Annotated in this window: 53 protein-coding genes (2 of these 53 cut by a window edge); 29 read left to right on the top strand and 24 right to left on the bottom strand. The window is 51.3% G+C overall.

The window, feature by feature from the left end:
* From EG028_RS15885 to EG028_RS15875, 3 genes are all read left to right on the top strand, one after another.
* On the top strand, positions 1–14 hold the final stretch of the coding sequence (locus tag EG028_RS15885; protein ID WP_120517538.1) for a RagB/SusD family nutrient uptake outer membrane protein. The gene continues 1,381 nt to the left of window position 1, outside the view; the window shows 14 of its 1,395 coding nt (coding positions 1,382–1,395); the start codon falls outside the window, past its left edge; the stop codon is at positions 12–14.
* A 448-nt stretch (positions 15–462) separates the two neighbouring features.
* Positions 463–3,594, top strand: a complete 3,132-nt coding sequence (locus EG028_RS15880) for a SusC/RagA family TonB-linked outer membrane protein (RefSeq protein ID WP_120517537.1) — start codon at positions 463–465, stop codon at positions 3,592–3,594.
* 19 nt (positions 3,595–3,613) lie between these two features.
* Positions 3,614–5,068, top strand: coding sequence for a RagB/SusD family nutrient uptake outer membrane protein (locus tag EG028_RS15875; protein ID WP_162946543.1), 1,455 nt, complete (start codon positions 3,614–3,616; stop codon positions 5,066–5,068).
* A 65-nt stretch (positions 5,069–5,133) separates the two neighbouring features.
* Here EG028_RS15875 and EG028_RS15870 read toward each other — a convergent pair whose 3' ends face one another.
* Positions 5,134–6,279: a TlpA disulfide reductase family protein gene (locus tag EG028_RS15870; RefSeq protein ID WP_206614463.1), complete on the bottom strand. Its 1,146-nt coding sequence runs from the start codon at positions 6,277–6,279 to the stop codon at positions 5,134–5,136.
* Positions 6,280–6,480: 201 nt separating this feature from the next.
* The gene (gatB, locus tag EG028_RS15865) at positions 6,481–7,938 is read right to left on the bottom strand and encodes an Asp-tRNA(Asn)/Glu-tRNA(Gln) amidotransferase subunit GatB (RefSeq protein WP_120517697.1); all 1,458 of its coding nucleotides are present in this window, start codon (positions 7,936–7,938) and stop codon (positions 6,481–6,483) included.
* Positions 7,939–8,006: 68 nt separating this feature from the next.
* Between gatB and EG028_RS15860 the strand changes: the two genes are divergently transcribed.
* On the top strand, positions 8,007–9,404 hold the full coding sequence (locus tag EG028_RS15860; protein ID WP_262707117.1) for an aldehyde dehydrogenase: 1,398 nt from the start codon (positions 8,007–8,009) through the stop codon (positions 9,402–9,404).
* A 5-nt stretch (positions 9,405–9,409) separates the two neighbouring features.
* On the opposite strand, the gene EG028_RS15855 is transcribed toward EG028_RS15860, so the two are convergent.
* From EG028_RS15855 to EG028_RS15845, 4 genes are all read right to left on the bottom strand, one after another.
* The gene (locus EG028_RS15855; RefSeq protein ID WP_120517696.1) at positions 9,410–9,775 is read right to left on the bottom strand and encodes a VOC family protein; all 366 of its coding nucleotides are present in this window, start codon (positions 9,773–9,775) and stop codon (positions 9,410–9,412) included.
* Positions 9,776–9,880: 105 nt separating this feature from the next.
* Complete coding sequence (locus EG028_RS15850) at positions 9,881–10,864, bottom strand: PDZ domain-containing protein (protein WP_120517533.1); 984 nt, start codon at positions 10,862–10,864, stop codon at positions 9,881–9,883.
* Positions 10,865–10,995: 131 nt separating this feature from the next.
* Positions 10,996–11,382, bottom strand: a complete 387-nt coding sequence (locus EG028_RS27565; RefSeq protein ID WP_120517532.1) for a hypothetical protein — start codon at positions 11,380–11,382, stop codon at positions 10,996–10,998.
* Positions 11,379–11,954 carry an RNA polymerase sigma factor gene (locus EG028_RS15845; RefSeq protein ID WP_120517531.1) on the bottom strand — a complete coding sequence of 192 codons (576 nt, stop codon included), beginning with the start codon at positions 11,952–11,954 and terminating at the stop codon, positions 11,379–11,381. The genes EG028_RS27565 and EG028_RS15845 overlap by 4 nt, the downstream gene beginning before the upstream one ends.
* Positions 11,955–12,073: 119 nt before the next feature.
* Here EG028_RS15845 and EG028_RS15840 point away from each other — a divergent pair, with 119 nt between their 5' ends.
* Positions 12,074–12,412: a hypothetical protein gene (locus tag EG028_RS15840; protein ID WP_123864688.1), complete on the top strand. Its 339-nt coding sequence runs from the start codon at positions 12,074–12,076 to the stop codon at positions 12,410–12,412.
* A gap of 48 nt (positions 12,413–12,460) precedes the next feature.
* A complete protein-coding gene (locus EG028_RS15835; RefSeq protein ID WP_120517529.1) occupies positions 12,461–14,644 on the top strand; it encodes an outer membrane beta-barrel family protein in 2,184 nt (727 codons plus the stop codon).
* 338 nt (positions 14,645–14,982) lie between these two features.
* On the opposite strand, the gene alaS is transcribed toward EG028_RS15835, so the two are convergent.
* Positions 14,983–17,598 (bottom strand): alanine--tRNA ligase, encoded by a 2,616-nt coding sequence (gene alaS / locus EG028_RS15830; protein ID WP_120517528.1) that lies wholly within the window; start codon positions 17,596–17,598, stop codon positions 14,983–14,985.
* A 329-nt stretch (positions 17,599–17,927) separates the two neighbouring features.
* Between alaS and EG028_RS15825 the strand changes: the two genes are divergently transcribed.
* The 3 genes from EG028_RS15825 (at position 17,928) to EG028_RS15815 (ending at position 20,069) form a co-directional block, all read left to right on the top strand.
* Positions 17,928–18,905 (top strand): M23 family metallopeptidase, encoded by a 978-nt coding sequence (locus EG028_RS15825; protein WP_120517527.1) that lies wholly within the window; start codon positions 17,928–17,930, stop codon positions 18,903–18,905.
* A 95-nt stretch (positions 18,906–19,000) separates the two neighbouring features.
* A complete protein-coding gene (locus tag EG028_RS15820) occupies positions 19,001–19,543 on the top strand; it encodes a MerR family transcriptional regulator (protein ID WP_241559148.1) in 543 nt (180 codons plus the stop codon).
* Positions 19,544–19,553: 10 nt separating this feature from the next.
* Positions 19,554–20,069, top strand: coding sequence for a thioredoxin family protein (locus EG028_RS15815; protein ID WP_123864687.1), 516 nt, complete (start codon positions 19,554–19,556; stop codon positions 20,067–20,069).
* Between the two features lie 122 nt (positions 20,070–20,191).
* On the opposite strand, the gene EG028_RS15810 is transcribed toward EG028_RS15815, so the two are convergent.
* Positions 20,192–21,289 carry a mechanosensitive ion channel family protein gene (locus EG028_RS15810; RefSeq protein ID WP_120517525.1) on the bottom strand — a complete coding sequence of 366 codons (1,098 nt, stop codon included), beginning with the start codon at positions 21,287–21,289 and terminating at the stop codon, positions 20,192–20,194.
* Positions 21,290–21,311: 22 nt separating this feature from the next.
* Positions 21,312–22,454 carry an amidohydrolase family protein gene (locus EG028_RS15805; protein WP_120517524.1) on the bottom strand — a complete coding sequence of 381 codons (1,143 nt, stop codon included), beginning with the start codon at positions 22,452–22,454 and terminating at the stop codon, positions 21,312–21,314.
* Positions 22,455–22,619: 165 nt separating this feature from the next.
* On the opposite strand from EG028_RS15805, the gene prfA reads away from it, so the two are divergent.
* The 3 genes from prfA to EG028_RS15790 all read left to right on the top strand — a co-directional run bounded on the left by prfA (position 22,620) and on the right by EG028_RS15790 (position 25,245).
* A complete protein-coding gene (gene prfA / locus EG028_RS15800) occupies positions 22,620–23,690 on the top strand; it encodes a peptide chain release factor 1 (RefSeq protein ID WP_120517523.1) in 1,071 nt (356 codons plus the stop codon).
* A gap of 150 nt (positions 23,691–23,840) precedes the next feature.
* Positions 23,841–24,416, top strand: a complete 576-nt coding sequence (locus tag EG028_RS15795) for a hypothetical protein (protein WP_120517522.1) — start codon at positions 23,841–23,843, stop codon at positions 24,414–24,416.
* Between the two features lie 142 nt (positions 24,417–24,558).
* Positions 24,559–25,245, top strand: coding sequence for an OmpA family protein (locus EG028_RS15790; RefSeq protein ID WP_241559147.1), 687 nt, complete (start codon positions 24,559–24,561; stop codon positions 25,243–25,245).
* A 97-nt stretch (positions 25,246–25,342) separates the two neighbouring features.
* Here EG028_RS15790 and EG028_RS15785 read toward each other — a convergent pair whose 3' ends face one another.
* Complete coding sequence (locus EG028_RS15785; protein WP_120517521.1) at positions 25,343–26,524, bottom strand: aspartate aminotransferase family protein; 1,182 nt, start codon at positions 26,522–26,524, stop codon at positions 25,343–25,345.
* Positions 26,525–26,559: 35 nt separating this feature from the next.
* On the opposite strand from EG028_RS15785, the gene EG028_RS15780 reads away from it, so the two are divergent.
* The 3 genes from EG028_RS15780 to EG028_RS27720 are packed head-to-tail and all read left to right on the top strand — an operon-like array spanning position 26,560 to position 27,457.
* Positions 26,560–27,081 carry a gamma carbonic anhydrase family protein gene (locus EG028_RS15780; protein ID WP_120517520.1) on the top strand — a complete coding sequence of 174 codons (522 nt, stop codon included), beginning with the start codon at positions 26,560–26,562 and terminating at the stop codon, positions 27,079–27,081.
* 50 nt (positions 27,082–27,131) lie between these two features.
* Positions 27,132–27,281, top strand: a complete 150-nt coding sequence (locus EG028_RS27725) for a hypothetical protein (RefSeq protein WP_162946542.1) — start codon at positions 27,132–27,134, stop codon at positions 27,279–27,281.
* 11 nt (positions 27,282–27,292) lie between these two features.
* On the top strand, positions 27,293–27,457 hold the full coding sequence (locus EG028_RS27720) for a hypothetical protein (protein ID WP_162946541.1): 165 nt from the start codon (positions 27,293–27,295) through the stop codon (positions 27,455–27,457).
* A 7-nt stretch (positions 27,458–27,464) separates the two neighbouring features.
* Here EG028_RS27720 and rsgA read toward each other — a convergent pair whose 3' ends face one another.
* From rsgA to EG028_RS15755, 5 genes are read right to left on the bottom strand one after another with little or no spacing between them, the layout of a single operon-like run.
* Entirely contained in the window at positions 27,465–28,394 is a 930-nt protein-coding gene (gene rsgA / locus EG028_RS15775) for a ribosome small subunit-dependent GTPase A (protein WP_120517693.1), read from the bottom strand.
* 33 nt (positions 28,395–28,427) lie between these two features.
* On the bottom strand, positions 28,428–29,438 hold the full coding sequence (locus EG028_RS15770) for a vWA domain-containing protein (protein WP_120517519.1): 1,011 nt from the start codon (positions 29,436–29,438) through the stop codon (positions 28,428–28,430).
* Positions 29,439–29,445: 7 nt separating this feature from the next.
* Complete coding sequence (locus EG028_RS15765; protein ID WP_120517518.1) at positions 29,446–30,456, bottom strand: hypothetical protein; 1,011 nt, start codon at positions 30,454–30,456, stop codon at positions 29,446–29,448.
* A gap of 6 nt (positions 30,457–30,462) precedes the next feature.
* Positions 30,463–31,329 carry a DUF58 domain-containing protein gene (locus tag EG028_RS15760; protein WP_120517517.1) on the bottom strand — a complete coding sequence of 289 codons (867 nt, stop codon included), beginning with the start codon at positions 31,327–31,329 and terminating at the stop codon, positions 30,463–30,465.
* 27 nt (positions 31,330–31,356) lie between these two features.
* Complete coding sequence (locus EG028_RS15755) at positions 31,357–32,358, bottom strand: AAA family ATPase (protein WP_120517516.1); 1,002 nt, start codon at positions 32,356–32,358, stop codon at positions 31,357–31,359.
* A 256-nt stretch (positions 32,359–32,614) separates the two neighbouring features.
* On the opposite strand from EG028_RS15755, the gene EG028_RS15750 reads away from it, so the two are divergent.
* From EG028_RS15750 to EG028_RS15730, 5 genes are all read left to right on the top strand, one after another.
* Complete coding sequence (locus EG028_RS15750; protein WP_120517692.1) at positions 32,615–32,947, top strand: hypothetical protein; 333 nt, start codon at positions 32,615–32,617, stop codon at positions 32,945–32,947.
* 43 nt (positions 32,948–32,990) lie between these two features.
* The gene (locus tag EG028_RS15745) at positions 32,991–33,659 is read left to right on the top strand and encodes a peptidylprolyl isomerase (RefSeq protein ID WP_120517515.1); all 669 of its coding nucleotides are present in this window, start codon (positions 32,991–32,993) and stop codon (positions 33,657–33,659) included.
* 87 nt (positions 33,660–33,746) lie between these two features.
* Positions 33,747–34,127, top strand: coding sequence for a glycine cleavage system protein GcvH (gcvH, locus tag EG028_RS15740; protein ID WP_120517514.1), 381 nt, complete (start codon positions 33,747–33,749; stop codon positions 34,125–34,127).
* A 3-nt stretch (positions 34,128–34,130) separates the two neighbouring features.
* Complete coding sequence (locus tag EG028_RS15735; RefSeq protein WP_120517513.1) at positions 34,131–34,544, top strand: VanZ family protein; 414 nt, start codon at positions 34,131–34,133, stop codon at positions 34,542–34,544.
* A 262-nt stretch (positions 34,545–34,806) separates the two neighbouring features.
* On the top strand, positions 34,807–35,235 hold the full coding sequence (locus EG028_RS15730; protein ID WP_120517512.1) for a helix-turn-helix domain-containing protein: 429 nt from the start codon (positions 34,807–34,809) through the stop codon (positions 35,233–35,235).
* A 19-nt stretch (positions 35,236–35,254) separates the two neighbouring features.
* Here the strand turns inward: EG028_RS15730 and EG028_RS15725 are convergent, their stop codons facing one another.
* Positions 35,255–37,765: a DUF5686 family protein gene (locus tag EG028_RS15725; RefSeq protein WP_120517511.1), complete on the bottom strand. Its 2,511-nt coding sequence runs from the start codon at positions 37,763–37,765 to the stop codon at positions 35,255–35,257.
* A gap of 313 nt (positions 37,766–38,078) precedes the next feature.
* Between EG028_RS15725 and EG028_RS15720 the strand changes: the two genes are divergently transcribed.
* From EG028_RS15720 to EG028_RS15710, 3 genes are read left to right on the top strand one after another with little or no spacing between them, the layout of a single operon-like run.
* Complete coding sequence (locus EG028_RS15720) at positions 38,079–38,717, top strand: hypothetical protein (RefSeq protein WP_120517510.1); 639 nt, start codon at positions 38,079–38,081, stop codon at positions 38,715–38,717.
* Between the two features lie 10 nt (positions 38,718–38,727).
* Entirely contained in the window at positions 38,728–39,030 is a 303-nt protein-coding gene (locus EG028_RS15715) for a winged helix-turn-helix domain-containing protein (protein WP_120517509.1), read from the top strand.
* Between the two features lie 32 nt (positions 39,031–39,062).
* Positions 39,063–39,422, top strand: a complete 360-nt coding sequence (locus tag EG028_RS15710; RefSeq protein WP_120517508.1) for a diacylglycerol kinase family protein — start codon at positions 39,063–39,065, stop codon at positions 39,420–39,422.
* On the opposite strand, the gene EG028_RS15705 is transcribed toward EG028_RS15710, so the two are convergent.
* On the bottom strand, positions 39,423–39,809 hold the full coding sequence (locus EG028_RS15705) for a DUF5071 domain-containing protein (RefSeq protein WP_120517507.1): 387 nt from the start codon (positions 39,807–39,809) through the stop codon (positions 39,423–39,425).
* Between the two features lie 74 nt (positions 39,810–39,883).
* Complete coding sequence (locus EG028_RS15700) at positions 39,884–43,255, bottom strand: TolB-like translocation protein (protein ID WP_241559146.1); 3,372 nt, start codon at positions 43,253–43,255, stop codon at positions 39,884–39,886.
* 57 nt (positions 43,256–43,312) lie between these two features.
* Here EG028_RS15700 and EG028_RS15695 point away from each other — a divergent pair, with 57 nt between their 5' ends.
* A complete protein-coding gene (locus EG028_RS15695; protein WP_120517506.1) occupies positions 43,313–43,975 on the top strand; it encodes an MBL fold metallo-hydrolase in 663 nt (220 codons plus the stop codon).
* A 108-nt stretch (positions 43,976–44,083) separates the two neighbouring features.
* Here the strand turns inward: EG028_RS15695 and EG028_RS15690 are convergent, their stop codons facing one another.
* Together EG028_RS15690 and arfB are read right to left on the bottom strand one after the other, a co-directional pair.
* Complete coding sequence (locus EG028_RS15690; RefSeq protein ID WP_120517505.1) at positions 44,084–45,577, bottom strand: lipopolysaccharide biosynthesis protein; 1,494 nt, start codon at positions 45,575–45,577, stop codon at positions 44,084–44,086.
* A gap of 32 nt (positions 45,578–45,609) precedes the next feature.
* Entirely contained in the window at positions 45,610–46,011 is a 402-nt protein-coding gene (gene arfB / locus EG028_RS15685; RefSeq protein ID WP_120517504.1) for an alternative ribosome rescue aminoacyl-tRNA hydrolase ArfB, read from the bottom strand.
* Positions 46,012–46,053: 42 nt separating this feature from the next.
* Here arfB and dtd point away from each other — a divergent pair, with 42 nt between their 5' ends.
* From dtd to EG028_RS15670, 3 genes are all read left to right on the top strand, one after another.
* Complete coding sequence (dtd, locus tag EG028_RS15680; protein WP_120517690.1) at positions 46,054–46,506, top strand: D-aminoacyl-tRNA deacylase; 453 nt, start codon at positions 46,054–46,056, stop codon at positions 46,504–46,506.
* Between the two features lie 27 nt (positions 46,507–46,533).
* Positions 46,534–46,860: a nucleotide pyrophosphohydrolase gene (locus EG028_RS15675; protein WP_120517503.1), complete on the top strand. Its 327-nt coding sequence runs from the start codon at positions 46,534–46,536 to the stop codon at positions 46,858–46,860.
* Between the two features lie 69 nt (positions 46,861–46,929).
* A complete protein-coding gene (locus EG028_RS15670) occupies positions 46,930–48,360 on the top strand; it encodes a glycine--tRNA ligase (protein ID WP_120517502.1) in 1,431 nt (476 codons plus the stop codon).
* A gap of 239 nt (positions 48,361–48,599) precedes the next feature.
* Here EG028_RS15670 and EG028_RS15665 read toward each other — a convergent pair whose 3' ends face one another.
* Entirely contained in the window at positions 48,600–49,325 is a 726-nt protein-coding gene (locus tag EG028_RS15665; RefSeq protein ID WP_120517501.1) for a ferredoxin--NADP reductase, read from the bottom strand.
* A 135-nt stretch (positions 49,326–49,460) separates the two neighbouring features.
* Here EG028_RS15665 and mfd point away from each other — a divergent pair, with 135 nt between their 5' ends.
* Both mfd and EG028_RS15655 read left to right on the top strand, forming a co-directional pair.
* Entirely contained in the window at positions 49,461–52,832 is a 3,372-nt protein-coding gene (gene mfd, locus EG028_RS15660; protein ID WP_120517500.1) for a transcription-repair coupling factor, read from the top strand.
* Between the two features lie 143 nt (positions 52,833–52,975).
* Positions 52,976–53,698, top strand: a complete 723-nt coding sequence (locus tag EG028_RS15655; RefSeq protein WP_120517499.1) for an SIMPL domain-containing protein — start codon at positions 52,976–52,978, stop codon at positions 53,696–53,698.
* Between the two features lie 210 nt (positions 53,699–53,908).
* Here EG028_RS15655 and EG028_RS15650 read toward each other — a convergent pair whose 3' ends face one another.
* The 3 genes from EG028_RS15650 to EG028_RS15640 form a co-directional block, all read right to left on the bottom strand.
* Complete coding sequence (locus tag EG028_RS15650; RefSeq protein ID WP_120517498.1) at positions 53,909–54,421, bottom strand: hypothetical protein; 513 nt, start codon at positions 54,419–54,421, stop codon at positions 53,909–53,911.
* 359 nt (positions 54,422–54,780) lie between these two features.
* Positions 54,781–56,760: a DNA topoisomerase (ATP-hydrolyzing) subunit B gene (gyrB, locus tag EG028_RS15645; RefSeq protein WP_120517497.1), complete on the bottom strand. Its 1,980-nt coding sequence runs from the start codon at positions 56,758–56,760 to the stop codon at positions 54,781–54,783.
* 299 nt (positions 56,761–57,059) lie between these two features.
* Positions 57,060–57,671: the end of an AsmA family protein gene (locus tag EG028_RS15640; RefSeq protein WP_120517496.1), read on the bottom strand. 1,059 nt of this gene lie beyond the right edge of the window; 612 of the gene's 1,671 nt are visible here — the last part of the coding sequence; its start codon lies off the right edge, out of view; it ends in the stop codon at positions 57,060–57,062.

The following is a 57,671-nucleotide window of genomic DNA, read 5'->3' as shown; positions in this document are numbered from 1 at the left end:
AATACGCGTCCTGAGCAGGTTCTGCAAGTTTATTGCCGAATGGCCGGAAAGGGATCAGTTCCCTGCCGGCCATTTTATTTATCCCGTATATGTGATTTTTAATATTTAACCTCGGTGTTATTCTAACACTAAGTGATGTTTTATTACCCGGAACTTCGTAAATTACCGGTAGAACCCACAAGCAATCACCCCGATTTTTCCCATATCTCAAAGTAAAAACCCGTACCTCTTTGTCCCTCTGCATGTGAAATACATTTATTCCAGGATCAGTATCCGTAGACCTGTTTGTCCTTTTCATGTGAAATACAATTTCCAAAATCAGTAATCGTAGCCTTTGTTTGCCTCCGTGTAAACGTAAGTTTCCATTTCAGAAAACGTATAAGTTCAATTACCCAAAATCAATAATGTAAATCTGTTTAGCCTGAATCGAGCAATGTAATTCATCACCAAAATCCAATCGATATGAAAAGAATGTTACTTCTCATGTTCTTTTCGGTTATGTTATGCGGCCAGCTCATGGCCCAGTCCCGTGTGATTACGGGGAAAGTAACCGATGTGAAAGACGGAACCCCGCTGCCTGGTGTTACCGTCGCAATTAAAGGCACTTCCAAAGGAACCATCACCAATCAGAACGGCGAGTACAGGATAGAAGTATCCGGGCCTAATGATGTGCTCGTATTTTCGTTTATCGGTTATGGCAACCAGGAAGCCGCGGTACCGACAGGCGGTGTCAGGAACGTTGAATTGGGCCTGGATGACAAGACCCTCCAGGAAGTAGTGGTGACAGGTTATGTGGACATCAAACGCAAAGATGCCACGGCTTCCACTTCCAAGATCGATGGCTCCGAGATCAATAACAAAGTGATCCAGAGTTTTGACCAGGCGTTGGACGGCCTTGCTGCCGGGGTGAATGCAAACGTACAGTCCGGCGCTTTGGGCGATGCAGTGGCCGTGCGCATCAGGGGCGTTAATTCCATCAGTAACAGCGCGCAACCCCTGTTCGTTGTGGATGGCGTACCGCTGAACACGGTGAACAACCTCAACGTCTTCAACAGCGGGAACGGCACACGTTACAACCCGCTGGCAGACATCAATCCGAACGACATTGAATCCGTGGACGTGCTGAAAGACGCGGCTGCCGCGGCGCTCTACGGATCACGCGCGGCAAACGGCGTGATCATCATCACCACCAAACGCGGTAAAAAAGGCAGCGCGGTAGTGGGGTACAACATGAACCTCAGCTGGGTAACCGGCGCGCGCATTCCGAAAGTGCTGAACGGCGATGAGTTCAACATGATCCAGAATGAAAAGGCCAACAACCTCAACGTAGCGAACATCGCGAACGACATCGATCTGAACGGGGACGGGCAGCCGGACAGGTCCGACTGGATAAAGGAAGTGTTTAAAACCGGTTTCCAGCAAACGCACCAGCTGAACTTTTCCGGAGGTTCGGAAAAGGCGCAGTATTACGGCTCTGCCGAATATGCGGACCTGAAAGGGTTTGTGATCACCAACCGCATTCGCAGGGGATCGGGCAGGCTCAATCTTGATATTACACCTAAATCATGGCTGAAAGTAGGCGCCAGTTTGTATGCGTCACGTGCTTTGAACAACGGCGTGATATCCGACGGTTTCCTTGCGGGCTCTACCTTTGCAGGGTACAACGCTCCGCCGAACGTTCCCGTTTACAACACCACCGGCGATTACGGCGGCCTTTATCTCACCGCGAACAACCGTGACCTTGGCAATGGTAACAACAACGTGACGTACCGGCTGAACAGGTTCTTCCACCCCTTATCCAGCGTGCTGCTCGGCAGGAACGACAACGAATCCAACCGCGTGCAGGGGAATGTATATGGGGAAATATCACCGGTGAAAGGATTAAAAGTAACCTCCCGTTTTGGCATTGATTACATCCAGAACATGGAAGATCAATACAGCGGCCCCGATCAGGCGGGTAACGGGTTTGGGCTGAACGGCCTGGTGCAGGAAAATCTGCTTCGCATCAACCTCTGGAACTGGTCCAACTTCGCTACTTACACCGCAACATTTAACGAACGGCACAACCTGACCGTTACCGCCGGCCTTGAATACCAATACTCAAGAAGGAGGGAACTGTACACCGGCCAGGGCAATCTTGCCGATGATTATTTCAAGAACATTTACGACGGCCTGTTCGCGGGGTCGGACAACTCTTTTACCGGCGGTACGGAAAACGCGCGTGCGTTTGATTCCTACTTCGGCCGCGCCGCGTACAGCTACTCGAATAAATATTATGCGGAGTTCGTCTTCCGTGCGGACGCTTATTCCGGTTTCGGTATTAACAACCGAAGGGGTTATTTCCCCGGCGGCTCGCTGGGCTGGCGTATTTCGGAAGAAGACTTTTTCAAAAACAATATCAAATTCGTGAACGACCTGAAGATCCGCGCCAGCTATGGCCTGGTGGGCAACTCAGAGATTGGCCCCTATGCCTGGAGAACCATGTATGGCGGCGGTACGTATGCTGAAGTGAACGGCCTTACCATGTCGCAGATCGGTGACCCGAACCTGCAGTGGGAAACCTCCAAAAAGCTGGACATCGGCCTGGACGCGTCTTTCCTCGACAACCGCATCGGGTTTATTTTTGATTACTTCCGGAACAACGTGGACAATCTCGTGCTGAACGCGCCTATCCTCAGAACCGTGGGTGTGCCCGGCTCCACGGTTACCACAAATATTGGCTCGATGTGGAACCAGGGTTTTGAATTCACCGTGAATGCAAGCCCCATAGAAGGCAAAGATTTCACCTGGGACGTCTCCGCCAATTTCACTACGCTGAAAAATGAAGTGACCAAACTGGTAGATGGTTCGGACATCCCAAGCGGCGTAAGCCGCGCCAGCATTGGCAGGCCGCTGGGCGTATTTTTCCTGATCAGGTATGCGGGTGTGAACCCGGCAAATGGTTTCCCGCTGTTTTATGCCAAAGACGGTTCCGTAAGGCAATACAATCCGTCCCCCGGCATCCCCACGGTAGCAGACCGCTGGACGACACAGGACGGCAGCGCCAAAGTGCCCGCCATCACGGCTAACGACGGCGTATACATCGAAGGAGCAACCGGCTACCCCACCTGGTACGGCGGGCTGGACAATACCTTTAGCTACAAGGGATTTACACTGAACATTTCTTTGCAGTTCAGCGGAGGCAACTACATCATCAACGGCACCCGGCAGTCGATGATGACCAATTCCCTGCAAAACAACATCACCGAAATACTGGACCGCTGGACGCCCTCGAACACGAACACCACGATCCCGAAACTCTTTTTGCAGGACAACATAAGCACCCAGACATCCACCCGCTGGCTGGAAAAAGCGGATTACCTGCGTGTGAAACGGATCAGCCTCGGTTACAACTTCCCCAACGTAAAACAGAAGCTGGGTATGAGTACGCTCAGGCTGTTTGTAGCGGGGGACAACGTGGCCCTGCTCACCGGCTATTCCGGCCAGGATCCGGAGATCAACACGAACCGCGCCACCAATATCGCGTTTGGTGTGGACAGCCGCGGCGTGCCCTTACAGCGCGCTTTTTCACTGGGATTAAATGCTGCATTCTAGGACCAAAAAACTAATGATCATGAACACACGATATAAATACTTCAACATCATCAGGTGGGGCCTGTGCGGCCTGCTGTTATTCACGGCATGCTCCAAGGTGAACGAACAGGAGCCGTATGTAAACATCGATCCTTCGCAGGTTTTTAACTCACCCGCACGCATCGAAAAAGCCGCGCTGGGTATGTACGACGCCCTGCAGAATGCGGAGTTCCTTGGCGGCCGCGCATTGATATACGTGGATCAGCGGGGGAACGATGTGACCGTATCCAGCTTCTTCGGGCAGATACCCACCTTTAACATGCTGTCGAACAACGTCACCGCATTAAACGCATGGACAGGCGCTTACCGCTCCATCTTTGAAGCGAATTATTTCATGAAGAACCTCCAGATGAACGAAGGCGTGATAGGCAACGAAGCGGCAAAAGTGTATTATGCGGAAGCCAGGTTCATCCGTGCGCTGGTATACTATTACGTTGTGAACATCTGGGCGCAGACGTACGTATTTACTCCGGACGCCAGCCACGCGGGTATACCGCTGGTGCTGGATGCGGCGCTGAACGGTGCGGACGCGCTAAACCCGGCGAACAAGATCTCGAGGAGCACCGTAAGGCAGGTGTATGTGCAAATGCTCGCGGACCTCACGGAAGCATCCGCGAACCTTCCTGAAGACTGGGACGATGCATATTACAACCACGCAAGAGCCACCAAAGCTGCCGCGGATGGGCTGATGGCGAGGATATACCTCACCATGGGCGATTACCCGAATGCCAATGCAAAAGCTGATGCGGTACTCGCATCCCCCCGCGGCTTCGATCTTGAAGAAGATCCCATCGATTATTTCACGTCCGAAAATTACACGACAACCGTGGAAGGCATCTTTGCCGTAGCGATGAACAATTCCGACAACCCGAATACGAACAATGCGATCGGGCAACACTACAGTCCCAGGGGCCGTGGAGACATCAGCGTGAGCGCCGCTTACCGCAACCTGCCGAACTTTGGGCTCACGGATAAAAGAAGGATATCCCCCATGCTGAGAAGCACCGGCACCGCGCCGAACCTCACCTACTGGACGGGGAAATATTATGATAACACCTTCGATTCCTGGGTGCCGATCCTGCGGCTGGCCGAGATCAAACTGATCAAAGCGGAAGCGCTTGCAAGGCAGAACGCCGGCGTGGATGCCAATGCGCTGGCCCAACTGATGGACATCCGCGAGCGTTCCAACGCCTCTGTGATCGTACCGCCGGTAACGCAGGCCGAACTGATAGAGCTGATCCTGAATGAAAGAAGGATGGAACTGGCTTTTGAAGGTTTCGGTGAAATAGATTTCCTGCGCACCAAACGCAACATTCCCGCACGGCCTCCGCTGCAAACGGAGCAGGACTGGAACTCGCAGCTGGTGATATGGCCGATCCCCTTCCAGGAAACTTTGCAGAATGAAAACCTGGCGCAGAACCCAGGCTACAACTGATTACATGCCCGCAATAAAAAAGGCGCCCCGTATTCCGGAGCGCCTTTTTTATTTACAGAGAAATATTATTGTAACAATTCACTCAGCTTCTGCTCCAGGCCGCTGCCGCGGAGGTTTGCCGCTACGATCTTGCCCTGTGGGTCCACCAGGATGTTCGTTGGGATGCCAGTGATGCCGTATAAAGGCACTACGGAAGATTCCCAGAACTTCAGGTCGCTCACGTGGGACCATGCGAGGCCATCGTCCGCAATGGCTTTCATCCATGCGTCTTTCGTTTTGTCGAGGGATACGCCGAGGATGGTGAAGTTCTTGTTTTTGTATTTGAGATAAGCCTGCACCACGTTCGGGTTCTCCTGGCGGCAGGGGCCGCACCAGCTGGCCCAGAAATCCACCAGTACATATTTACCCTTGAAAGAACTGAGGCTGATCTGTTTTCCGGTGGGGTCAGGCAGTGTGAAGTCCGGCGCCTGCTGACCGATCATAGCGGTAGGGCCGCTGCTGGCTTCGGTTTTGGCATCTTTTTCCACATTGGAGATGTTGCTGATGAGGTCTTTCACCATCGCGTTTTCCGGGAACTTTTTGGCGAGCGCTTCAAAATCTTTTTTATGGGACAGCAGGTCTTCCGCATCTTCAAAGCCTACCAGCTGCAATGCAAATACGGCGGGTACCGGGTGTTTGCTCTGCTGTGATGCTTCGAGGAAATGTTTTTTGAAGTTATCGGCTTCCTGCTCGAAGCTCTGCCTGCGGGCGGCCAGCAGGCTGTCCGGCGTTTTGGCCAGGCGAAGGCTGTCCATGGCCTGCATTTCTTTGCTGAGCACCTGTGATTTGTCGCTGTAATATTTGAGGAGCTGTTGAATTTCTTCGGTGGCATCGGAACCTTTCACCTGGATCTTTTCCAGTTCGTTGTAATCGCCTTTGATGCTCATGTCGCCGGCGTCGAGGGCCAGCAGGATGTATTTGCCGTTTTCAAAACGGATGCGGTACAAACCCTGGTCCGTCACCATGCCATCCAGCTCAATTTTACCTGAAGCGTCTTTTACGGCGGTGGTGTCCACTATCTTGGTAGATTGTCCTACAATTTCTTCGAGATACACTTTTTCGAGCGGAGCGTTGGCTAACTGCAAGTCGATCTTAAATCCTCCTTTTTCCGGGTGATTGTTGCACGACGCCAGCAAGGCCGTCGCAGACAACCAAATGGCTAATTTTTTCATGGGCTTTTCTTTAGTTCTGATAATCATTTCAAAAATAGGGTTAATTAACCGGAAGCTTATTCCCGGTTTTGTTAAATTATGTAGCCGGTCACGGCATGTTAGTGCGTTCCCCCGCCAAAACGGGATGTAACATATAACAAGCCACGGCAACCGGCCGGCAGTGATAAAGGGTTATTCCCGACATTTGGGATGAACGGCTTATCAACCGTTTAAACGCTTCATTAATAACTCGTTAGTAAGTTTCGGGTCGGCTTTTCCGCCACTGAGTTTCATCACTTCGCCTACAAACAGCCCGATCAGACCTTTTTTACCGGACCTGAACTCGGCTACTTTCGCCGGGTATTTGGCCAGCACTTCGTCTATCACCGGCAAAATGCTGCCCTCGTCCGTGTCCTGGATGAGGTTCAGCGCGGTGGCGATGGCCAGCGGGTTTTTGCCCGGTTCGGTGATCATCACCGGCAGGATGCGGCTGGAAGCAATGGAAAAATTGATCTTCCCGTCTGCAATAATGGCTATCAGTTCCGCAAGGGCGGCGGGTTTCACGGGGAAGGCGCTGATGTCGGCATTGTTTTCATTCAGCCATGATTTTACGGGCCCCAGCATCCAGTTGGCGGCTGCCTGCAGGTGCGGGGTAGCGGCTGCAAGAGCTTCGAAATAATCCGCTGTGGGTTTGTCGTCCGCAATCACGCGGGCATCGTATTCACGAAGGCCCATCTGGCCGATATACCGGGTTACTTTTTCTTCGGGAAGCTCGGGCAGGGTGGCCCTGATGTTCTCAAGGTAATCGGCAGTGAGGTGGAAGGGCGCAAGGTCCGGCTCGGGGAAGTAACGGTAGTCGTTTGCTTCTTCCTTGGAGCGGAGGGGGAAAGAGCTGCCGTTGGACGCGTCGAAACTGCGCGTTTCCTGTACGATATGCCCGCCTTCTTCGGTGAGCTCTATCTGCCGTTTGATCTCGTTTTCGATCGCGCGTTTGACGTTGCGGATGGAGTTCATGTTTTTCACTTCCACTTTGGTGCCCAGGTGGGTTTCCCCTTTGAGGCGGATGGAAATGTTTGCGTCGCAGCGCATGGAGCCTTCTTCCATATTACCGTCGCAGACGTCCAGCCAGCGCACGAGGCGGCGCAGCTCCGTGAGGTAGGCATAGGCCTCGTCCGCATTCCGGAGGTCCGGCTCGCTTACGATCTCCACGAGGGGCACGCCCGCGCGGTTGTAATCCACCATGGTATTGTCCGGGTCCTGGTCGTGCATGCTTTTGCCGGCATCTTCCTCGAGGTGAATGCGGTTCAGCTGTACGTTCCGGCCCTGGCCGTCAACAAAAATGGGCACATATCCGCCGATGCAGATAGGCGCCGTATGCTGGCTGATCTGGTACCCTTTCGGGAGATCAGGGTAGAAATAGTTCTTACGGGCGAAAAAATTCTCTTTCTCGATCTCGCAATGGCAGGCAAAACCCAATTTGATGGCCAGCTCCACCGCTTTCCCGTTCAGGAAGGGCAGGGTGCCGGGGTGCCCGAGAGTAACCGGGCTGATATGGGTGTTCGGCAAACCGCCAAAAGACGCACTGTCACTGCTGAACAGTTTGCTTTCGGTTTGCAGCTGGGCATGCACTTCGAGGCCTATTACCGCTTCATACTTGTTATAATCGATGCTCGCGCTCATATTGATTTTCTTCCTGCTGATTCGCACAAAGATATTCAAACTGCAAAAAAGCAGGGAATTTTCACGAAATTGTACAGGTAAGAAATACCCTAATGACGACAATCCACGATATTTACCAGGCCCAGCGCAGCTACTTCGCCTCGGGAGCCACCCGCCCTTTTGCATTCAGGAAAACGAAGCTCAAAGAACTCAGGAAGGCCATCAAACGGCACGAGGACGCCATCCTGGCCGCTTTGCATACAGATATGCGGAAATCTCCCGTGGAAGCCTACGGCAGCGAAATCGGCCTGCTTTACGAGGAAATAGACCATACGCTCACCAACCTCCGGCAGTGGATGCGGCCCAAGCCGGTCAGTTCGCCGCTGATGCATTACCCTTCCGGCAGCGTTATTTACCGGGAACCGAAAGGCCTTACCCTGCTGATAGGCCCCTGGAATTATCCCTTCCAGCTGCTGATCAACCCGTTAATAGGCGCCATCGCCGCAGGAAACACCGCCATTCTGAAACCCTCCGAGCTGGCCCCGGCCACGGAAGCGGTGATACAGCGGGTGATCGCGGACGTGTTTGAACCGCAGTTCGTAGCTGTGGTAACGGGAGAGGGCCACCTTGTGATCCCCGAGCTGATGAAACACCGCTTTGATCATGTCTTTTTCACCGGTAGCATTCCCGTAGGGAAAAAGATACTGGAAATGGCCGCGCCGCACCTCAGCCCGGTAACGCTGGAGCTGGGCGGCAAAAGCCCCTGTATCGTGGACGAAAAAGCGGACCTGAAGACCGCCGCCAGGCGCATCATCTGGGGCAAATGCTGGAACGCCGGGCAGACCTGTATATCACCGGATTATGTGCTGGCGCATCAGAAAATAATGAATCCTTTGCTGGAACATATGAAAGCCGCCATTCACCAGTTTTTCGGTGAAAACGTGGCGGACAGCCCCGATTACCCGCGGCTGATCAACGAAAAACGTTTCGACCAGGTGGCGTCTTACCTGTCACAGGGCTCCGTATACACCGGCGGGGAAACCAGCCGCGCGGACAAATTCATTGCCCCCACGCTCCTTACGGATGTATCTTTTGATGCCCCCGTGATGAAAGAAGAGATCTTCGGCCCGGTGCTGCCCGTGATCCCCTACAAAAGCACGGAGGACGCCATTCGGATGATCGCTGAGAATCCTTACCCGCTGGCGCTTTACATCTTTTCCAAAAGCCGGAAAACGGAGCAGGCCTTTATCGAAAAAGTAGCTTTCGGAGGCGGTTGTATCAATAATACGCTGGTGCATTTTGCCAATGCGGAACTGCCTTTCGGAGGCATCGGCTACAGTGGCATGGGGCGTTATCACGGGCGGAACAGCTTCTATGAATTCACCCACGAAAAAGGAGTACTGAAAACCGGCACCTGGCTGGATGTGCCAATGAAATACGCGCCGTTCGGGAACAAGCTGAAGCTGCTGAAAATGATACAGAAATAAGGGACTTAAGGTGTGATGTCCTGTCCAAACTGCAACAGGTACCCGTTGTTGTCGTAGATGCCGAACTCGCGCATCTGCCATTCAAAATTTTCGATGTGATAACAGACGGTCGTTTTGTCTTTTACCTGTTCCCAGAGTTCATCCACATTGTCGACGTTAAAATAAAAGCTGCCGGTGAAGGACGGTTTATCGAAAGGCCAATGTTCATTGGGTTTTCCCAGCATGATAGATACCTCGTCCTTATACAGGGATGCCCAGCCCCAATCGTCATTTTTAGCAGCCAGTGTAAAGCCCAATATGCCGGTATAAAACGCGATTGTTCCGTCCATGTCAAGGGTCCTTAATAAGGGCCTTAAAGAATTTATTTTCATCGTCGTTTTTATGTACAAGTTAACATAATCTCCCTAAACAAAAACGGCCCGGATAAACCGGACCGCCTCTCTTTGCTTACACTTAAACTATAATCGCCTTACTTTTTACAAATTTTCTGTGCGCAGGTTTTTCGGCACCTTGATGGTGTAGGTCTGCGCCGTGCCATTGCGGGTACCTTTGGCGGTAATGCTGGCTTCGTCTTTGTGACCGCGATAGGCTTCCGCCACATCGCGCGCACTTTTCACGGGTTCGCCGGCAATTTCCGTGATCAGGTCATCCGTTTTAAAACCGGCTTTTTCAGCCGCGGAGCCTTCTTTCACGCCCGTTACTTTAGCGCCTTTGCCGTCTTCCGTATCCTGCACGGTGAGGCCCAGTGAGGGCGCCCGTTCAGGGAAAAACCTGTCCAGTGGGCGGCTGTCCGGCGCCTGGGGCATCCTGAAGCGGAACGGATTCATATCGTCGCCTTCAGGGCTCAGGCCAAAACTGCGTGGGGACACGGAGGTCCTTTTGCCCAGTGTGGCATCCGCCTTCTGTTCTTTTTTATTGCGCAGGTAGGTGACCGTTACTTTGTCCCCCGGCTTCAGTGCGCCGATGGTTTCAAAAAGGTCTTGCGGTTCTGTTATTTTATGATCGTTCACTTTGGTGATCACGTCTCCTTCTTTCAGGCCGGCTTTGTCCGCCGCGCTGCCTTCCGCTACGGAAGCCACGGTGGCGCCTTCCGCCACTTTCTTTTCAGTGATCACGCCCAGTACTGCCGTGCCGGGAGTGATGCGGAGATCGCTGTCTTCATCCTCAAAAAACTGGATACCGCCATTGCCGGCCATGTTGCCGTTCCGCGGGGTGATCACGCGGCGCTGTACGGTGATGCTGCCGTCTTTATAATCGTCGATCTTTTTCCCGTCGATCAATACTTCGCCGTCTTTGATCTCCACGGTCACTTTGGCGTCTTTGGAGCCGCCTTTCCGTTTGATGACGATCTCATCATACTCTCCCAGTTTACCGGAACGTTTTTCCTGGGCGGATGCCGGGAGAACCAGTGTTGCCATAGCGATGAGGCCAAAGCTGAAAGTGTATAATATTTTGCGCATAGGAGTAATTGGTTTTGGCAAATTTAGCGGGATATAGGGGTAAAAAAATGTTAAAAACGGGTGGAAGGATATAAGGGATTGTTAAAAAACGACCCTGGACGGATAGATGTTGTGTATAAATTTGATAGGTGTTAATCCATCGTTCGCCTGGTAATAAGGGACTTGGATCTGGCAAAGTAGCTTCCAAAACAGATCAGGGAGATAATACAGATCACAACAGCCGTTTTATAATAAAGCGCCAGGTCCGGGCTGCCGGATAAGGACTGTCTCAGCTCCGGGAAGTGGAGGTCCGGTAAAATGCTTAACCCCCTTTTCACAAAAAAAAGGAGCGAAAGGGTGACGATCGTAAGCCCTGAATAAATAAGCATGACTGTTTTCTCCGTCTTTTTTCTTTTCCTTTCCTGCTCACTGGCAAGAAGTATCCGGGCCATGATGGTTTCATCTAGACCGGGGGCAGGCTTTTTTCCCTCCAGTGAAGAAATCAGGGCCCTGTCAAAATCAGTGTTTTCCGCGTTCATAATAAGTTGTCTTTTTCGGTGTCCAATATTTTGTGTAATGCCTGGTTCAGCCTGGCCCTGGCGCGATGGATCCGCAGTTTGGTCGAAGCGGGGCTCCAGCCGGTGATCGTGGAGATCTCCTGCTGGGATTGCCCGTCCAGGTAATACAGGCTCAATGCTACCCTGTCCCCGGCACTTAACAGGTCCAGCGCCTTCCCGATATACCTCGCCTGGTCTTTGCCAACGAGTGTTTGAAAACTATCGCCCGTGAAATATTGGTCCATGCCGGTAGTATCATCCAGGCCGACGTGCTTTTTATAGGATTTTGATCCTTCCAGGTGATTTAATGCCTTATGATACACAATCCGGAAAAGCCAGGTGGAGAACCTGGACCTGCCCTGGAAAGTATGAAGCGAAGAAAACGCTTTCATGAACGCATCCTGTGCAACTTCCTGGGCATCTTCATGATTACGCGTCACAGAGTAGGCTGTTCTATAGGCCATGAGCTGATGCCTCCTGACAATATGCCGAAAGTCCTGGACATGTCCATTCAGTACAAAACTGATTATTTCTTCGTCAGTCCTTTGGTCCATTTGTTATTTGACAGATGAAGCAGCCTGTTGGTTACATTTCACCGGGTGTTTGCCAAATGTAACCGTCTGCTTAAAGTTCCTGTCAAATATGGAAACGAACAATTTAATTTTACCTTTTTATGGAACTTTCAATAATTATCTCAGCTGTCATTATCGCCGCGGGAGTATTGTTATCCCTCAGGCAATACTACCGGTCAAAGGAACGCCGCGCGATGATCGAAAAAGGATTGGACCCTTCGCTGGTAAATATCTATTCCACTAAGTTTGGCCGGAAACTATTTTTATACGGCGGAATTCTCTTTTTGGGGGCGGCGCTTGGAATTATCACGGGCATCCTGCTGGCGGCCGTTTTTAAAATGCCCGGCGAGACCAAGGAATTTATTTTATTATCCACCCTGATCTATACCGGTTTATCCCTCTTCGTCTGTTATTATCTGTCCCAGGATAAAAAGAACTGAACAGTCACCATAGCTTCTGTTTAATCACCCTTCCTTAAAAATAAGGTCATGAAAACGTTTATTTGCTGCCTTCTGGTAGTGATATGTTATTGTCATGCCCATGCGCAGGACACCTCCAAACCCGCTTCCCGGTCATTAAAAGAAATAATAGTTACTGCAAAAAAAGAAGTTATCAGGAGCGACATAGACAAATTGATCTACTATGCGGAAAATGATATCACTTCTTCCGCAGGAGATGCATCGGACGTGCTCCGGAAGGCGCCAATGATAACCGTGGATGCTGAAGGAAATGTTTCGGTGAGGGGGAATGCCAATCCCAGGATACTACTGAATGGAAAACAGTCTTCACTTTTCCTTCGCAATACTGCGGATGCGCTGAAAAGCATCCCGGCGGCTGAAATAAGCCGTATTGAGATTATTACGAATCCTTCAGCCAGGTATGATGGCGAGGGAAGCGCGGGGATCATCAATATTATTACAAAAAAGAGTTTCCGGCAGGGAATGAATGGCAATATGAATTTCGGTGTCAGCAACCTGAGGAATAATGGCAGTATAAATCTTGCGGTTAAGAAAAATAATTTCCTGTTCTATACAAATCTGAACGGCAATTTTAGCTTTATGCGCAAACGCCCGGGAAGTTATGAGCGGGAAGACTTCGTGTATCAGACAACGAACAGACAGGAATCCATCGTGTACGACCGCCGCCGGGGTGCCGGAGCCATGGCCGGAATTGATTTTAACTGGAATAAATATAACCAGCTGCGGGTATCTGTGGGGATGAATGGGTCCCGTGATCTTCAACGCGGAGAAATGACCGGATCGGTCACGGGGAATAATATGGCCCGGCAGCACTTTACGGGGAGTATGGAAGCCCCGGGGAATGGCACAGGAACGGACTATTACCTCGATTACACCCGCCGTTTCAGAGCAGAAGATAAAATGCTTTCTTTTTCCTTCCTGGTCAATAAAAACAACGGCAACCCGGAGTATCTTTCAAGTCTTCAGTTCAATCATCCGGACCATTTCTTTTCCGAAAAGGCATATAAGAAAAACCGGAACACTGAAATAACCTTCCAGGGCGATTTCTCATCCACCCTGGGTAAAGGAAAGATGGAGAGTGGAGTAAAAGCCATCATCCGTGATTTTGTCAATGACTTTAAGGTGTATAATTACGATCCGCTGGTACAGGATCTGTTATTGAACCCTGGCAGGACCAATCTTTTTGAATTCAGGCAGAATGTTGTTGCGGGTTATTGGCAATATTTGGTCAGCTTATCGAAAACAATCACCGTAAGAGCGGGGGCCAGGGCGGAATTGACCACCCTCAACACGTTATCCGGCCAATTGCATCAGACGCCTTCAGTTAACACCCATTACATAAATTTATTACCGGCTCTGGCAATTGCAAAAAACATGGGATCGGGTAAACAACAGATAAAGCTCAGTTATAGCAAAAGATTGCATCGCCCCGGAACAGGATATCTCAACCCCTTCATCAGCGCCAGCGATTCTTATAACCGTACACAGGGAAATCCATACCTCCAGCCTGAAATAGTCCATTCGCCCGAACTGGGTTATTCATTGAACCAGGGGGATAACTTCTATGGAATTACCTTTTTTTACCGCGTCACCAAAAAGGTAATCGACAGGTATACCACCATATCGCCGGATACAACGATGGGTAATACACAAGCTGCGATATCTGTCACCACCTATGATAATATCGGGACCAGCAGGTCCTGGGGCGTCAACTTAACGTCTTCGGTCAAAGTCGGGGAAAACCTGAGCTTACGGGGGAACCTGAATATCAATACAAATGATACGCGCAGCCCATCGGATAAATATTACTTTTCAAGCCGGTCGGCAGGCAGTACGGTATTATCCGGGAATGTTAACGCAACCTTGCGTTTAAAGAAAGGTATTTCCCTTGAAGGGTTTTTCACAGCCAGAACGCCGCAGAGGACCATACAGGGTTATGGTAACGGGTTTACCCTGTTCAACACCGCGATCAGGAAAAATATCCTGAACGATGCCGCCAGCATTGGCATCATTTTAACCGAGCCATTCAGAAAAGGGACGAGGATGATCAGTGAGCGGAATAGTGTGCAATTTTATGAATACACCCGTGTACTGACACCTAACAGGAGTATTGCGGCAAACTTTAGTGTAAATTTTGGGAAATTGAAAACAAAGCCGGCTTCGAAGAGGATTTTTAATGACGACCTGAAATGATGGAAGGCTTGGGAATAAGTGAATCTGCCCGCCTGTGATACTATTTTGCCATTTCTTCTCCTATAACGATCCTATATCTCTCGTATATCTATCCTATAAGCTTCGTATAAGGTGGGGTTTGGGTGAATATACCATCATAACAGGACCCAACAACATGCCCGCTAACCTTTGTCTAACTCACTGTAACCTTTATAAAAGCCGGTGTAACCTTTGTCTAACCTTTATGTAAAAGTGGAAAAGTGTTCTGCCTATTCCTGCATATTCCACCGAACAGGCATCATAAAAAACGGGCTTCCATTTTGGAAGCCCGTTCAATGGTATTGATAATGAGATGTTTATTATAAAATTCCCTTCACATTTTCGATCACCTGCTGCAGCTGGCTCACATCCTGCCCGCCGGCGTTCGCCTGGGTAGGCTGCCCGCCGCCGCCGCCTTTGATGAGGCCGGCCACCTGCTCTTTAATGATCTTCTGCGCGTTCAGCCCTTTGGACTTCACCAGGTCGTCCGACAGCAATACGGATACCTGCGCCTTGCCGGCGATATTGGAGGCCAGCACTACCACAAAAGGAGCCGTTAGAAGGTCCTTTACGGAAGTGGCCACCTGCCGGAGCATATCCGCGCTGGCAGCGTCTAGCAGGGCGCCGAGGAACTGCACGCCGTTCACCGCTACTGCCTGCTGGGGCAGGGTGGCGGCCAGCTGTACGGCCTGTTTCACTTCCAGGGCAGCCAGTTGTTTTTCCAGCGCAACCTTGTCCGCCATGATCGTTTCCAGTGCTTTGGCTGGCTCTTTCGGGTTTTTGACGAGGGCTTTGATCTCCTTCAGCTGGGCCAGCTGTTCATTCACATAAGCTTCTGCTTTGGCCCCGGTGAGGGCTTCCACCCTTCGTACGCCCGCGGCTACCGCGCTTTCCGCGATGAATTTAAACAGCCCCAGCTCACCGGTGTACCCTACATGGGTGCCACCGCAAAGCTCGATGGAATATGCGGGGTCTATGGTCACCACGCGTACGGTATCCCCGTATTTTTCACCGAAGAGGGCCATAGCACCCAGCTTCAGCGCTTCTTCGCGCGGGAGTTCTTTTATTACAACAGGGATATTTTCCCTGATCTTTTCGTTCACGATCGTTTCGATCTGCGCCAGCTCCTCGTCCGTCACCTTGGCGAAATGGCTGAAGTCGAAGCGGAGATAGTCGGCATTGACGAGCGAGCCTTTCTGGGCTACGTGAGTGCCCAATACCTGGCGCAAAGCCGCGTGCAGCAGGTGGGTAGCGGAGTGATGGCGGGCGGTGTCCAGCCTTTTGGCGGCATCCACTTCAGCCAGTACGGTGCCTTCTATCTTGGCGGGCAGGCTGTCCACGAAATGTACGATCAGGTCGTTTTCCTTTTTGGTGTCCGTCACGGGGATGGTTTCGCCGCTGAAACGGAACACGCCGGTATCGCCTACCTGGCCGCCGCTTTCCGCGTAGAAGGGCGTCTGGTCCAGCACCAGCTGGTATTGTTCCTTGCCTTTGGCTTTGATCTTACGGTATTTGAGCACTTTGGCTTCGGCGCTCAGCTGGTTGTAGCCGATAAAGACGCCGGAAGGCTGGTCCTGCAGGAGGGTCCAGTCCCCCATGTCCAGCTCGGTGGCGGCGCGGGAGCGGTCCTTCTGTTTTTTCATTTCGGCGGTGAAGCCTTCTTCGTCCACTTTAAATCCTTTTTCCGAAGCGATGAGCATGGTAAGGTCCAGCGGGAAACCGAAAGTGTCGTATAATTCAAAGGCTACGGGGCCTTCGATGGTTTTGGATTTTTCCCCGGCGGTGATCACGTCCAGTCGGCGAAGGCCGCTGTCCAGGGTACGGAGGAAGCTGTTTTCTTCTTCAAACACTACTTTTTTCACAAAGTCCGTCTGCTGCTCCAGCTCGGGGAATACTTTGCTGAACTGTGCGGCCAGTACGGGCACCAGCTCATGCAGCAATGGTTTTTTTACGTCCAGGAAAGAGAAATAATACCGTACGGCGCGGCGCAGGATGCGGCGGATCACGTAGCCGGCTCCATTGTTGGAGGGCAGCTGGCCGTCCGCGATCGTGAAGCAGATAGCACGGATATGGTCCGCGATCACGCGGAACGCGATATCTGTTTTTTCGGTCTGCCCGTATTGTTTGCCGCAAAGTTTTTCAGTGGCATGGATCAGTGGCATGAACACGTCCGTGTCGTAATTGCTCTGTTTGCCCTGGATCACGCGTGCGAGGCGCTCGAAGCCCATCCCGGTGTCCACATGTTTGGCGGGGAGGGGTTCCAGGCTTTTATCTTTCATGCGGTTGAACTGCATGAATACGTTGTTCCATATTTCGATCACCTGCGGATGGTCGTTGTTCACGAGGTCTTTCCCGGGAACTTTGGCCCTTTCCTCATCGGTGCGGCAATCCACGTGAATTTCCGTGCAGGGGCCGCAGGGGCCGGTATCGCCCATTTCCCAGAAATTATCCTTTTTGTTGCCCATCAGGATGCGGTCTTCCTGGATATATTGTTTCCAGTAGTCCTTCGCTTCGGTGTCCGGCTCCAGGTTTTCTTTCTTATCTCCTTCAAATACAGTTACATACAACCGGTCTTTCGGTAATTTATACACTTCCGTGAGCAGCTCCCAGCTCCATTGGATGGCTTCTTTTTTGAAATAGTCCCCAAAGCTCCAGTTGCCCAGCATTTCGAACATGGTGTGGTGATAGGTGTCTATGCCCACTTCCTCCAGGTCGTTATGTTTACCGCTTACCCGCAGGCATTTCTGGGTGTCCGCCGCTCTTTTGTAAGGCGCCGGCTTATTGCCGAGAAAAAGGTCTTTGAACTGGTTCATACCCGCGTTGGTGAACAGCAGGGTGGGGTCGTTTTTTACCACGATAGGTGCGCTGGGCACTATCTGGTGGCCTTTTGAAGCGAAAAAATCGAGGAATTGTTGTCTGATCTCAGCTGCGGTCATAAAATATTACTGTGTATTAATATCTAATTTTAACTTTATAATTGCATCCATCCCAAATTTCCCTTTAATTTGTGGTTATTGCAAAGTGGACCGCTGAGAAATTGAGATTCAAAAGGTTGACGTTTTAACCTAATTCCATTAGGTTTGCGGACCCCGGTTTAACCGTACAATTTTTTTAGCGTAGGTTGAATGCGGTGCAAAAATATTGAAATAAACAAAAACAAGGCATAACCGCCGTTTTCCTGTGAAAAAAACCGGGGAATGCACTGATACTAAAAATCCGGACAGCGCGTTGAATCGTTCGCGCACCATATCAACCCTCAAGGTTCATGAAGAAGGTCAAATATTTCTACAATACTCAAACACTTAAATACGAAAAGCTCGTAATCTCCGTACGGGTTAAAATTTTGCGCATCCTGGGGTTTCTCTCGGCTGCCATCGTTACCGGGATCTTATTCCTTTCTGTCGCTTACCGCTTCCTGGAATCGCCCAAGGAAAAATTCCTGCGCCAGGACATTGAAAGCATGAAAGAGGAATACGACGTGCTGAAAGGCCGCATGGCCGAAATGAAAGGTTCGCTGGACGAGCTGCAGCACCGGGACAACGAGATCTACCGCGTCATCTTCGAAGCCGCGCCCATCGCGGACAGCGTGCGTGCCGGCAAACCCGGGAAAGACAAAGAAGCGGAAAACCTCCGCCTGGAATCCAAAGCCAATAACGAACTGATAGCCGCTTCCGCCACCATGCTCACCGAGCTGAACAACCGCGTGAAGGTACAGGAGAGATCCTACAAACAGATCGAAGATCTTATCAAGAACAAACAAAAAATGCTGGCTTCTATCCCGGCCATCCAGCCAGTGTCCAACAAAGACCTGGACCGTATCGCCTCCGGCTACGGTTACCGGATAGACCCGATCTATAAAACCATGAAGTTTCACAGCGGCCTGGACTTCACTGCGCCTTCCGGCACGCCCATCTATGCCACCGGCGACGGTACTATAGAAGAAGCGAGCCTGAGTGATGTGGGGTATGGCAATCACGTGGTGGTAAATCATGGTTACGGGTACAAATCCCTGTACGGCCACATGGTGCGCATGAAAGTAAAACGCGGCCAGGCGGTAAAACGCGGCGATGTGCTGGGCTGGGTAGGCAGCACCGGCAAATCCACCGGCCCCCACTGCCATTACGAAGTCATGAAAAATGGCTCCAAAGTAGATCCCGTGTACTTCTTCTATAACGATCTTACCCCTGAGCAATTTGACCGTATGCTGAAGATTGCGCGTTCGGGCAACCAGTCTTTCGATTAATGGAATGATTATTGGAGGAAAAGGCGGGTTGTGCATAAAATGGATTCCGTAATATTGTATCCGTATTCTTTTTATCAATACAATTTATTTCGGTTATGATGCAGCAACTGGACTTATTCGGAGCCGCCGAGCCGCAAAAGCCCGCACCTGTAAAAACGCCCGTCCGGCCCCAGCCCGGGGAAAACGGAGAGGCGGATGCGGAAGGTGCTGAGGCCGCCCTTCCCGCAGACGGCGCTCCGCCGAAAGGCAAAAAGCGTGGCCGTAAAAGTCTGAAGGAGCTGGCGGGCGATCCGCATGTGATCCAGGAACTGGAAAAACTCACGCTGGACAAACAATACTATTCCATCAGCGAAGTGGCCGGCATGTTCCGCGTGAATACCTCCCTCATCCGTTATTGGGAAAATGAATTCGATATTCTGCAACCCAAAAAGAACCGTAAGGGCGACCGTCTTTTCCGGCAGGAAGACATTCACAACCTGAAACTCATCTATCACCTGCTGCGCGAGCGCAAATACACGATAGAAGGAGCCAAACAGAAGCTGCGGGAAGACAAACGTTCCGCTTCCCGGAACTTCGAAATGATCAAAAGCCTGCAAAAAGTGCGGCAATTTCTGACAGAGTTAAAAGATCAATTATAAATCACAAATTATGCGTTTACACAAAGTATTACTGGGGTGCGGATTGTTGTTAAGCTCCGTGACAATGGCACAGAGCAGTCACAACCATGCGGCACAGAGCAAACAGCTGAAAGGGGAATTTAAAATGAAGCAGCTGCTGGCTGATTCCGCATTTACATGGTTTCACAATGGTGTAAACCGCTACGATGCCAATTCGACCATGGTTAATTATATCAAGTCCAATAAAGACAAGATCCAGCTGGTAGCGCTGGTGAACACCACAGACGAAGCCAGCCAGAACCTGCTGGGCCGTTTTTACAAAGTGATGATCCTGGCCAGTGTGCCCGAAGAAAGCATTCACATGTACGGCGCGGACAACTCCGGCAACACCGGCAACGATGTGGCGGACGGCTATAAGATCAAACGCGTGCCCACCATCCTCGTGATGCGCGACGGTAAAGAAGAAGGCCGCATCTCCGGTAATTCGAAAGAATCCGTGGAGCAGGACCTCGCGCAGATCATCATGAAGATGAACAAAAAAGACTAAGCAGTTAACTTGACGAATACAATGAGGGCTGTCTTTTGGCAGCCTTTTCCTTTTGCAGGATGATGCAAACAAAAGCGCCTCGAATGTTTCCGGGGCGCTTTTACTATGGGCATTTGAATAAATTATACCGTGGATTCCGTTCTCATCGCCAGCCGCACCCCGTTCTTTTCCAGGATGCTGATGGCCGCAAGGTTCACATTCTCCCGGAGGTCCAGGTAAGCCGCGCCTTCAATGATATTGGTCATATAGATCACCTGGATGGTGTAGGAGTCTTTTGTGAAATCAAACATGTTCACCGAGTAGCCTGGTTCCACATCTTCGTGTTTGTCCAGGTAATCCTGGATGCTTTTCACGACGGAGGCCACCTTGTCCGACGTGGTATCGCCCGCCAGCTCCAGCTTCAGCGACACACGCTGTTGCGTGCGAAGGGAAAGGTTGTCCAGCACGCTGTCCACCATCTTTTTATTCGGCACCGTTACAAATGTTTTTTCCAGCGTGCGCAGGCGCGTGCTGCGCAGGCCTATCTTCTCCACGGTGCCCTGGAAAGCGTCCACCTTCACAAAATCTCCCACGCGGAACGGTTTGTCCGAAAAAATAATAAACGACCCGATCAGGTTCTCGATGCTTTCTTTCGCGGCGAGGGCGAGGGCGGCCGCGCCGATGCCAAGACCAGCCACCAGCTTGTCCACCACATCTTTGCCAAACAGGATATTGATCAGGATCATCGCCCCGATGATAAACATGATGGCTTTAAAGAAGTCACGGAAAAATATGATGAACTGGTTGTCTGTTTTATCTTCCGTGAGGTCCGCTTTTTTCTCAAGGATCAGCGAGATAAAGTCTATCAGGCGGAGCAGGATGAGTATGATGGTCATGCTGAACACGATCTTGAGCAGCGTGGTGAGCAGCATTTGCAGGGTGTAAGGTTCGGCCGCACGGTTGTACACGATCACGTTCAGATCAGAAGGGAACACGAGGTGATTGCTCGCCATAATAAAGGCAGTCATGAGCAGGAAATACTCCAGCGGCTTAAAGAGCAGCTGCACAAATTCCTGCTGCGCAATGCTGGGGCTCCAGTGTTTGATCAGCTTGAACAGGCCCGCTGCCAGCCCTTTGGAGAGGTAACGGCGGATGAAATACACGAAAAGGATAATACCGGCCACTATCAAATAGTTCCTCACGGAATTATCCAGGAATTGCTGGTTTAAGAAGTCATTCATAGTGGTGCAAATGTATTGATTATTAAATCGTGTATGCTTTTGCGTTACCGTTATGTATCTGCACAAGCCCCGGTTTTTTTCCTTTCTCCAGGCTGCCGTATGTGGCTGAAATGCCCAGTGCCTTCGCGCCGTTCAGCGTGGCCCATTGCAGGATGGTAGCCATCGGTATCTCCGGGAAATGCTGGTGGATGGTGTTTATTTCCGCCCATATGGACAGCTGCCGGTTGGACGCCAGGCTGTCCGTACCCAGCGTGATGCGCGCCCCTTCACTGATGAAGGCAGTGACATCCGGCAGGCGGCTTTCTATGTACAGGTTCGCATTGGGGCAAAGGCACCAGAATATCTCCTGTTCACGGGCGGTGGCGTAGCGGATGTCTTCCGGCTGCGTGTAGGTGTTGTGCACCAGCAGCATGCGCGGGGTAGAGGAAAAATACGGCAGGTAACTTTGCAGGCTGGTTTTGCCCGTCATCCCGAACCCGGAGATGTCCATATTAAAATGTTTGTAAAAGTCGAGGAACGCGCCTGTTTTGGAGCGGTACAGGGAATCTTCCGAAGCGGATTCCTGGTTGTGGATGGTCACCGGGATATTGTTTTCCATGCCGGCCAGCAGTTTGAACAGGGTGGCGGACACGGAATAGGGGGCATGGGGTACCAGCGAGCCGGGCATGCCTTTTTCCCGGAAACGGGCCAGTACGGCCAGTGAATGCTCCAGCCTGCGTGGGGCGGCCGCGTCAATGAACCCCATACATTCCACGAAGCTGTGCCAGTACATGCCGGGGCGGGTTTTGAGCGGGAGGCTGGCCGCGGTATTGCAGATGTCGCCCACGGCTACGATGCCTTCGGCCTTCATGGCGGCGACGGCTTTGTCCATGGCATCCAGCACGGCCTCCGGCGGGGGCGTTTCCCGCTGTTCCATCACGGATTGCAGGAAAAGGGGCAGGCCCGTGCCTTCGGGGATCAGCCCTTTCATATGGCTAAGCTCAAGATGGCAGTGGGTATTGATAAAACCGGGGCAAAGCCAGCCTTCCACCTCAATGATCCCTTCACCCGCCCAGCTGCGCGGCACAATGGCCGATACCGCGCCATCCTCGTCCAGGATGAGGCAGCGGTCCGCCCCCAGGAACTTTTGCCCGTCGAATATATCCCCTGCTGTTAGCTTGATCATGCTTTCCGAATTAACATTTAAAAATGATCGGGCCGCTTCCCCCTTTTTATTAATGGGCAAAAACGTAATTTTGCAACCCGAAGCGATTACGAAATACGGCAATTTCCCTGAATCATTATAATCCGCCGCAGCCCGTAAACGTTTCCACGAAACAGAAATTTTATTATGATCGATAAATTAGATGCCATCAAAGGCCGGTACGAACAGGTAGCCCTTGCGCTTACTAACCCGGAAGTGGTAAAAGATAATAAACAGTTCAGCAAGCTCAGCAAAGAATACCGCCAGCTTGAAAAGATCGTAAAAGCGTACGACGCTTACCGCAACCTGCTGGATTCCATTGCTTTCAACAAAGAAGTGCTGGAAAGCGGGGATGACGAAATGCGTGAACTGGCGAAAGAAGAAACCGAGAGCCTGAGCGAGCAGAAGGACCAGATGGAGGCGGACATCCGCAACCTGCTGATCCCGAAAGACCCCCAGGACGAAAGGAATGCTATCCTGGAGGTCAGGGGCGGTACCGGGGGAGACGAAGCGGCGCTGTTTGCCGGCGACCTGCTGAGGATGTACCTGCGTTATTGTGAAAACAAAGGCTGGAAAACCGCCATCATGAACGAAAACGCCGGCGGTGCCGGTGGTTATAAGGAAGTAGTGGTGGAAGTGACGGGAGACGATGTGTATGGTACACTCAAGTTTGAATCCGGCGTACACCGCGTACAAAGGGTACCGGCCACGGAAGCATCCGGCCGCGTGCATACCTCCGCCGCCACGGTAGCTGTGCTGCCTGAAGCGGACGATGTGGATGTGGACGTTCGCGAAGCAGACATCAAAATGGACACCTTCCGTTCCTCCGGCGCGGGTGGCCAGCACGTAAACAAAACGGAATCCGCCGTGAGGCTCACCCACATCCCCACGGGCGTAGTGGTGGAATGCCAGGAAGGCCGCAGCCAGCACTCGAACAGAGATATTGCCATGCGTATGTTACGCACCCGCATATACGAAGCCGCCGTCCGCAAACATGAGGACGCGATCGCTTCCAAAAGGAAAAGCCTCGTGAGCACCGGGGACCGCTCCGCAAAGATCCGCACTTACAATTACCCCCAGGGCCGTATTACAGACCACCGCATTGGTATGACCGTGTATAACATGGATGCATTTATGAACGGGGAGATAGAAGACATGGTACAGGCGCTCCAGTTCGCGGAGAACGCTGAAAAAATGAAGACCGGGGACCAGCTCTGAAAATAGTTAACACAGGCTTAAACACTTTCCGCAACAATTTGTTCAGCGGAAGTGTTATTATGCTACTATTGCCCGGAACCGTTTACCAGATTGTTCAAAATGCATAATATTCGGTGACCTCAGTTTTCTTCCATCCTAAACCAAAACAAAATGTTAGATCAATTAGTCCAGCTGGTGCGTGAAAACGCCCAGGAAACAGTGGTGGCCAATCCTGCTATTCCCAATGAGCAGAATGATGCAGTGATCGGCGAAGCCACGCACTCTATCGCTTCCGGTTTGCAGGATGCCCTTGCCAATGGAAATGTAAAAGAAGTTATGGGCCTGTTCAACAGCAACGGCCAGGTAGATTCCCAGAACCCCCTGGTGAATAACATTTCCGGTAACCTGATCAGCAACCTGACCCAGAAGTTTAACCTCAACAGCGGCGCAGCTGCCTCCCTGGCTGCATCACTGATCCCCACCGTACTGGGCTCGCTGGTTAAAAAAACCAATGACCCCTCGGACAACGGGTTTTCGCTTGACGGCATTTTCGGCTCCCTTACCGGCGGTTCTACCAATGGTATGAACCTTGGCGGCCTGCTTGGCAAATTTGCCGGCGGACTGGACAAAGACGGAGACGGCGATGTGGACATGCAGGACCTGATGGGAATGATCAGCAACGGTGCTAAGCAACAGCAGGGCAGCGGCGGATTAGGCGGACTGTTGGGCGGCCTTTTTGGCAAGTAACCGATAAAACAGGCAGCGGCGTACAAACCCGTATGCCTGTTTTATTTTCCCTGCAATGGACTGATTACCAGTGGTGTAATATAGAGCGCTCCGATTTGGCAGACTATTTGTTTAGGCTTTAACACTCAAAATAAAACTTACTATGATGAAACGAATGAATGCATTAGTGGCGATGGCTTTAGCAGGGGTGCTCATGATCAGCAGCTGTAGCACCTGGCAGGGTATGGACAACACGAAGAAAGGAGCGGTAATAGGAACCGGCGGCGGTGCCGCAGCCGGTGCAGTGATAGGAAAAGCAGCCGGTAATACGGCCCTGGGCGCTATTATCGGCGCGGCAGTGGGTGGTACCGCCGGTGTGCTGATCGGTAAGAAAATGGACAAACAAGCCCAGGAGATCAAGAACGAAGTACCCAACGCCACCGTTGAACGTGTAGGCGAAGGTATCAACGTTACTTTCAACTCCGGCGTACTGTTCGGCTTCGATAAGTCAGACCTGACAGCTACCGCGCAAAGCAATATCCAGGAGCTCGCGGGCGTACTGAACAAATATCCTGACACACATGTACGCGTGGAAGGCCATACGGACGATACCGGTGCGGATGCTTATAATTACTCGCTGTCCGAACGCCGTGCAAAATCAGTAGCGAATTACCTGGTTGGCCAGGGCGTTGCTGCAAACCGTGTGCAGACATTCTGGTATGGCGAAACCCAGCCTAAATTCCCCAACGACAGCGAAGCCAACCGTGCGCAGAACCGTCGTGTGGAATTCTCCATCTTCGCAAACGACAAGATGAAGTCTGAAGCGAAGCAGGAAGCCAGCAAACAATAGATCTTTTAGTTGAATTTTCTCATAAGCAGTTTGAAACGATCCTCCCGGTTTCCCGGGAGGATTCTTTGTCTTATAGGTGAGGTAAGGATGGAAAAAGTTATAAAGTATTCAGCCCCGCCAGTATCACCGCGCAGGCCTTCCGGATCTCTTCTTCATTGATGATCAGCGGCGGTACGATGCGGATACAATTGGCCGCAAACAGGAACCAGTCCGTGATCACGCCATTCGCAATACAATGCGCAATCACTTTCTGCACCGCCGGGAAATCTTCCAGCTCCACGGCCAGCATCAGCCCGCGGGAACGGACTGCTTTTATTTTGGGGTGTTTCAGCAGCTCCAGGAACAGCTTTTCTTTGGCGGGAATATCCGCTGTCATGTTCTCTTCCATCAACGCTTTCATGCCTGCCAGCCCGGCCGCGCAGGCCACCGGATGGCCGCCGAAAGTGGTGATATGCCCCAGTACGGGTTGATTCGTCAGGCTCCACATCACTTCACGGCTGGCAATAAAGGCGCCTAAAGGCATGCCGCCGCCAAGCGCTTTGCCGGTGAGCAGGATGTCCGGTACTACGTCGTATTGTTCAAAGGCCCAAAGCGTGCCGTTGCGGCCGAGGCCGCATTGTATCTCATCCAGCACCAGCAGGGTGCCGGTTTCCGTACATCTTTTACGGAGAGCCTGGAGCCATGTTTTTTCCGGCGCCAGCACGCCGGCTTCGGCCTGTATGGTTTCAGCGATCACGCAGGCCGTGCGCTCCGTGATCTGGCCGAGCATGTCCATGGAATTATGTTGCAGGTGCTGCACGTCCGGAAGCAGGGGACGATAGGCGTTGCGCCAGTATTCGTCGCCGATGATGCTGAGGGAGCCCTGCGTGGAGCCGTGATAACTGTTTTTGAAAGCGATGATCTCCGTGCGGCCGGTATGGCGTTTGGCCAGTTTCATGGCGCCTTCCGTGGCTTCGCTGCCGGAATTGGTGAAATACACGCTGTTGAGGCCGGCGGGAAGGTGATCGGTAAGATATTTGGCGTAGGCCACCTGCGGGCTTTGTACAAACTCCCCGTATACGAGCAGGTGCATATAGGTTTCCGCCTGTTCTTTGATGGCCTTTACCACTGCCGGGTGGCAGTGCCCGATGTTGCACACGCTGATGCCGGCGATCAGGTCCAGGTATTGTTTCCCGCCCGCATCCCACATGTACATGCCCTGCGCTTTTACGATCTCCAGGGCCATGGGGGCATCGGAGGTTTGTGCCACATGTTGTAAAAAAAGCTGCCTGTTATTCATTAGGGGCGAAGTTAGTGAAGTTCTATATTTGTAACATGCCAGTAATATTACCAGTTAAAGGAGTGCACCCGGAAATGGGGCCTAATTGTTTTATCGCGCCGAACGCCACTATCGTGGGAGATGTAGTGATGGGAAAGGATTGCAGCGTATGGTTCAATGCCGTGGTGCGCGGCGATGTGAACAGCATCCGCATGGGTGATAAGGTGAACATCCAGGATGGCGCCGTGATACACGCCACTTACCAGAAAACAAAAACCGTGATCGGAAATAATGTGTCCGTGGGGCACAACGCCATCGTGCACGGCTGTACGGTGGAAGACAATGTGCTGATAGGCATGGGCGCCATCGTGATGGACAATGCGCACATCGGCAGCAATACTATCATCGCCGCCGGGGCCGTGGTGCTGGAAGGCACACAGGTGGAAGCAGGCTGCATTTATGCCGGCGTGCCCGCCAAAAAGGTGAAAACCATCAGCCAGGAGCTGATCCACGGAGAAATAGACCGGATAGCGAATAATTACATCATGTACGCGGACTGGTTCCGCGACCAGGTATAATATCGCGGTATAAAAAAACGTTATATTGCATATTATAATCTCCCTGACCTATGAAAAGAAAATGGCTTTTAGGGCTATGGCTGGCCTTTTTACTGGCCGGTTGCGCGTCCCAGAAATATGGTTGCCCCGGCAGCACATATTACAACTCCAATAACCAGAAGCAGAACAGCAAGGCAGGTAAACAGATGAAACTCTTCTAAACCGACTGATTATGCGGAAGTTATGCTTATTGCTGGTATTGTGCGGGATCGTTGCCCTGGGCTGCCGCACGCAAAAAACAGGCTGCCCTACGCCGGTAAAGAACCTGGGTGCGGAAAGGGTGATGGACGAAATGGGCAAGCCGCCTAAAAAGGGATTGTTCCACCGCAGGGGATAGTATTGTTTTAGTAGGTCGTTTCTTCAATAGTAGCCAGTATCGTGGCATAACTCACATACCTGTCCATATCAATTTCCCCTTCTTCCACCGCTTCTTTTACGGCACAGCCGGGCTCATCCATATGGATACAGTTGTTGAACTGGCAACCGGGGAGGTATGCCTGCATTTCAAGGAAATAATGAGAAAGCTCCGTTTTTGGGATATCTACAATGCCGAATTCCCTTACACCCGGTGTATCGATCAGTCTTCCGCCATCCGGGAGGTCGAACATTTCGGCGAAGGTGGTGGTGTGTAAACCCTTGCCGCTCCAGCCGCTCACGTTTTTTGTCCGTAGTTGCAGATGCGGCAGCAGCTGGTTGATGATCGTGGATTTGCCCACGCCGGAATGCCCGGAGATGAGGGTGGTTTTATCTTTAAGCAGTTCTTTCAGTTCGTCCATGCCTTCGCCCACGCTGGCGGCAGTAAGCACTACGGTGTACCCGATGTCTTCATACACCGCTTTCCAGTGCTCAAACTTCTCCATCTCTTTCGCCTTGTACACATCTTTTTTGTTGAACACAAGGATGACGGGTATATGATAAGCCGCGGCCGTCACCAGGAAGCGGTCTATAAAACCCTGTGAGGTGCGCGGTTCCTTTACGGTGCATACCAGCATGGCCTGATCCAGGTTGGCGGCTACAATATGTTTTTTGTGTTTGCCTTGCGGGGAGCTTCGTACAATGTAGTTCTTACGGTCATCGATATCCGTGATAATGGCGGGGGCGTTTTCGCCTTCTTCCATTTCAATGTTCACTTCATCGCCCACGGCAATGGGATTGGTGGAGGTAATATCCTCATCGATCTTGAACAGGCCTTTGATGCGGGCCTGCAAAAAATCGCCTGTCGTTGTTTTGGCGGTATACCAGCTGCCGGTGGATTTGTAGATCGTTGCTTGCACGGTGTAAATATAAGTCAAATCGCGCAGGTGGCCTTAAGGCAGGCGCCTGAAGAGCGTGTACCGCAGCACCGCTTCGAGGAGTATACAGGCCAGCGCAATCATCGCCAGCGGGAAAAAATACTCCTGGTAACGTTTGTACGAGGTGATCTCCACTTTGGTACGCTCCAGTTTATCTATCTCGTGGTAGATGTTTTGCAGGGAAGTATTGTCCGTTGCGCGGAAGTAGCGGCCGCCGGTTTCGGTAGCGATCTTTCTCATCATTGGCTCGTCTATCTGTACGTCCACCATCTGCATCTGGATGCTGCCGTCAGGCATGGTGGCGGGTGAGGGCGCTTTGCCGATAGTGCCTACGCCCACGGTGTATACTTTTACTTTGTATGCTTTGGCGATCTCCAGGGCGGTAAGCGGGTCCACCAGGCCGGTGTTGTTCACGCCGTCCGTCAGCAATACGATGATCTTGCTTTTGGCTTTGCTGCTGCGCAGGCGGTCCACCGCGGTGGCCAGCCCCATGCCGATAGCGGTACCATCCTGCAGCATGCCGCTGCGGATCTGCATAATCTGCTGCTTCAGCACGCCATGGTCCATGGTGATGGGGCACTGGGTAAAACTTTCGCCGGAGAATATCACGAGGCCGATGCGGTCGCTGATGCGGCTGTCCACAAAATCCATCGCGGTCTTTTTCGCGGCTTCCATACGGTTGGGCCGCAGGTCTTCCGCGAGCATACTACCGGAGATGTCTATACTCAATACAATGTCTATCCCTTCACTGTCTATATTTTCGGAGGTATTGGAAGTTTGCGGGCGGGCCAGGGCGGTTACCAGCGCGGCGTATGCAAGGATGCGCAGCACGAGCAGCAGCGGCCTGAAACGGATCTTCCAGGATACCGGCAGCCCTTTCAGTCCTTGCAGCGAGCTTACCTGTACCGATCCCTGGAACTTGCGGCCGGTGCTGAAGAACCACCAGATCATTACAGGAATGAGCAGCAGCAGCCAGAAGAAGGCCGGGTAAGCGAATTCAATATTTTTCCAAAGTTCAGCGTTCATGCTTCATCTACTGATTTGTGCCGGTAAGGCTTTGTTCTGTTTGAGCGGCGGCGGTCCGTTTGGTCCATTCCACTACTTCAATGGCTTTGTTCAGGCAATCCTCATGCTCATGCGGCGCGGGCTGCAGTTTTGCAAACTTCGCAAGGTCCGCCAGGGTAAGGATATGCTGGAGCTTGTCCCGCTGCTGGTTCAGCACGGTCACCGGTTTGATATTCTGTAACAACTCCGCCGTGGTCTGCTCCAATGCGGCGATGTGGAACTGCTGCTCGAAATAATGGCGCAGCACGTCCGTGAGCTGTGTATAATACAATTTGACGTCCGTGTTCCAGGGCTTTTCTTTTTCCAGCAGTTGCAGCTGCTCCATCGCTGTTTCGTAGGGCGACTTCAGCGGTTTGGCGGGCGCGGGCGCAGCCTTCGGCTTACGTTTGCGCCAGTATGCAAAGTACAGCACCACCAGCGTGATCACCAGCAGCAAGGGCAGCAGGTAAGGCCAGTAATCCAGGATGTTCCAGGCTACGGTACGTAAAGGTTTGATGGGTTTAAACGCTTTGGTGGTATCCACCGCCACGGTGTTCACGTCTATAAAGATGGGATCTGTGAACACGGAATCGTAAGACCCGTCGGACACGGAGAACACTTCGAATTTCATGGGGGCCAGCTCCCAGCGGCCTGAATCGAAGCTGGTAACGGTGAGTGTCTGTTTCCAGTATTTCTCGTCTTCCGTAGAGCCGGTAGTATCCAGCGGCGAGCGCTCCACTACTTCGATGTGATTGAGGGAATCCGGCAGGTTGGGAAACACCACTTTGATGTTCGCGCCTTTGAGCGAACGGATCACGACCCTGGCCGTAATACCGATCTTCACCGGCTCGCCGATGCGGATGGAGGTAGTGTCCGGCCGGGCCGTCACTTTAAAATAGTCGTTATACTGCGTATCCGGCTGCTCCTGGGCCTGTGCCCGGCCTGTGATAAAAAGGCCCGCGAGCAGGGTATAAACGAGTATATTTTTGATTCCTTTCATGTAGTCTTAAACCCTGTTCAGGAAAAATGTTTGTAATGCTTTCACGTAGTCTTCATCCGTTCTGATACTGATCAGATCGGCGCCGCTTTTTACAAAAGCGCTTTTGCAGTACTGAGCATGCTGCTGGAACTGCTGGGTATAATACTGGCGTACTTTTTTGTCGCTGGTATCCACCCATTGCGAAGCGCCGGTTTCCCCGTCCGTCATGCGCATGAGGCCTACCGCCGGCAGGTCCTTGTCACGTGGATCGTATACCTGCACGCCCACCACATCATGTTTTTTGGCGGCGATGTTCAGCGCATCCTGGTAATTGCCGGAGAAAAAGTCGCTGAGCAGGAACACGATGCTGCGTTTTTTGGCGGCATTGTTGAAGAAACGCAACGTTTCGGAAATATTGGTGCCTTTACGTTTGGGCGTGAAGGACAGCAGTTCGCGGATGATAAAAAGGATATGCGATTTCCCTTTTTTCGGCGGAATGTATTTCTCCATCCCGTCGCTGAAAAAGATGACGCCTACCTTGTCGTTGTTTTTGATCGCGGAGAATGCCAGTACGGCGCACAGCTCCGTTACCAGGCTGCGTTTCGTATGGGTGGCGGTACCGAAGGTTTCGCTTTCGCTCACGTCCACCAGCAGCATCACGGTCAGCTCGCGTTCCTCTTCAAACACTTTTACGAAAGGGTGGTTGAAGCGGGCCGTCACGTTCCAGTCGATGGAGCGCACGTCGTCACCGAAATTATAATCGCGCACTTCGCTGAAGGACATACCCCTGCCTTTGAAGGCGCTGTGGTATTCGCCGGCGAATATGTGATTGGTGAGCCCTTTGGTTTTTATTTCCAGCTGGCGGACCTTCTTGAGTATTTCTGAAGTCTCCATGTTGTTGCAGGTTTTAATTCACTCGGCTCATGGCACTTCCACGGCATTCAATATCTCGCTCAGGATGTTTTCGCTGGTCACGTTCTCCGCTTCCGCTTCGTAGGTGAGGCCCACGCGGTGGCGCATCACGTCGAAACAAACGCTGCGTACGTCTTCCGGTATCACATAACCCCTGCGTTTCATAAAGGCGTATGCCTTGGATGCCAGCGCGAGATTGATGGATGCGCGGGGAGAGCCGCCGTAGGAAATAAGGGGCTTCAGCTTGGCGAGTTTATAATCTTCGGGATTGCGGGTGGCAAACACCACGTCGATGATATATTGTTCGATCTTTTCGTCCATGTACACCTGGCGCACGAGCTTACGGGCTTCCAGGATATCGGCGGGGTCCACCACCGGGTTGATCTTCACCTGCCCTTCCGGCTGGAGGTTCTGGCGGATAATGTGGCGCTCCTCTTCTTTGGTGGGGTAACCGATCACTACTTTCAGCATAAAACGGTCCACCTGGGCTTCAGGCAGCGTATAGGTGCCTTCCTGCTCTATCGGGTTCTGGGTGGCCAGTACCAGGAAAGGTTCATCCAGCTTAAATGTCGTATCGCCGATGGTCACCTGTCTTTCCTGCATGGCTTCCAGCAGGGCGCTCTGTACCTTCGCCGGGGCGCGGTTGATCTCATCCGCAAGGATAAAGTTGGCGAAGATGGGGCCTTTGCGCACCATGAACTCATTGCGCTGCTGGTTGTAGATCATGGTACCTACAACGTCCGCCGGTAACAGGTCCGGCGTGAACTGGATACGTGAAAAACGGGCATTGATGGCGGAAGACAGGGATTTGATAGACAGGGTTTTAGCCAGTCCCGGCACACCTTCCAGCAGCACGTGGCCCTGGGCCAGGAGGCCGATCATAAGGCGTTCCACCATGTACTTCTGACCAACGATCACTTTGTTGATCTCCATGTTCAGGATGTCCACAAAAGAGCTGGCCTGGTGAATCTTGTCGTTGAGTTGACGGATGTCGTACGATGTATTTTCCATGTAATTACATTTCAAGTCTGCTAAAATAGCGTTTTACTCGTTTGAACCTCCTGCCATGGCGGGTTAACGCCGTTAAATTGCTGTTAAAAGACGCTATTGAACGGCTTCCCCGGTAAGCAGATATGGTTTACAAAAAATTCCAATTTAAGAAAGCGGTTTGATATTTACATCAATTTTTTGTGTAAACCGTACATTTGTTGTCCGTTTGAGGCTGCAATCCGTATGCCACGAACGGAAAACCAATAAAAACCAACAGATGGACCAGGACGATTTCGATAAAAGATGGAAAAAAGTAGAAGAAATGCTCACGGAGCGTTTCGGTAAGACGCCTAATATGGAGGCGACGCTGCTGCTGATCGGTATACAGGAGCTGAACAGCGCCAAAACCAAGTTTACAAAAGAACAGAAACAGGACCTTATGCATATCGCCGTATGTTCATTGCTCAGCCAGAGCGGGTATTTTGAGCCGGAAGGCCGCGATAAGGACGGATGGCCGCATTTCAAAGAAGTACAGCCCGTTCCCAAAATGGGCATGGAAGAACAGGAAAGGTTCCTGAAAGAACATATCATCGCTTATTTCGAAGAATAGGCCCCAAAATCAACCCTGTAGCACCACCTAACCCGAATACCACATGCAGAAAACAATCCTGTCAGCACTATTGATCCTTATTTCCTTTTCAGCCAGCGCGCAGCGCAACCGTAAAGTGAAGGTGATAACGGAATACGGCACGATGGTGATCAAATTGTACGACCAGACGCCGCTTCACCGCAACAATTTCATCAAACTGGTAAAAAGGCATTTCTACGACAGCCTGCTTTTTCACCGGGTGATCAAAAACTTTATGGTACAGGGCGGCGACCCTGATTCCAAAAGGGCTGTGGAAGGGGCGCAGCTGGGCAATGGCGGGGTAGGTTATACGATCCCCGCGGAGTTCAGGCTGGATCTGTATCACAAAAAAGGCGTATTGGCAGCCGCCCGGGAAGGGGAAAACAATCCGGCTAAAGCCAGCGACGGGTGCCAGTTTTACATCGTACAGGGTAAGAAGTTCACGGACGGGCAGCTGGATACGCTGGAGCAGACCCGGCTGGGCGGGCGCAAACTGCCGGTAGACCAGCGGGAAGTATATAAAACTATCGGCGGAAGCCCGCACCTGGACCAGGGTTACACCGTATTTGGCGAGGTGATCAGCGGTTTGTACGTGGTGGACAGCATTGCGGCTGTCAAAACCGACGGGAATAACCGGCCTTTGCAGGATGTACGCATGAAAATCAGGCTGGAAAAGAAGTTCCTGCTATTTTAATCATTGAACTTTAACATATTCCGGGGTAAGAAGTTTTTATAATTCCGGGTGCAATCTTTATTTTTACCGCTCAAAATCAAACTTGACATGAATTTTCCGTCGCAACTGCGTTACACAAAAGACCACGAATGGGTATTGTTAGAAGGGAACACCGCTACTGTGGGCATTACTGAATTTGCACAGCGCGAGCTGGGCGACATCGTATTTGTTGACATCACAACAGTGGGCAAATCCCTGGGTGCCGAAGAGATCTTTGGTACGGTAGAGGCGGTTAAAACCGTGTCCGATCTGTTCCTGCCTGTTGCAGCTACTGTACAGGAAGTGAACGCGGCGCTGGAAAACAGCCCTGAACTGGTAAATACAGATCCTTATGGCAAAGGCTGGATGGTAAAGATCCAGGTGAGCAACCCCGCTGATGTGGACGCACTGCTGAGCGCAGACGACTACAAAGCGTTAGTAGGAGAATAAACAATGAATGAACTTAATACGAACAATAAACTAAGCATGAGGATGATCCGTTATTATTTACCAGCGATGGGGTGGATCGTCCTCATTCTTTTTTTATGCACGCTTCCGGGCTCTGCTATTCCGCAGATTTCCGCTTTTGATAAGCTGCATATAGACAAGGTGGTCCATTTCCTGTTATTTGGCGTTACCGTGTTATTGCTGGCTTACGGATATTACAAACAGAAAGGAGAGATCAGCAATTGGTCGCTGTTCTCGCTGGTGGTGATGGTTACGCTGTACGGGCTGGCCATCGAGTTTATCCAGAGGTACCTGGTGGCAAACCGGAGCTTTGACATGTATGATCTGCTGGCGGACGGATTGGGAGCAGTGGCGGGAGCGCTGGTATTTTCGTGGATAGGGAAGCGGTTCCTGAAATAAACGATTGTCCGGATACGATATGTTTGCGCCTTGAGAAGGGCGCATTTTTTTTGCAATAAAGATTCATAACGACAGTTCGGGATGTATTTTAATACCGGTGCACTCGTCATGATTGCATTTTTTGTATCCGAACATTAGAAATATGGAGATGGCATTTAGCGTGGGAAGAGAATATCTCAGTATTGGATACAAATTTTTGGAAGCGGTTTTTCATTCCGCTAATTTTATTCGCATGGATGGTTGTTAGCCTCATCCACGACACATGAATGAAACAAATGTTGGCCTGAGGATACGCAGATTAAGGGAATCCAGGAATCTTACGCAGGAGTATGTTGCAGCGAGGCTGAAGATCGGTGCGACGGCATACGGCAATATTGAGCGGGGCGATGTAAAGCGGCTTACATTGGCCCGGTGGATGGACATCGCGGAAGTCCTGGAGGTACATTATTCGGAGATCTTCGGGGAATGGGATGCGCCGTATTCCCGTCCTCAGCAACCGCCCACGCAGGACCTCGCGGTGCTGGCTGAATATTTCAGGAAAGACAAAATTTTGCTGTACGAATTACTGAAGAACTACAAGGAGATCTTCTCGAAGCTGGAGCAGATGCTGCAGGGTAGCAATAAAGCTATGCAGCAGATGATGCAGATGCAGCTGGACTTACAGCAGCAATTGCTGGAGCTGCGCCGTTGACCGGCCTTTTATCCATTGTTTAGAATTGTAACTTGAAGCTGCCGAATATCCCGAATCTCCTTTCGTAGGCCTCGAAAGGCAGGGGTTTCGGCGCTACCCTCCACACAAAATCGACCCTGAGGAACTTGAATATGTTCTCCACACCGGTGCCCAGTTCAATGTAGGGACTACCTTCCAGGGTTTTGAAAGGGTAACCGGCGGTGAGGTTGAGAGATTTGTTCGCCTCGCTGAGTTTACCGATCACGCCTTTGGCGGTCCAGAACTGGCGGAACTTCAGCTTCCGCACACCGGGGATGTAGTTGAATATCCCGCTGCCGATGGTATGTTCGATATTGAAGCCGGCGTATTGATCGCTGATGAACTCGTAACGGTTCATCATGTTGAAGGCGTATTTATTGTAGTAATAAATTTCATTGCCGGGGTGTATTTCCAGCATGGTGTATGGCAAGGCGCCATTGCTGAATATTTTGCCGGCGAAGAAGTTATAGTAGATGTGCCCGAAAGGCGGCGTTTTAACGTAATCGGAAACAGTGAACGATGCTTTATGATAATTGTAATTGCTTTTGAGCACACCTTTCAGGCCCAGGGAATATTTTACTTCCACGATAGGGAATTTGCTGCCGAGGCTGTAGCGGTAGTAATTCCCTTCCAGGAACTCTTCCCGGAATGCATAACGGAGCTTTACAGCTACTTCCATATTGGTGAGCGGGTCCAGGCCATCGCCGTTGTGCGGGAAAAAGGTGCCCGTCGGTAAAGGTGCGAAAGGCATGAATTGTTTGTGCACCACTGAAAGATGATGAGAGAACCCGGAGAAATATTCTTTGTAGAACTCCGCGCGTTTTTCATCGATCAGCATAAACTTCTGCGGTACGCCCGGTTTGCGGATAGCAAGAGAAAAGATGTTGTCAGTGCCTACTTCATCGTAGTAGTTGGCGCCATTGTCCAGGTCGCGGATGAACGAGCCGTATACGTACATGCGCGGGTGGCGTTTCAGCAGCCAGAGTGCGGACATTTTGCCTTTAAAGTGCTGGTCCGTGAAGCCGTATGCCAGGTACCCGTTGAGGTAAAGGTCTTTGGCGAATTTGGGCGTGGTGCCCAGGTCAAGACGTGTTCTGAAACCTTCCAGCCTGTTCTGGGAAAACACGTACCAGTATGGGCCCCATTCCAGCATGCCGAACGGTTTGTAACCTGTCGCCAGGAAGCGGATGGTGTTCGAGTATTTCTGGAACAGGGGCATCTTTTGCAGCGTGTCCACCATTTTGTAGATGGATTGTTCGTTTTTGGTCAGGCCTTCGTGGCGGGTACTGTCCCAGAAGGACTCCGAGCGGAAACGTGCGCTGTCTGTCAGCACGATGTTCTCAGGGTATCTTTTCTCCGTGAAGAGATTGGTAACGGAAGTATCATTCACCATTACTTTTTCGTAAGTGGTGGTTTTGCGGCCGATGAAATCCATGGTCTTGGTTGGTTTCAGGCCAGGCGTCCAGAAATCGACAACGAACTTATCTTTGGCAAGGAACCAGCCGCTGCTGTCCGGGAAGGGTTTATATTCCTGCACCATGCTGATCTTCCGCACGAAGTTGATGTTTGCATCCCCGGGTACGGACATGGTCATCTTCTGGATGGCGTAAGTGGAATCCTGCACCCACATCTCACCGATGAAAGCATTCTCGCCTTTCCTGCGGGGCTGGAAGTTCATCTTGATGAAACGCTGCTGGTTGACATATTGTGTATCCGTGATCCGGTAGGTGTAATACAGCGCGCCGTTGCTGCTGATGGGGCTTGCGAAGCTTTTATCGAATACGGGGATGTTATTGTCGTAGATATTTATGTTCTGGTACATGCCGCCCAGGAACTTGGAGACGCTTTCATTGTCCAGTCCTGAAGTGCGTGATGCCTTGATGATCTCTTTTGTTTTTTTAGGGCTGCGCTGGAAATAATAATCTGAAATACTTTCTGTCAGGAAAACCGGGAGGAAGGGTTTGGTTTCCGAAGTGCTGTCAATATTCTGGAGTATGAAAGAGAACGGTTTGGTAAAACGGTTCCTGGAAAGTTTGGTGGTATTGAGGTTTTTGATATCCAGCTCCAGTTTGTTATAGATCTCATAGCGGTAGTTGCTGAGGCGGTCGTAGTTGTTGTACGGCTTTCGGCGGATGATATGCCGCAGGAGGATAAGGGCAAAGTTTACGTTGGCTTTTACTTCGTGTTGTTTGAGGGAGACATCGCCGCGGGAGATCTCGAAATTGAGTGTCTGCTCTTTGAGGCTTTTGTCCACGAAAAGTACGGTGCGCTGGTATCCCATTACTCTTACCATCAGCGAATCAGAGGGAATGGCAGGCAGTTCGAAAAGAAAGGAACCTTCTGCATCGGTGACCATACCAGTATTGGTGCCTACAAACTGAAGCGTGGCAAAGGGGATCAGTTCCTGGGTATGCGCGTCTTTTACTTTACCGCTGATCTTGTATTGAGCGCTGATGGGTAAGAAGCTGATGATGCAAAAAATTAAAGCTATGGTTCGTTTCCGGCCGGTCATACATGAGGCAAATTAGATATTTTCGCCCTAATAAGGCGAAACAGTGGTTAAATGGGACAGTTTTATAACAATATTTTACGGTTTACCGGGATGTTATGTCCGGATAATGGGAAATGTTGGCATAGTTACCTACTAAAGACGTACGCCGGCTTCAGTACCCCTATAACGTCGGGCGGGGCGATTAGGTTACTACCAGGTTAGTGCGCTTATCTCCGCCACATTTACCATATAAACGTCCCATCTCCTTTTTACTACACAATATCATACCAGTTTTCTCCCTAAAAAACATAACTTTGGTTCACAAAGTGCTTTTATGAACGAGCAACAACACCTCGATTCCCTACATGATATCAAGCGCATTATGGAGCGCTCCACCCGCTTTATGTCACTCAGCGGCCTTGGCGGCGTAGGTGCGGGTATCAGCGCGCTCATCGGCGCTTATTTTGCCTGGAACCTCCTGGATGGAAAAGTGCTTCCCAACCGGGGCGGGGGAATTATATCTTACAGCGGCGACAGCGTGCTCACGTTCCAGCTGTTCCTGATCGCGGGCGCGGTACTGGTCGCCGCTTTGGGCACCGGCTTTTATTTCACCTGGCGCAAAGCCCAGGCCCAGGGCCTGCGTGTCTGGGACGCCTCCGCCCGTAAAGTGATCATAAATCTTGCCATCCCGCTGTTTGCAGGAGGGCTTTTTATACTCGGCCTGTTATACAACGGCTACCCGGGCCTGGTAGCCCCGGCCTGCCTCGTGTTTTACGGCCTGGGACTGGTAAACGCCAGTAAATATACTGTTACGGACATACGATACCTGGGGTATGTGGAAGTGGCGCTTGGTATACTGGCATTGTTTAACCTCTACAACGGCCTGCTCTTCTGGGCACTTGGCTTCGGGGTCATGCATATTTTCTACGGCGCCCTGATGTGGTGGAAGTACGAAAGAAACCCCACCGCTTAAAATTGATGGCATGAATCCGATCGGTAACCTGAACAAAGTATTTGAAAGCCGCATCCGACTGGGCGTCATGAGCGTGCTCATGGTGAACGTGAACGAAGAAGTAAGCTTCAATGATCTCAAAGAACTGCTGGAAGTAACGGATGGCAACCTGGCCTCCCACCTTTCCACGCTGGAGGAGAATGCCTATATTAAAGTGCACAAGGGATTCATCGGGCGCAAAACGAATACGACCTATTCCATCACCAAAGCCGGCGAAAAAGCCTTCAAAGGCCACCTCGCCGCATTGGAAGCCATGATAAAATTTAACCAATAAGGTTCCCGCATTTTTTCACCCAAACACGGCTTATGTCTGCTCAAAAGCGTTTCTTCGGTATACGCCACGCGGTGAACGGCCTCGGCCTGTTCCTGCGCAGCGAATCAAATGGGCGCATGCATGCCATTGCCACCGTGCTGGTAATAGCACTGGCCGCCTGGCTCCGGTGCACCGCTATAGAATGGGCGCTGCTGGCTATCGTAACCGGCATGGTCTGGCTCGCGGAAATGCTCAATACCGCTATCGAAAAGATCATGGATTATGTACAGCCGGAGATTCACCCGCAGGTGAAATGGATCAAGGATGTAGCCGCGGGTGCGGTGCTGGCAGCAACTATAACGGCCATAGCCGTGGGAGGGTTTGTGTTTGTGCCAAAGCTGCTGGCGCTTTGATCAGGCTGAAAATCGCTCCAGGATTTCTTTTGCAGCCTCGTCTATCTCTTCACGTTTATCTCCTTCCGTAGGGTCACCGGCAATTCGTTTTATCTCCTGCAACAGATCGGGCCCGATATGGGTTTCGTCTGCGTAGTCTATTAAAGAGTATAGGATCCAATACTTCCACATCCCATCATTTCCTCTCAAAATTTCTATAATGTGCTCCTGGATGCTATCCACATGTGGTAATAATATATCACGAGCCTCTATGCCCACCGGCCAGTTCATATCCTGGAGCCAGGTTAACAACTCTCCCGCATAAGGATAAATATCCTCCCATGCCATCGTCCTTAAAACTTCAGTGGCTTCGTGATCGTCTTTAGCTTTCGGTATAAAATTTTTCATAGATATCTCTTTTAAACAAAAGAGACTGCCCTAATCGGAACAGCCTCTTTTTTTATTGGCAGCAAAATAATTAATTAAAAGTCAACACCCATTGCAAGGGTCAGCTGCGGTTTGCCTCTGAAGAAACCCGTCATCGGCCAGCCGGCATCCGTCCTTAAGAAATAACCCAGCAAAGTCGTTCTCGCGCCAAAACCATAACCGCCTACAAATGGCCCGAGGAAACCTTCCTTGATCCTCACCACGATCCCTTCGGGGTTGGTGTAGGTAGTGTAATTGGCGTCTTTGAAAGACAACTTCTGGTTCCAGGCCGTACCAATGTCCATAAAGGCCATCAGCTGGAAATTGCGCAGGAACGCGGAATTGATGGGTTTGTCCATGAGCGTGGTGAGCACGGGGAAACGAAGCTCCGTATTCATCAGCATCACGTTGTTACCGTTCTTGATATTCTGTTTGTAACCACGCATGTTCACCGCGAGGGTCTGGTACGCGTAGTTTTCATTCGGGTTCGGAACGTTATTGCGGTAGATATCCGGCGTCAGCAGCCAGTTGTCCACGCCGCCGAGGAAGTAGATCAGCTTGCGCGTGCCCCATGAAAGGTCCGCCGCAAAACGGGTGGCCCATATGAAGTTGCGGTGTATCTCCACGTAATGCCGCGCGTCTATGCCCATGTTGTACGTGAACTTGCCCTTGGGCGTCACTTCATTAAAGAGCGTATTCCTGTTGCTCTTTATCTGTGACATGAGGTCCGCGTAGATCTTGTACCGCGTGCCTTTATAAATATTGATGGCGGGGTTCAGCACGTTGTCGTGCACGTATTCCAACCTGGCGAGTACATTGGTCTCTTTATAATTCTGCTCTTTGAGCGAGATCTCGTCGTTGGCAAGCACCACCATTTCATCCGTACGCAGGCCGGCAAAGAGGCGGAGGCTGCGCACCACATCGAAAGGATAACGTACTTCCAGCTGGTAGATGTTCGTCCTGTTTTTGATCGGGTAGATGTACTCCGCCCCGGATGTATCGCGGTAACCCACTTCGCCCTTGTCCACCTTACGGTAGTAGCTGAACTTATAGTCAAAGCGTTTTTTCAGGTATGCAAAAGAGAACAGGTACTCCGTACCATCCAGCGCAAGCGGGATACGGAAGGCACCACTGAACTTATAGTCCTCCATGAGGTCGCTGATACCGATGCGCACGAGGCCGTTCACCGGGTCTGTAAGGCGGATGGGGGAGCTCGGGGGCCCCATGTACGGCTGGTAACGGTTCATCAGCACCGAGTTATCCAGCTGGGCTACCAGGTAGTCCGAGGAGAATTTGAGTTTATAATTGCTCAGCCTGGCTGTTTTCAGCACCGGTGGTTCCTTGGGCGCGGTGGCGATCAGTTCTGCCGGGGCGGAAGTATCCGCGGGTTCGTTGCCAAACTCGTTCTGGAAGAAGTTATTCTGTTTGGTAGCCGTGTCTTTCTGGTATACGCTGGGCAGGCCCAGTTTCAGGCTGTCTTCCCGCATCTGCGCCAACCGGTAACGGGTAGGCCTTGCAGTTACGTTGCGCCTGCGCAGGGTATTGGTATCCACCTTCAGTTTGTACAGGCGTTTGTAATCGCCCACCTGTACTACTTCAGACACCATGCCCTGGTCTCCCGCGATCCTGGATTCCTTGATACCGTATTGATAGTTGGTCACCGGGAACACGTAAGTGGAATCGTTTGTAATGGCCACGGCCTGCACGGAGTCCGGCGCGGTAGAGCCGTATTCGGCAAGGGCGGAATCCAGTTCTTCCTTGTCAGGATTGTGCAGTATCTCCGCGCCTACGAAAAACAACGAATCCACACCCGCCCTTTCGCTTTTGAAGAAACCGGCGTAACGGTTGTTGATACCGTTCGCATCGCTTACGAAGGTGAAGTGGGTGGTGTTGTATTGAACGGGCAGACGGGCATTGCCATAAGCAAGGTTCGTGAGCTGGGATATCTGTTTTTCGGAAGATTTGTTCCAGTTGTCTATCAGGAAGATGTTGTAGTTGTTGTGCGGCAGCACAGTGTCCGAATTCCGGGCTTTGGCGCCGGGACGGTTAGAGGCGTAAATGATGCCGCTTTTGCCGGGGAAGGCCACAAAGGACGGGTCCAGGTCATCGTACACGTCGTTCGTGATCTGATCGGTTTTGCCGTTGCTGATGCTGTAGGTGAAGATGTCCGTATGACCGTTTTTCACGGCGGACAGCAGCAGGGAGTTATCGAACTCGAAGAAGTATTTCATGTCTATCACCCTGTCAAACTGCGGGAGGTCCTGCCTGATGGTGATCTTGGTCACCAGGTCGTAGATCATCAGTTTGGTTTTCCCTTCATGTTCGTACACGATGGCCAGGCGGTTGCCTTTCTGGTTCCATGCCAGCAGGGGATAGTTCGGGTCCAGTTTGGAGCTGAGTTGTTTTACGCCGCTTTTCAGCAGCACTTTGGTGGTGCTCCAGCCCAGGTTGATCTTTACTTTATAAAGGCCCTTGGTGTATTCCACCACCGCGTACATGCTGTTTTTGGGATTGGCCTGGTAACGGTAGTAGTCCCTTTTGCCAATTTCGTTGGAGATAACGCCGGTGCCGCGGGTTACCTGCCGGCGGCGACGGTTGTCTTCCTGGTACCGTTTGGTAGTGTACATCATGAAATCCTTCATGGCGTCTTTGGGTTTCATGTGCAGCACCTGCTCAAAGCCTTTTTTGAGGCCGCGGTTGATGCGGGTGATGTACATGAGGTAAGGAACGGCGTCTTTACCATATTTGCTTTCCACATAATACCAGAAAGCCTGGCCGGCCAGCAGGGGTTTGTCAAAAGCCAGCTGGTTGAAAGTGGTGTATTTGCCGGAAGCCATCACGGCTTTCAGTTCTTCGTCCAGTTTGGCGCTCCAGTTTTCGGCGGCGTAGGAAATAAAGCCGTCGGTGAACCAGTTCGGGAAGTCGATCAGTACGGCATTGCCCGCAAATTCCCCGATATCTTCCCCGAAAAGCAGGGTTTCCAGCATCACGCGGGCGATGCCCTGGCGGATCTGGCGGCGGAGGTTGGCATGGTCACCGTCGAAGTATACGAGCAGCTTATTACCTACCAGTTTGGTAATGCCGCCGGTATTCTGCCAGTCTATCCCTATGCCTATATTGGATTGTTTGAATTCGCCGAAGTTGTTGTATACTACAATATTTACTTTCTGCCTGAAGGTGTATTCCATGAATTCCTCCAGCTGCGGCAGTTCCCTTTCCGCGGCCTGCGCCACATACTTTCCGAGCTCAAGGCCGTTCTGGGCGAAATAGGTATTAAAATGGCGGGTGGTGTAAAAGCGCCATTTGAAGTTTTTGAACTGAACCCTGTTTTGACCGAATTCTACAGTATTCGTCTGTGCCTGAACGTGAAACGTACCAATCGATAGGAAAAGGAAATAAAAGAATGACCTGGTAATAAATCGGTTCATACGGAAAGTATTGATAATATTGTGTTGCGAATTAAAATTAGTAAAAAAGGTCTAACAATGTTCGAAATCAGATATTTCACGGTGAATCCCTTCCAGGAAAACACGTACGTACTTATTAACGAACAAAAGCAGTGTATCATTATAGACCCGGGCTTTTATTATCAAAATGAACGGGAGGAATTCCTTCAGTTTATACGGGAAAACGGGTTGACCGTTGCCCGGCTGCTGAATACCCACTGTCACCTGGACCACATCTTCAGTAACGCGCTGGTCGTAAAAACGTTCGGTGTGGGTATGGAAATGCACCAGAAAGACCAGGTGGTGCTGGACCGTTCGCCTCAGAGCGCCTCCATGTACAACCTGCCTATGGAGCCTTCGCCGATGCCCAAAAGCTACCTGGAGGAAGGGGACAAAGTGGTGCTGGGAGAGGATGAGCTGGAGGTGATACTCACCCCGGGCCATTCCCCGGGCAGCATTTCATTCTACTGCGCCAAACAGCAATTCGTGATCGCGGGAGATGTGCTTTTTAAACAAAGTGTGGGCCGCTCGGACTTCCCCGGAGGTAATTTTGAAACACTCGCCAGGAGCATCCGCCAGAAACTATACAAACTGCCGGACGATACGATCGTATACCCGGGCCATGGCCCTTCCACTACCATAGGGTTTGAAAAGCGCCATAATCCCTTCGTTCCGGAGGATCCTACGGCCGATTTTGCATAAATAAACACCGGGTTAGTCACCATTTTTCCCTGGAAACGGGCAACGGCCACTGCCGGTCTATCCCGGCAGGCCATCCGTTCAACCGGGCTTACGTAACTTTTCGTAGGCTCAGACTTTCCTGCGCCCCAGCAGGCTGGCCACTTCGGCCCGCTCCATAAAGAGTATAACGGCCAGGTATATACCCATGCCCAGCAGCCCGGTGACCTGCAAAGTCCAGAAGCCCGGATCCAGGGTGCGTATCCAGGCATGGCCCGCATAGATCAGCGCCGCCAGCCCCAGGTAAAACAGGATACGTTTCACATCATAGGGCACCGGGTAATATTTCTGTCCCAGGAGGTAAGACACCGTCATCATAAAGGCATAACAGATAAAAGTGGCCCAGGAAGAGCCGGTGTAGCTGAACTGCGGTATCCACCAGATGTTCAGCCCCACGGTGATCAGCGCGCCGGCCAGGGTGATCCAGGCGCCGGTCATATTGCGGTTGGTGAGTTTATACCAGATGGTAAGATTGTAATAAATGCCCAGGAACACCGTGGCCATGGCGAGCACCGGCACAATGTGCATGCCTTCGGCGTACCGTTTGTCCGGCCCCTGTGTAATAAGCAGTATCCAGAAATCCAGGAAAAGGGACACTACCAGGAACACAGCCCCCAGCAACATCACGAAAAACTTCATCACCCGGGCATACGTATGCTGGGCGTCTTCATTTTTGCTCTGGTTGAAAAAGAACGGCTCCGCGCCCATCCTGAAGGCCTGGATGAACACCGTGATCAGCACCGCCAGCTTATAATTTGCGCCGAAAATACCCAGCTGGCTGTCCGTGATTTCTTTCGGGAAGGGATATACTCTCGGGAAAATAGCCCTGCTCAGCATCTCGTTCACCATCCCTCCCAGGCCCACGATGATGAGGGGCATGCTGTAGCGGATCACTTCTTCCCAGAGGGTTTTGTCGAACATCCAGCGGAAAGACACGAATTCCCTGGAGATATATACCAGCCCGAGGAAGCCGGCCAGCAGGTTGGATAGCATATAATATTCCACGCCCGCGGCGGGGTTATACCAGCTCATCCAGCTATAACCGGCAGTATGCAGCCTGGGGCAGATAGTGAGGAAGAAAATGGTAAACAATATTTGGGTGGTGATCGTCAGTATTTTGACCAGCGCATATTTGCGGGGTCTCCCTTCCTGCCGCAGTTTGGCGAAAGGGACCACTACCAGGGTGTCAAAAAAGAGGATGCCGGCCGCCAGCATGATCAGGTCGCCGCGGCCCGGGAGGTTCAGCATCTGTGCAACAGTCCCGGAACCCAGCATCAGCAATGCGGTGAATATGCAACTGGAAACGATCAGTGAAATGCTGAGGGTGTTAAACAGCCGTGTTTTGTCCGTGTTTTGGGCAAACCGGAAATAACTGGTTTCGATCCCATAGGTAAAAATGACGTTCATGAAAGGGATGAAAGCGTACACCTGGGTAACGACCCCGAACTGTTCAGTCAGAAAAACGCTGGTGAGGAACAGCTGCAGCACAAACCCGAGCATCCGCTGCGCGATGGTCGGTAATCCATACCAGATAGTCTGACCGGCCAGTTTCTTAATATTTCCCAATGCAATGAATTTGTTCCAAAAATAGTTGTTCCTTATTCGTTTCCAAAGTTATTCCGCCGGTTGTTCTTTTTGTCGCTGAGGCGTTTTTTGAACTGTATCCGTTTTTCGATCATCGCTTTGGTAGGCTTTACCTTGATGCGTTTCTTCGGCACAATGAGCGCCTTCGCCAACAGTTCGTTCATTTTGCGGATCACTTCTCCTTTGTTGCCCAGCTGGCTGCGTTCCGTCTGGCTTTTCACCTGCAGCAGCCCTTCGGCATTGAGTTTGTCCGCCAGTTTGGTGAGCAGCCGGGCCTTCTGATCTTCCGTCAGCAACGCGGATGCCGCGATATCAAAATACCCTTCCACCATGGTTTCCACCTTGTTCACATTTTGCCCGCCTTTGCCGCCACTACGGGCAGTCTTGAATTTTATTTCCGATGATACGTCCGGCATATAGCAATGCTTATCTTTAAGCACAAATGTAAGACGAATAATATGAGGGCAGTAATTCAACGCGTAACCCAGGCTTCCGTCACCATCGAAGGCGAAATCAGATCCGCCATAGACAGCGGCCTGCTGGTATTATTAGGCATTGAGGACACGGACGGGCCGGAAGACATCGCCTGGCTCAGCGGCAAGATCGTGAACCTGCGCATCTTCAACGACGAGGCCGGAGTGATGAACAAAAGCGTACTGGACACCGGGGGCGGCATCCTGCTGGTCAGCCAGTTCACCCTGCACGCCTCCACCAAAAAAGGCAACCGCCCGTCCTACATCAGGGCCAGCAAGCCGGACACCGCCATACCCTTATATGAACAGATGAAAACGCAACTGGAAAAAGATCTCGGCAAACCCATCGGCACGGGCGAGTTTGGCGCGGATATGAAAGTCGCGCTGCTGAACGACGGCCCCGTCACCATCATTATTGACACGAAGAACCGCGAGTAACTTTATCTTTATAAAAACAAACCGAACATGACCATCCAAGAAGCCCAGGAACGGGTAGACCAATGGATCAACACCACCGGTGTCCGTTATTTTTCAGAGCTCACCAATATGGCTATACTCACGGAAGAAGTGGGGGAAGTGGCCCGGATCATTTCCCGGCAATACGGGGACCAGTCCTTTAAGGAATCCGATCGCAAAAAAGAACTGGCGGACGAGCTGGCGGACGTACTCTGGGTACTGCTGTGCCTGGCCAATCAAACCGGGATAAACCTGGATACGGCCCTGGAAAAGAACTTCGATAAAAAGAATATCAGGGACGCAAGCCGTCATAAGGACAATGAAAAGCTCAGGTAATCATTTCATTGGAAATGTCATATTAATATAATACGTTGTTTCGAAATTCGATTTTATATTTGCGCGACTATGGCAACAGATCAGAATAAGTTCCAGGCGATCATTTCGCACTGTAAAGAATACGGTTTTATCTTTCAATCCAGCGAGATATACGACGGGTTGAGCGCGGTATATGACTATGGCCAGTACGGCGCTGAACTGAAGAAAAACATCCGCGATTACTGGTGGAAAAGCATGACGCAGATGCATGAAAATATCGTGGGTATCGATTCCGCGATCTTTATGCACCCTACTATCTGGAAGGCGTCCGGCCACGTGGACAATTTCAGCGATCCTATGATCGACAACAAGGACAGCAAAAAACGTTACCGCGTGGATCACCTGATCGAAGCCTATGCGGATACGCTGCCCGAAGCGGAGAAAGATGCCGTGATCGCCGGCATGGAAGCTTTTCTGAAAGAAAATGATTACGCGGGACTGAAACAATTCATCGAAGATAAAAAGATCGTTTGCGGCGTAAGCGGCACGGCCAACTGGACGGAGATCCGCCAGTTCAACCTGATGTTCTCCACCCAGCTGGGGAGCGTAGCCGAAGACGCCAGCGAAATATACCTCCGCCCCGAAACCGCGCAGGGCATTTTTGTAAACTTCCTGAACGTACAGAAGACGGGCAGGATGAAAATTCCCTTTGGTATCGCACAGGTGGGTAAAGCTTTCAGGAACGAGATCGTAGCACGCCAGTTCGTGTTCCGCATGCGCGAATTCGAGCAGATGGAAATGCAGTTTTTCGTACGCCCCGGCACCCAGCAGGAGTGGTATGCATACTGGAAAGAAGAGCGTATGAAATGGCATAAAAGCCTCGGCCTGAAACCGGAGCACCTGCAATACCACGACCACGCCAAACTGGCCCACTATGCCGATGCAGCGGTGGACATTGAATATAGTTTCCCGATCGGTTTCAAAGAAGTGGAAGGCATCCACTCCCGCACGGATTTCGACCTGAGCCAGCACCAGAAATTCTCCGGCAAAAAGATGCAGTACTTCGATCCGGAGATCAACCAGAACTACATCCCGTATGTGGTGGAAACCTCCATCGGCCTGGACCGCTGCTGCCTGATGGTGCTCAGCGAGTCCTACGAAGAGCAGGACCTGAGCACGCCTGAAAAAGAGGATAGCCGCGTGGTACTGAAGTTCCCGCCGAAACTGGCGCCGATCAAACTGGCGATCCTTCCTTTAACCAAAAAGGATGGCCTGCCTGAGATCGCAAAAGAACTGATGGCCGATTGCAAGAAAAATTTCTACTGCTACTACGAGGAAAAAGACAGCATCGGTAGACGTTACCGCCGCCAGGATGCGATCGGTACGCCTTTCTGCGTAACCATCGATCACCAGACAAAAGAAGACGGCACCGTTACCGTACGCCACCGCGACAGCATGGAGCAGGAGCGTATCCCGCTGGCAAGCGTGAAGGAAATGGTGATGAAATCCATGATGGATTAATCTGACTGAACATAAAAAAATAGGGCTGGCCTAGAAGGTCAGCCCTTAAAAAAATCGTCATTGCGAGGAGCAGCGGAGCTAAGGCGCGTGGAGCGACGAAGCAATCTCCTGTGGTGAACTGATATACCCAATATTGAAAGATTGCTTCGTCGCGCCTCCTGCACAAAATCCCCGCTGCTCCTCGCAATGACGCCCTTTTCTGGCCAACATTGGCTTACCGTTAAATTTAAAGACACAGACTACCCATACAACTCCAAATGAATATCATGCCGGTCGTACCCCATCGCCGTGATCTTCTGCTTCGCTTCGTCTATCATCGCTTTCCAGCCGCAAAGGAAAAAGTTGGCCGGCCTGCGGTCCGCCAGCAGCTCTTCGTACACGGAATGCACGTAACCCTTACGGCCCGTCCAGGAAGGATGGTCTTCGCGGGAAAGGGTGGGGAGGTAGTGGAACCCGGGCATTTCAGCTTCCAGTTTCCGCATTTCTTCCTTGTACAGCATATCCTTCTCGTACCGTACCCCGAAAATGAGGTAGATATTGGGATGGGGCAGCTGGTGAAGATGAAGGTGGTGCACCATGGAGCGGAAAGGAGCGATGCCCGTACCGGTGCAGACGAGGAACAGGTCCTTTTCCATAGGCTCCGGCAGGGTGAACTTGCCCAGGGGTCCCTGCAACAGCAGCTCGCTCCCCTCGCGGATCTCGTTAAAAAGGTAAGTGGTGCCCGCGCCGCCTTCCAGCAGCACGATCACCAGTTCGATCTCCGGGGAACCGTTGGGATGGCTCGCGATGGAATAACTCCGCCATCGTTTGTTTTTCTTTTCGTGGATCGGGAGGTCCAGGGTTACAAACTGGCCCGGTTTAAACTCAAAAGCGGCCTTTTCAGGGATGCGGATCCAGTACCTCCTCGTATTATGCGTCTCATTCACAATCTTCGTTACCACGCCTGTATACCATTGTTCGGACATGTATGAAGGATTTATGTAAATTGAATTGAACTTTTATCAGACGTTGACCTCCAATTAAATTACGCAAAAAATTAACAATAACCGAAACGGACAGGAAATAGCATCTGTCCAAAATGCCTTATCTTTGCCATCTTCATGAATTTGCAGGGTGTTTTACAGTTATATGAGCGCGATCCCCGCCTGAAATCACTGGCGGACGGGATCATATTGCCCAGACCCGGCTATTTTCACCTCACAGGCCTTACCGGCAGCGCCGCGGCCTTTGTCGCTTCCGCCACCTGGAACGCCACAGACCTGAACCACCTCTTCATCCTGAACGACAAGGAAGAGGCCGCCTACTTTCACAACGACCTTGAACAGCTTACCCAGGCACTGGATATCTTCTATTTCCCGGATTCCTTCAAAAAGACCGGGCAGTTCCAGGAATACAACAGCAGTCACAGCATGCTGCGCACCGAAGCGCTCATGAAACTCACCGGCGGCAACGTGCACAAAAAAGTGCTCGTCACCTACCCGGAAGCCCTTTACGAAAAAGTAGCCGGCAACACCGCTTACAACGCCAATATGGTGAACGTAAAAGTGGGCGAAAACCTCAGGGTGGACGCCCTGCTGGAAAAACTGGTGGGCTGGGGATTTGAGCACTCGGACTTTGTATACGGCCCCGGCCAGTACGCCGTACGCGGCGGCATCCTGGACATCTACTCCTTCGGCAACGAAAAACCTTACCGCATGGAGCTGTTCGGCGATGAAGTGGATTCCATCCGCCTCTTCGACCCGGAAACCCAGCTCAGCGAGCGCAAGCTCATGCAGGTGACGCTCATCGCCAATATGGACACCCGGGCTGTTACACACCAGAAAATGAGCCTGCCGGACTTTCTGCCGGAAAACACCGTCGTATGGGTCAAAGATCCGGCTTACGTACAAGGTGTGATAGGGCAGATGGAAGAACGCCTGGCGGACTGGTTGCAGACCGGCAACAAGGTGCGTGTGAACGAAGATGAAGACATGCAGCTCACCGGCGAGGATTTTGAAACCGCCGAAACGCTGATGCGGCAACTGCTGAAACGCTCATGTGTGGTGTTCGGCCCGCATTTTAATTTTGACAGCGTACCCGCGGGCGTACAGGAAATCGCTTACCATACTGCTGAACAGCCGGTGTTCAACCGCCAGTTCGACCTGCTCATAAAAGACCTCGGCAAACACAACGCCACCAAATCCTCCATCTTCATCTTCGCCGAAAACCCGCGCCAGCTGGAACGCCTGCGCAGCATCTTCGAAGACCTGAAGGCGGACCTGCCCTTCCACCCGATACCCGTCGCCATCAGCACGGGGTTTATCGATAACGATCTGAAAGTGGTGTGTTATACGGACCACCAGATCTTCCAGCGTTATCACAAATACAAGGTGAAGCAGGCCTATAATAAAAACAAAGCGATCACCCTCAAAACGCTGAAGGAACTGCAACCCGGCGATTACGTGACGCACATCGATCATGGTGTGGGTGTGTACAGTGGCCTGCAGAAGATAGAATCCGGCGGCAAGATGCAGGAAGCCATCCGTATCATTTACAAAAACAACGACTTGTTGTATGTGAACATCAACTCACTGCACAAGATCAGCAAATACACCGGCAAAGAAGGCGTAGCGCCGAAAGTGAACAAACTCGGCAGCGATGCCTGGGAGAAACTGAAGGAAAAAGCGAAGACCGAAGTAAAGGACATCGCCAAAGACCTGATCAAACTTTACGCCGCGCGTAAAGCCCAGCAAGGCTTTTCGCATACGCCGGACACATACCTGCAAACAGAACTGGAAGCCTCTTTTATATACGAAGACACGCCCGACCAAAGCAAAGCCACCGCGGACGTGAAGCGCGATATGGAATCCGCTTCGCCCATGGACAGGCTGGTATGCGGCGATGTTGGGTTTGGTAAAACCGAAGTAGCCGTGCGCGCCGCGTTCAAGACTGTGGTGGACGGCAAACAGGCCGCTATACTGGTACCTACCACCATCCTCGCTTTCCAGCACTACAAAACATTTTCAGACCGGTTGAAAGATTTCCCCTGTACAGTGGACTACATCAACCGTTTCAAATCCGCGAAAGAAAAGAAAGAAACACTCAAACGCCTGGAAGAAGGAAAGGTGGACATCATCATCGGCACGCATGCGCTGCTGGGAAAAGAAGTGAAGTTCAAAGACCTTGGCGTGATGGTGATAGACGAAGAACAGAAGTTTGGCGTAACCGCGAAAGAAAAGCTGAAGACGCTGAAAGTGAACGTGGATACCCTCACACTAACGGCCACGCCTATCCCGAGAACATTGCAGTTCTCCCTCATGGGCGCCCGCGACCTTTCCGTGATCAATACGCCGCCGCCAAACCGCCAGCCGATCGAAACAGAAGTGCTGGTGTTCGACAAAGACCAGATCCGTGATGCGATCTATTACGAAACAGAGCGTGGCGGCCAGGTATATTTTATTCATAACCGCATTAACGGCCTGCGGGAAATGGCCGGCCTTATACAGGAGCTGTGCCCGGACCTGAGCATTGCCACCGCGCATGGCCAGCTGGAAGGGCATAAGCTGGAAGAAGTGATCATGGACTTCATCGACCGCAAGTATGACGTGCTGGTATGTACCAATATCGTGGAAAGCGGTGTGGATATTTCCAATGCGAACACCATTATTATCAACAACGCCCATCACTTCGGCCTGAGCGATCTGCACCAGTTGCGCGGAAGGGTAGGGCGCAGCAATAAAAAAGCGTTCTGTTACCTGCTGGCGCCGCCTATGAGCACGCTGCCGGCGGACAGCCGCAAACGCCTCTCCACACTGGAACAGCACAGCGAGCTGGGCAGCGGTTTCCAGATAGCCATGCGCGATCTGGACATCCGTGGCGCGGGTAACCTGCTGGGCGGCGAGCAAAGCGGTTTCATCACAGAGATCGGTTTTGACATGTACCAAAAGATACTGGACGAAGCCATCCGTGAGCTGAAACAAACCGACTTCAAAGACCTGTTCAAAGAACAGCTGGAAGAGAAGAAGGACTTCATCAACGACTGTACGATAGACACCGACCTGGAAATACTCATCCCCGATTCCTACGTGGAAAGCATCCAGGAAAGACTCAACCTCTACCAGGAGCTGGACAATATCACCAAAGAAGACAAACTCCAGGAATTCATCACCGGCCTGGAAGACCGCTTCGGCCCCGTTCCCGAGCCTGTAGCGGACCTGTTTACGATGATCCGGAGCCGTTGGATGGCGATAGAGCTGGGCTTTGAAAAGATGATCCTGAAAGATGAAACGCTGCGCTGTTATTTTATCAACAACCCGGACAGCCCGTATTTCGAATCGCCCACGTTCCAGCATATCCTGCATTATATTCAAACGCGTACCAATAACGCACGCCTCAAACAGATAGGTAAAAACTTCATGCTGATCGTAGACCGCATCAAGAACATGAACGATCTCCACAGTTTCCTCCGCAAAATGACGGATGCACGCAGTTAGTCAATTGTAACATATCTTTGCCCCGAACGTTACACCCTCATTATTAACCTGACTAAAAACACAAAAAAAAGTTAAAGCCTGCAAGGGCATATGGAAACCTGATATTCCCCTGCATCCTGACTGTGAATTTAAAACTGAAAGCAATGAAAAGATTAACCGTATTATTAATGGCACTCACTATGACAGCTACATCCTTCGCCCAGACTACCGAAACCAAACCCCCGGTTAAAAAGATCGAAGTGAACGGTTCCGCGGAGATCGAGATCACGCCCGATGAGATCTGGCTGAACATCACCCTGCGCGAATACATGAAAAACAAAACGCAGAAAGTAGCGATCACCACACTGGAATCACAGTTGCAGAAAGCTGTGGAAGCTGCTGGCATAGCCAAAGAAAACTTCACCATCGAGAACGTATTTGGTTATAACTACGACCAGTGGTGGAAAAAGAAAAAAACAGCCGAAGACTTCATGGCGCGTAAACAATACCGCCTCAAGCTGAACAGGCTGGATAAGATCAACGGCATCCTTGCGGCTGTAGATGAAGAAGGTATCGAAAGCGTGAACATCGCTTCTTTCTCCAGCAGCAAAATGGAAGAGTACCGCAAACAGGTAAAAATAAACGCACTGAAAGCTGCGAAAGCCAAAGCTGAATACCTGTTGTCCGCCATCGATGAAAAAATCGGCAACGTGATCGAGATCCAGGAATTTAACACGGACCAGTACAGCGACGTGCGCCCGGAAATGGCAAACATGAGAGCATACAAAGCGTCTGCTGATATGGCTGGCGGCGCTCCGGATTCCAACATCGATTTCAAAACGATCAAAGTACGTGCGGAGATCAAGGCCGTGTTCGGTATCAAATAAGATAATACTGATAAAAAGGAAAAAGGGCTTCCAGTCGTCACTGGTAGCCCTTTTTCTTTGTCTTGTCTGGTTGAGTCACATGCGCCGGAAGACGGATGACTTGTTCTACTGTCGTTTAAAACTGTCTTTCATTTCTATTTTGCTACTTGATGCCTCGGCATCAAATCAGGTAAGTTGGGATAAATAGGACATGGTATATTAAAAGCTCCTTTAGTATAATTTCAGCACCGTTACATCGAATTTGCCTTCGGTAATGGTTTTCTTTTTGGTCTCGTCCACATCATGGATCATAACGCCGGAGAAAGTGCCTTTTGCGGCCTTTTCGCTCACGGATTCAATGATGATGCTGGAAGATGCGCCCAGGGTAAGATCGTCCGCCGCATAACTTTCCGCGGAACCCAGGGTTTTCATCCATCCGAGGGAGTTAAAACCGTTCAGATCCAGGGCGTATGTGCCGGGTTTCAGTTGTTTGTTAGGGAAAAGGATGTTTACTGTTACCAGTTGATTGTCATTGGTCATACCGCTTACCACCAGCATGGCGTTGGAGGCTGTGTCGTGAAGGCTGCCGGTCAGCTGTTTGGTGATCGTCAGTTCCTGCCCGTCCAGCTTCAGGGTGAGATACCCTTCGCTTTTGTTATCCTTGAACGGATCTTTCTTTTCGCACGCGGTGAAGCATAAGCCGGCAATCAGGCCGATAGCCGGGAGGAAATATCTGGTTTTCATAGGTACGTTATTACTGTCGGTATAGGTTATGATCTGCGTGCAATATATAACAACTTTACAGATTATAAAAATATTTTATAAATAAAATCTTAATTAATGTAGCGGTAATAGTGGGAAAAAGACAAATAAACCTGTTCTAACTGCCCTGTAACCGGGCTAAAACCATGGTCTGACCTGCCTTGAACCTACGTAAAACTTACCTCACATAGTGTTGTAAAAGCGGAGTAAAAGCGTTCTAACCCCGTTGGAAGGGTGCCAGGAAGGAGATAAAACAGGGAGAAGGAGATGGGAAGGATGGCTGAAAATATATAACAAAGAAGGCCGGAACATGTTCCGGCCTTCTTTCAATATTTAAATACTTATGCGTCGATCTTAGCGTATTTCGCGTGAGACTCAATGAATTCCCTGCGCGGAGGTACTTCATCGCCCATCAGCATGGTAAAGACACGGTCGGCTTCAAATGCGCTGTCGATCGTTACCTGTTTCAGGGTACGAACGTCCGGGTTCATGGTCGTATCCCAGAGCTGCTCGGCGTTCATCTCACCCAGACCTTTATAACGCTGGATGGTTACGCTGTCTTCCTTGCCCGCGCCGGCCAGTTTGGTTACGGCCGCTTTGCGCTGGTCATCTGTCCAGGCATAAATATGGTCTTTACCTTTTTTCACCTGGTACAGCGGCGGTTGCGCGAGGTATACATACCCCTGCTCTACCATTTCTTTCATGTAACGGAACACGAAAGTGAGGATCAGTGTGGCAATGTGGCTACCGTCCACGTCGGCATCCGTCATGATGATCAGCTTATGATAGCGCAACTTGCTGAGGTTCAGGGCTTTTTCGTCTTCCGGTGTGCCAATGGTCACGCCAAGGGCGGTAAATATATTCTTGATCTCTTCGTTCTCGTAGATCTTGTGCTCCAGGGCTTTCTCCACGTTCAGGATCTTACCGCGCAGCGGCAGGATGGCCTGGTAGTTACGGTTACGGCCCTGTTTGGCGGTACCACCCGCCGAGTCTCCTTCGACAAGGTACAGTTCGCATTTGGTGGGATCGTTGTCCGAGCAATCCGCGAGTTTACCGGGGAGGCCGCTGCCGGTCATCACGCTCTTGCGCTGAACCATCTGGCGCGCCTTGCGGGCTGCTTCACGCGCCTGGGCTGCCAGCACCACTTTGTTGATGATGATTTTGGCTTCGCGGGGATTTTCTTCCAGGTAATCGTTCAGTACATTGGCCACGGCGCTGTCCACGATACCCATTACGTCTGAGTTACCCAGCTTGGTTTTGGTCTGGCCTTCAAACTGCGGCTCGGGAACTTTTACGCTCACGATACAGCTGAGACCTTCACGGAAGTCATCTCCCGTTACCTCCACCTTCGATTTCTCAAACATCTTGTTCTTATCGCCATAGGATTTGAACACGCGGGTGATAGCCCTGCGGAAGCCGGCCACGTGGGTACCGCCTTCGATGGTATTGATATTATTAACGTAGGAAAAAATGTGCTCGTTGAAAGAATCGTTGTAGAGGATAGCCACTTCCACAGCCACATTGGAAGCTGCGTCATGCGTTTCTACATAGATGGGGCGGGGCACCAGTGAGTTGCGGCGGCCGTTTTTGTCCATCAGCTCCACGAATTCGATGATACCGCCTTCGCTGTAAAATACTTCGCTGAAAGAGTTGCCGTTTTCGTCCTTCTCGCGCTCGTCTGTGAGCGTGATGCGGATCTTCCTGTTCAGGAAGGCCAGTTCACGGAGACGGCCTGCAAGGGTTTCCCGGTTGTAAGTGGTTTCGGTGAAGATGGTGGCGTCTGGCTTGAAGTGTGTGATAGTGCCGGTGAGGTCGCTGTCTCCGATCTCGCGCACGCTGTACTGGGGATGGCCCATTTTATACTCCTGCTCAAAGATCTTGCCTTCGCGGTGAACCGTTACATGTAAAGGATCGCTGAGGGCGTTCACGCAACTCACCCCCACACCGTGCAAACCGCCGGATACCTTGTAAGTGTTCTTGTCGAATTTACCACCAGCGTGCAGTACGGTCATTACTACTTCCAGAGCGGAACGTTTTTCTTTGGCGTGAATGCCGGTAGGAATACCACGGCCATCGTCTTTCACACGGATGGAATTGTCTTCCAGGATCGTTACCTCGATGTTTTTGCAATATCCGGCGAGCGCTTCGTCGATAGAGTTATCGACTACTTCATATACGAGGTGGTGTAAACCTTTAAACCCGATATCGCCAATATACATGGCAGGACGTTTACGCACCGCTTCCAACCCTTCTAATACCTGAATACTACCCGCATCATAACCGTTGCTGGGGGTAGTTGTTTGCACTAGTTCTTCACTCATATTTTTAGCTGAAAATCTATTTTTAACAAATTGGTAGACAATCCAGCAAATGTACGCAAAATCAGCCTAATTTCCATGAAAAAAAGGCCTTATTTAAGGGGTGTGGACAGGTTGTGAATTGCGGAATTGCCGCAGGGTTATATATGGAGAATATTTATGCTTTATATATGATCGTTTGTGCCGGGAGCCGGCCGGATTATTCCCCCAAAATCCCCTCCCGCTGCCCGCTTTTTTGCATGGCTGAAACGGTCCGTTTACCCGGGCCTTTTGCGCCGGTCCGGTAGCCGGTAGCGTCTCCTTTACATCAGTCCCGAAGCCGCGTCCGTCAGCACCGTTTCTTTGATGCCGGTGAAAATAGTCTTCCACACCAGGTTAAAGAACGATTTTTTGGGGTCGCGGGTAAACCGGGGCTTCGCAATCCGCACCGGCCTGTCCGGCGTGGGGTTTTCGTTGTGCAGCGCCATCAGGTTGGCAATAAAACTGACCAGCCCCTTTTTCCGCTTCTTTCCTTTATTATCCTTCATGTCCTTGAGGAAATCGATCTTGAGATCGTCGTACAGGAGTTTCAGCGTGCCGGAGCAGTATTTTTCATTGCCCCGGAATTCAAAATCCATCTCGTGGATATTGACCGATCGGATGGACACTTCGCCGAGCGGCTTCGTGGCGGGGTTCATTTCCCGGCCGTCCATATCCCGGAGCTGGCCGGACACGCCAAAGGCGCCGGACTTGTCGCCGAGTATAAAATCAAAACGTGCCTTCAGTTTGCCGGTCCGCATCAGTATGGCATGAAGGTCTACCGTACAGTGATTGTTGGCTTTCACCAGTGAATCCTGGTTGGTAATATGCGTGAAGGTGCCGCCTGCCTGGTGGAACTCGATCTTGCCGGTCTCACCGGTCTGGGGGCTGAGTTC

This window comes from Chitinophaga barathri, from assembly GCF_003807585.1.
In the GTDB taxonomy this organism is placed as follows: Bacteria; Bacteroidota; Bacteroidia; order Chitinophagales; family Chitinophagaceae; genus Chitinophaga; species Chitinophaga barathri.
The sequence above is the reverse complement of the archived record's forward strand: the minus strand, read 5'-3'. Positions and strand labels throughout refer to the sequence as shown.

Excerpts from the sequence above, each read along its gene's own strand:
- EG028_RS15880 (WP_120517537.1), top strand. The coding sequence starts at position 463 with ATGAAAAGAATGTTACTTCTCATGTTCTTTTCGGTTATGTTATGCGGC.
- EG028_RS15875 (WP_162946543.1), top strand. The coding sequence starts at position 3,614 with ATGAACACACGATATAAATACTTCAACATCATCAGGTGGGGCCTGTGC.
- EG028_RS15870 (WP_206614463.1), bottom strand. The coding sequence starts at position 6,279 with ATGAAAAAATTAGCCATTTGGTTGTCTGCGACGGCCTTGCTGGCGTCG.
- gatB (WP_120517697.1), bottom strand. The coding sequence starts at position 7,938 with ATGAGCGCGAGCATCGATTATAACAAGTATGAAGCGGTAATAGGCCTC.
- EG028_RS15855 (WP_120517696.1), bottom strand. The coding sequence starts at position 9,775 with ATGAAAATAAATTCTTTAAGGCCCTTATTAAGGACCCTTGACATGGAC.
- EG028_RS15850 (WP_120517533.1), bottom strand. The coding sequence starts at position 10,864 with ATGCGCAAAATATTATACACTTTCAGCTTTGGCCTCATCGCTATGGCA.
- EG028_RS27565 (WP_120517532.1), bottom strand. The coding sequence starts at position 11,382 with ATGAACGCGGAAAACACTGATTTTGACAGGGCCCTGATTTCTTCACTG.
- EG028_RS15845 (WP_120517531.1), bottom strand. The coding sequence starts at position 11,954 with ATGGACCAAAGGACTGACGAAGAAATAATCAGTTTTGTACTGAATGGA.
- EG028_RS15840 (WP_123864688.1), top strand. The coding sequence starts at position 12,074 with ATGGAACTTTCAATAATTATCTCAGCTGTCATTATCGCCGCGGGAGTA.
- EG028_RS15835 (WP_120517529.1), top strand. The coding sequence starts at position 12,461 with ATGAAAACGTTTATTTGCTGCCTTCTGGTAGTGATATGTTATTGTCAT.
- alaS (WP_120517528.1), bottom strand. The coding sequence starts at position 17,598 with ATGACCGCAGCTGAGATCAGACAACAATTCCTCGATTTTTTCGCTTCA.
- EG028_RS15825 (WP_120517527.1), top strand. The coding sequence starts at position 17,928 with ATGAAGAAGGTCAAATATTTCTACAATACTCAAACACTTAAATACGAA.
- EG028_RS15820 (WP_241559148.1), top strand. The coding sequence starts at position 19,001 with ATGATGCAGCAACTGGACTTATTCGGAGCCGCCGAGCCGCAAAAGCCC.
- EG028_RS15815 (WP_123864687.1), top strand. The coding sequence starts at position 19,554 with ATGCGTTTACACAAAGTATTACTGGGGTGCGGATTGTTGTTAAGCTCC.
- EG028_RS15810 (WP_120517525.1), bottom strand. The coding sequence starts at position 21,289 with ATGAATGACTTCTTAAACCAGCAATTCCTGGATAATTCCGTGAGGAAC.
- EG028_RS15805 (WP_120517524.1), bottom strand. The coding sequence starts at position 22,454 with ATGATCAAGCTAACAGCAGGGGATATATTCGACGGGCAAAAGTTCCTG.
- prfA (WP_120517523.1), top strand. The coding sequence starts at position 22,620 with ATGATCGATAAATTAGATGCCATCAAAGGCCGGTACGAACAGGTAGCC.
- EG028_RS15795 (WP_120517522.1), top strand. The coding sequence starts at position 23,841 with ATGTTAGATCAATTAGTCCAGCTGGTGCGTGAAAACGCCCAGGAAACA.
- EG028_RS15790 (WP_241559147.1), top strand. The coding sequence starts at position 24,559 with ATGATGAAACGAATGAATGCATTAGTGGCGATGGCTTTAGCAGGGGTG.
- EG028_RS15785 (WP_120517521.1), bottom strand. The coding sequence starts at position 26,524 with ATGAATAACAGGCAGCTTTTTTTACAACATGTGGCACAAACCTCCGAT.
- EG028_RS15780 (WP_120517520.1), top strand. The coding sequence starts at position 26,560 with ATGCCAGTAATATTACCAGTTAAAGGAGTGCACCCGGAAATGGGGCCT.
- EG028_RS27725 (WP_162946542.1), top strand. The coding sequence starts at position 27,132 with ATGAAAAGAAAATGGCTTTTAGGGCTATGGCTGGCCTTTTTACTGGCC.
- EG028_RS27720 (WP_162946541.1), top strand. The coding sequence starts at position 27,293 with ATGCGGAAGTTATGCTTATTGCTGGTATTGTGCGGGATCGTTGCCCTG.
- EG028_RS15770 (WP_120517519.1), bottom strand. The coding sequence starts at position 29,438 with ATGAACGCTGAACTTTGGAAAAATATTGAATTCGCTTACCCGGCCTTC.
- EG028_RS15765 (WP_120517518.1), bottom strand. The coding sequence starts at position 30,456 with ATGAAAGGAATCAAAAATATACTCGTTTATACCCTGCTCGCGGGCCTT.
- EG028_RS15760 (WP_120517517.1), bottom strand. The coding sequence starts at position 31,329 with ATGGAGACTTCAGAAATACTCAAGAAGGTCCGCCAGCTGGAAATAAAA.
- EG028_RS15755 (WP_120517516.1), bottom strand. The coding sequence starts at position 32,358 with ATGGAAAATACATCGTACGACATCCGTCAACTCAACGACAAGATTCAC.
- EG028_RS15750 (WP_120517692.1), top strand. The coding sequence starts at position 32,615 with ATGGACCAGGACGATTTCGATAAAAGATGGAAAAAAGTAGAAGAAATG.
- EG028_RS15745 (WP_120517515.1), top strand. The coding sequence starts at position 32,991 with ATGCAGAAAACAATCCTGTCAGCACTATTGATCCTTATTTCCTTTTCA.
- gcvH (WP_120517514.1), top strand. The coding sequence starts at position 33,747 with ATGAATTTTCCGTCGCAACTGCGTTACACAAAAGACCACGAATGGGTA.
- EG028_RS15735 (WP_120517513.1), top strand. The coding sequence starts at position 34,131 with ATGAATGAACTTAATACGAACAATAAACTAAGCATGAGGATGATCCGT.
- EG028_RS15730 (WP_120517512.1), top strand. The coding sequence starts at position 34,807 with ATGAATGAAACAAATGTTGGCCTGAGGATACGCAGATTAAGGGAATCC.
- EG028_RS15725 (WP_120517511.1), bottom strand. The coding sequence starts at position 37,765 with ATGACCGGCCGGAAACGAACCATAGCTTTAATTTTTTGCATCATCAGC.
- EG028_RS15720 (WP_120517510.1), top strand. The coding sequence starts at position 38,079 with ATGAACGAGCAACAACACCTCGATTCCCTACATGATATCAAGCGCATT.
- EG028_RS15715 (WP_120517509.1), top strand. The coding sequence starts at position 38,728 with ATGAATCCGATCGGTAACCTGAACAAAGTATTTGAAAGCCGCATCCGA.
- EG028_RS15710 (WP_120517508.1), top strand. The coding sequence starts at position 39,063 with ATGTCTGCTCAAAAGCGTTTCTTCGGTATACGCCACGCGGTGAACGGC.
- EG028_RS15705 (WP_120517507.1), bottom strand. The coding sequence starts at position 39,809 with ATGAAAAATTTTATACCGAAAGCTAAAGACGATCACGAAGCCACTGAA.
- EG028_RS15700 (WP_241559146.1), bottom strand. The coding sequence starts at position 43,255 with ATGAACCGATTTATTACCAGGTCATTCTTTTATTTCCTTTTCCTATCG.
- EG028_RS15695 (WP_120517506.1), top strand. The coding sequence starts at position 43,313 with ATGTTCGAAATCAGATATTTCACGGTGAATCCCTTCCAGGAAAACACG.
- arfB (WP_120517504.1), bottom strand. The coding sequence starts at position 46,011 with ATGCCGGACGTATCATCGGAAATAAAATTCAAGACTGCCCGTAGTGGC.
- dtd (WP_120517690.1), top strand. The coding sequence starts at position 46,054 with ATGAGGGCAGTAATTCAACGCGTAACCCAGGCTTCCGTCACCATCGAA.
- EG028_RS15675 (WP_120517503.1), top strand. The coding sequence starts at position 46,534 with ATGACCATCCAAGAAGCCCAGGAACGGGTAGACCAATGGATCAACACC.
- EG028_RS15670 (WP_120517502.1), top strand. The coding sequence starts at position 46,930 with ATGGCAACAGATCAGAATAAGTTCCAGGCGATCATTTCGCACTGTAAA.
- EG028_RS15665 (WP_120517501.1), bottom strand. The coding sequence starts at position 49,325 with ATGTCCGAACAATGGTATACAGGCGTGGTAACGAAGATTGTGAATGAG.
- mfd (WP_120517500.1), top strand. The coding sequence starts at position 49,461 with ATGAATTTGCAGGGTGTTTTACAGTTATATGAGCGCGATCCCCGCCTG.
- EG028_RS15655 (WP_120517499.1), top strand. The coding sequence starts at position 52,976 with ATGAAAAGATTAACCGTATTATTAATGGCACTCACTATGACAGCTACA.
- EG028_RS15650 (WP_120517498.1), bottom strand. The coding sequence starts at position 54,421 with ATGAAAACCAGATATTTCCTCCCGGCTATCGGCCTGATTGCCGGCTTA.
- gyrB (WP_120517497.1), bottom strand. The coding sequence starts at position 56,760 with ATGAGTGAAGAACTAGTGCAAACAACTACCCCCAGCAACGGTTATGAT.